Below are 56718 nucleotides of genomic sequence, written 5' to 3'. Positions count from 1 at the left end.
AAATCAACGTAGCGACGGGTCAGGGTCACGGTATCCACGATATCGTCGCCTTTAAAACGTTCTTCCACTTTCAGGCCGGTACGGACATCGGAGAAACGCATTTTATACAGCGTTGCTGCGCCACGGGCGCTGGGTGCCTGAATGTCGATATCTTTCACAATCAGCAGTTTGCCGTTGTAATTCAGTACCATACCTTTCTTGATTTCGTTCGCTCTTGGCATTGCAGTAATCCTGTTTACGGGAGGTAAAAAATATCGCGCCAAATTACTCGCGCGCGGCCTTTCAGGCAAGCGGAATTCGTGGGTTTTGCTATCAATACATAAAAGGTGTTACTGTGCGCGCAATGCCCGACTGCGCGGGCATCTGCCACCAACAGAGAGCATGTATGGATTGTCGTTCCGACTGTGGCGCGTGCTGTACCGCACCGTCCATCTCAAGCCCCATTCCAGGCATGCCACAAGGCAAGCCTGCCAATACCCGCTGCGTTCAGCTCTCTGATTCCAACCTGTGCATGATCTTTGGCTCGCCTTTACGCCCGAAGGTGTGCTCCGGGCTCCAGCCTGGCGCCGAAATGTGCGGCAGTACGCGCCAGCAAGCCATGACTTACCTGCTTGAGCTGGAAGCGCTCACCGCGCCTTAAACGTCTTTGATCCGCGTCAGGCAGCTCAGCGTCAGGACGCACATCACCAGCGCAATCCAGAACACCGTATGATAGTTCCAGATTTCAGCCACAACGCCCGCCAGTGAGCCTGCAATAATCCAGCCCACGCGGGTGGTATTAGTATAAAGGGTGGTGGCAGCGCCTGCCTGACCCGGCATCAGATCCTGGAAGTAGAGCATGCCGATACCGGCCAGAATGCCGATATAAATGGCGTTCAGCAGCTGTAAAGCAAGAAGCAGGGCTGGCGTATGAACCGTCAGCATACCGATATAAAACAGCAGCCCTGCAACGGCGGCGATGCGCATCAAAAAGCGCTTGCCGAAGCGCTTCGCGTAATAGCCCGCAATCAGCATGGTGGGGATCTCAAGCCCCGCGGCGGTTCCCATCATGATCCCGGCCAGCTTCTCCGGCAGATGCAGCTCATCAATAATAAACAACGGCATATTAATGATATAGAGGCTGTTCGTTCCCCACATCAGCGTACAGATAATGAATAACAGTAGTGCGTCGCGCCGGTTACGCCGCGGTGCTTCCAGCGTACCGGTCGCCACTTTCGGCTCTTTACGCATGGAAGGCAGGAAGAACCATACCATTGCGCCACACACCACGAAGGCTACCGCCGCGCTGAGGTACATTACCGTAAAGCCAAAACCCATTGCCAGCGCGTAGGCGAGCGGGGGGCCAATCACCCACGCAAGCGACACCTGCGCGCGCAGTATCGAGCTGAACATCACCGCTTCCCGCCCGGTGCGGTCGGCATGCTCGCGGGCAAGGGCGAACATCTGCGGGTTGGCGGTCGAGCCGAAGCTGCTCAGGAACACCCCAACAAACAGCAGAATGAAATAGTTGCGGTTCCAGGCAAACAACACGCAGGCGAAAACGCCCAGCAGACAGCAAAAAACAATCAGGCTTTTGCGATCGCCTTTTCTGTCGGAACGCCCGGCCAGAAACTGGCTGACCAGGATGCCAATGATGGCGCTCCCGGTGAAGAAGAAGCCAACCATCGCCGGACGCGCGTGGACTTCGTTGGTCAGAAACAGGCTCAGCGTAGGCGTTTGTAACGCACCGGCAATACCGGTGAGGAAAGCAACAATCAAAAACGCCGTTGACGTCAAATCAAAGGGCTTTGGTGAGGCGGCAGCGGGGGTGTTATGCATGTTCAGTCTTTGCGAGTAACAGAGAGAGGCGGAGTTTACGCCGCCTGTCATTAAATAAACAGAGGGCAAAATCAAGATTGCCACAATAAATCAAAATAGCATTTCAGTTTAACGCTGTTTCGCTGAAGCGTGCTGAACCTGTTTGCTGAACATCAGCAAAAACCTCCCTATTGAAGAAGAAATGTGCTGCACTTCTAAATTCTGCAACAAGAAATGTAACTTTTCTTGCAACCTTTTGTAGAAAAGACAAGACTTCTTGAAACGTTTCAGCGCTATCTTGCATGTCCTGTAGAAGCAGGTTAGCGCATATTTTCTCAGTTAAGCTGAAACGATTCAATTTCAGCAGGAGAGGGGAATCATGTTCCAGTTATCTGTTCAGGATATCCACCCGGGCGAACAGGCCGGGAACAAAGAAGAGGCTATTCGCCAGGTCGCCGCTGCGCTCGTGCAGGCTGGCAACGTGGCGGACGGCTACGTCAACGGCATGCTGGCGCGTGAACAGCAGACCTCCACCTTCCTCGGTAACGGTATTGCAATTCCGCACGGCACCACGGACACCCGCGATCAGGTGCTGAAAACCGGCGTGCAGGTTTACCAGTTCCCGCAGGGCGTGCTCTGGGGCGAGGGGCAGGTGGCTTACGTGGCGATCGGTATCGCGGCCAGCGGTGACGAACATCTGGGCCTGCTGCGTCAGCTGACGCACGTGCTGAGCGATGATGCCGTCGCGGAACAGCTTAAATCCGCCACCACTGCTGAAGAGCTGCGTGCCCTGCTGATGGGCGAAAAACAGAGCGAAGCACTGAAGCTGGATAATGAAACCCTGATGCTGGACGTCGTTGCGTCCGATCTGGTGACGCTCCAGGCGCTGAACGCGGCTCGCCTGAAAGAGGTGGGGGCGGCTGATACCGCCTTTGTGACCCGCACCATCAATGATAAGCCTTTAAACCTGGGTCAGGGCATCTGGCTGAACGACAGTGCTGAAGGCAACCTGCGCAGTGCTATCGCGGTCAGCCGTGCTGCGGTTGCCTTTGAGACAGACGGGGAACGCGCCGCGATGCTGGTAACCGTTGCCATGGCTGACGATCAGCCGGTATCCGTGCTGAAGCGCCTTGGCGATCTGCTGCTGAATAATAAAGCTGAAAAATTGCTGAACGCAGACGCGGCGACGGTGCTGGCCGTGTTGACCAGCGACGATGCGCTGACGGACGACCTGCTGAGCGCGGAGTACGTGGTGCGTAACGAACACGGCCTGCATGCCCGTCCGGGCACCATGCTGGTGAATACCATTAAACAATTTGAAAGTGAGATCACCGTGACCAATCTGGACGGTTCGGGTAAACCAGCCAACGGGCGCAGCCTGATGAAAGTTGTCGCGCTGGGTGTGAAGAAAGGCCATCGTCTGCGTTTTACCGCGCAGGGTGCTGATGCTGAACAGGCGCTGAAAGCGATTGGCGACGCCATCGCGGCCGGTCTGGGGGAGGGCGCATAATGAGCAGACGTGTTGCGACCATTACGCTGAACCCGGCTTACGATCTGGTGGGCTTCTGCCCGGAAATTGAGCGTGGCGAAGTTAACCTGGTGCGAACCACCGGCCTGCATGCTGCAGGGAAAGGGATTAACGTGGCGAAGGTGCTGAAAGATCTCGGCATCGACGTCACCGTTGGCGGCTTCCTTGGCAAAGACAACCAGGACGGTTTTCAGCAGTTGTTCAGTGAACTGGGCATCGCCAACCGTTTTCAGGTTGTGCAGGGCCGTACCCGTATTAACGTTAAGCTGACCGAGAAAGACGGTGAAGTGACCGATCTGAACTTCTCTGGCTTCGAAGTGACCCCGGCTGACTGGGAGCGCTTCGTTGCCGATTCCCTGAGCTGGCTGGGCCAGTTTGACATGGTGTGCGTCAGCGGCAGCTTGCCGTCCGGCGTCAGCCCGGAAGCGTTCACCGACTGGATGACGCGCCTGCGCAGCCAGTGCCCGTGCATTATTTTTGACAGCAGCCGCGACGCGCTGGTCGCCGGTCTGAAAGCCTCGCCATGGCTGGTTAAGCCTAACCGCCGTGAACTGGAAATCTGGGCGGGCCGTAAGCTGCCAGAATTAAAGGATGTGATTGACGCTGCCCATGCGCTGCGCGAGCAGGGTATCGCTCATGTGGTGATTTCGCTGGGTGCAGAAGGTGCTCTGTGGGTTAACGCCTCCGGGGAATGGATTGCCAAACCGCCTTCTATGGAAGTGGTCAGCACCGTGGGTGCCGGGGATTCGATGGTTGGCGGCCTAATCTACGGTCTGCTGATGCGCGAATCCAGTGAACATACCCTACGCCTTGCTACCGCCGTTGCGGCCCTGGCCGTGAGCCAGAGCAATGTCGGTATTACCGATCGTACCCAGTTAGCCGCGATGATGGCGCGCGTTGACTTAAAACCTTTTAACTAACAGCAGGAGAGGAATAATGAAAACGCTGCTGATCATTGACTCCGGTCTCGGACAGGCTCGTGCCTATATGGCGAAGACCCTGCTGGGCGCGGCGGCACAAAAAGCGCACCTGGATATCATTGATAACCCGGGTGATGCTGAAATGGCGATTGTTCTGGGCGACAAAATCCCCGCGGACAGCGCCCTGAACGGCAAAAAAGTATGGCTGGGCGATATTAACCGCGCGGTGGCACACCCTGAACTGTTTCTGAGCGAAGCAAAAGGTCATGCGACGGTTTACAGCGCACCCGTTGAGGCCGCGCCGGTCGCAACCGCTGGGCCGAAACGCATTGTTGCGGTAACGGCCTGCCCGACAGGTGTGGCTCACACCTTTATGGCGGCTGAAGCCATTGAAACCGAAGCGAAAAAACGCGGCTGGTGGGTGAAGGTTGAAACTCGCGGCTCTGTTGGCGCGGGTAATGCCATCACGCCGGAAGAGGTGGCCGAAGCCGATCTGGTGATCGTGGCGGCCGATATCGAAGTGGATCTGGCGAAGTTTGCCGGTAAGCCGATGTACCGCACCTCAACCGGCCTGGCGCTGAAGAAAACTGCGCAGGAGTTTGATAAAGCGCTGGCGGAAGCCAAACCTTATCAGGCGACCGGTGCGGCTAAAACGCCTGGCGAAGGTAAGAAAGAGTCTGCGGGTGCCTATCGTCACCTGTTAACCGGGGTTTCCTACATGCTGCCGATGGTGGTGGCGGGCGGCCTGTGTATTGCGCTCTCCTTTGCCTTTGGTATCGAAGCCTTTAAAGAGCAGGGCACGCTGGCGGCAGCCTTGATGCAGATTGGTGGCGGCTCCGCGTTTGCGCTGATGGTGCCGGTGCTGGCGGGCTTTATCGCCTTCTCCATCGCTGACCGTCCGGGTCTGACGCCGGGTCTTATCGGCGGTATGCTGGCCGTGAGCACTGGTTCTGGCTTTATCGGCGGTATTATTGCCGGTTTCCTTGCCGGCTACGTGGCGAAGCTCATCAGCTCTAAGCTGAAGCTGCCGCAGAGTATGGAGGCGCTGAAACCTATCCTGATCATCCCGCTGATTTCCAGCCTGGTGGTCGGTCTGGCGATGATTTACCTGATTGGTAAGCCGGTCGCGGGCATTCTGGAAGGTCTGACCCACTGGCTGCAAACCATGGGGACGGCGAACGCGGTGCTGTTGGGCGCAATCCTCGGCGGTATGATGTGTACTGACATGGGCGGTCCGGTAAACAAAGCGGCATACGCGTTCGGCGTTGGCCTGCTGAGTACCCAGACCTATGCGCCTATGGCGGCGATCATGGCGGCAGGTATGGTGCCTCCGCTGGCACTTGGCCTGGCGACAATCATTGCCCGTCGTAAGTTCGATAAAGCGCAGCAGGAAGGCGGCAAAGCGGCGCTGGTGCTGGGTCTGTGCTTCATTACCGAAGGCGCAATCCCGTTTGCGGCGCGCGATCCAATGCGTGTTCTGCCATGCTGTATCGTCGGCGGTGCGGTAACGGGAGCTATCTCCATGGCGGTAGGTGCGAAACTGATGGCACCGCACGGCGGTCTGTTCGTCCTGCTGATCCCTGGCGCCATCACGCCGGTGCTGGGCTACCTGCTGGCGATTGTTGCCGGTACGCTGGTGGCGGGTCTGTCTTACGCGGTGCTGAAGCGTCCGGAAGCGGAAGTGGTCGCAAAAGCAGCCTAAAAGAGGTGTCGGGTGGCGGCTTCGCCTTACCCGACCTACAAAAAAGCCGGGTCGCGTTTAGCGCCCGGCTTTTTTTATGCCGCCTGTTCAGCGGTCTGCTGTGCCTTCAGCCAGGCAATCTCTTCTGCCCAGATATCCGGATTGATGGTTTCCAGCACCATTGGAATGCCGTCGAAGCGGGCATCCTGCATGATAAAGCGGAACGCATCGTGGCCGATATTACCTTCGCCCAGGCTGTGGTGACGGTCTACGCGGCTGCCGAACGCGCTTTTCGCATCGTTTAAGTGCATACCGCGAAGATATTTAAAACCAACAATACGCTCGAACTCTTCGAAGGTATTTTTCGTGGCCTCGGTTGTGCGCAGGTCATACCCGGCGGCAAACGCGTGGCAGGTATCAATGCACACGCCCACGCGGGATTTGTCTTCCACGCCGTCGATGATCGCCGCCAGATGCTCAAACCTGAAGCCGAGGTTGCTGCCCTGACCGGCGGTATTCTCAATCACCGCCGTCACGCCCTGGGTTTTATCCAGCGTCATGTTGATGGACTCGGCGATGCGCGCCAGACAGGCGTCTTCGTCGATTTGCATCAGATGGCTACCGGGATGGAAGTTCAGCAGCGTCAGCCCCAGCTGTTCACAGCGCTGAACCTCATCCAGGAATGCTTCGCGGGATTTTTCCAGCGCCTCAGCAACCGGGTGGCCGAGGTTAATCAGGTAGCTGTCGTGCGGGAGGATCTGCCCAGGCCCATAGCGGTATTTCTCGCAGGCGGCTTTGAAGTCATCAATCACTTCCGCGGTGAGGGGAGCTGCGCGCCACTGCCGCTGGTTTTTGGTGAACAGGGCGAAAGCGGTCGCCTCGATTTCGGCGGCGCGAATGGCGGCATTCGCAAGGCCACCGGCAGCGCTGACGTGCGCTCCAACATATTTCATAAAAAGACTCCTGTTAACCCGAAATGCCTATGATAGCGGGTTAACAGGAGAAGGACGAGATGGTTTATGCCAACAGGCTGTGTACCGCAAGGTTAATCGCACCGCCGCCAACAATCAGCCAGATGAACAGCACCAGCGCCATCAGCAGCGGTTTCGCCCCGGCTTTTTTCAGCGCGCTGACGTGCGTGGTGACGCCCAGCGCCGCCATTGCCATCGCCAGCAGGACCGTATCCAGCGTGACCAGCATATCCACCATCGCTTTTGGCAGCAGGTGGAAAGAGTTGAAGATAGCGACCACGATGAACAGGATCGCAAACCACGGAATGGTGATTTTGCTTTTCTCGCTGCCGCCTGCCGGAGCCAGCTGTTTAACCCGCGCCGCAAGGAAAATCAGGAACGGGGCCAGCATCATCACGCGCAGCATTTTGGCGATGACCGCCGCGTTTTCCGCTTCCGGATTAATGGCGTGACCTGCCGTCACCACCTGCGCCACTTCGTGCATGGTTGAGCCGATATAAATGCCGTAGGTTTCCGGGCTAAACCAGTGCGCCACCAGCGGATACATGGCTGGATACAGGAAGATCGCCAGCGTACCGAAGATAACTACCGTCGCGACGGCAACCGTGACTTTACTGGCTTCGGCTTTGACTACCGGCTCTGTTGCCAGTACAGCCGCTGCGCCGCAGATGCTGCTACCCGCACCGATCAGCCAGCTGGTCTGTTTGTCCAGTCCAAAGATCTTCTGGCCGATAAAGCACGCCAGTAAAAAGGTGCTCGAAAGGGTCAGGACGTCGATGGCAATCCCGCTGACACCCACATCCGCAATCTGCGAAAAGGTGAGACGGAAGCCATAAAGGATGATCCCGAGACGTAATAAATGCTGCTTGGCGAAAATCACGCCGCCGTCGCAGGATTTCCAGATGTGCGGGTAAACGGTGTTCCCGACCACCATGCCGAGCAGAATGGCCAGCGTCAGGGCGCTGAACCCTGCACCGGCAACAGCCGGTATACTGCCACCCCATAAGGCCACGCCGGTAACCACGGCGCTGAGCGCGAGACCCGGCACGAAGTGCCACACTGTACGATGATGTTGTAAGGTGATTTCTGACATAACCTTCTCCTTTGTCTGGCTAAAGGTTACGGCGCTCTGGCTTAAAAATAAAATTGATTATATATTTATAATCAATCTTTATAAGTGGTAAGCAACCATGCACATTACATTGCGTCAGCTGGAAGTATTTGCCGAGGTGCTGAAAAGCGGCTCGACAACCCAGGCGTCACAAATGCTGGCGCTCTCGCAGTCCGCCGTTAGCGCGGCCTTGACCGATCTTGAAGGGCAACTGGGCGTCCAGCTTTTCGACAGGGTAGGAAAGCGACTGGTGGTGAACGAACATGGCCGCCTGCTGTATCCGCGTGCCCTGGCCTTGCTTGAGCAGGCAACGGAGATCGAACAGCTGTTCCGCGAGGACAACGGCGCTATTCGCGTCTACGCCAGCAGCACGATCGGTAATTACATCCTGCCGGAAGTGATCGCCCGCTACCGCCGGGATTTTCCGACCCTGCCGCTGGAGATGAGCGTCGGCAACAGCCAGGACGTGATTAACGCGGTGATTGATTTCCGCGTGGACATCGGTCTTATCGAAGGGCCGTGCCACAACGTGGATATCATTGCGGAGCCCTGGCTGGAGGATGAGCTGGTGGTGTTTGCCTCTCCGGCCTCTTCTTTACTCCAGGGCGAGGTTACGCTGGAGCGTCTGGCGCAAGCGCAGTGGATCCTGCGAGAGCAGGGCTCCGGCACGCGTGAGATTGTCGATTATCTACTGCTGTCCCATCTGCCGCAGTTCCAGCTAGGGATGGAGTTAGGTAACTCCGAGGCCATTAAGCATGCCGTACGTCATGGCCTGGGCATTAGCTGTCTTTCCCGACGGGTGATCGCCGAACAGCTGGAAACCGGCTCTCTGGTTGAGATCCCCGTTCCGCTGCCGAAGCTGGTGCGCACGCTGTGGTGCATCCACCATCGTCAGAAACACCTTTCCAGCTCGCTCCAGCGTTTTCTGCGCTATTGCGAGATGTAAAAGCGCCCCTCACCCTGGCCCTCTCCCCAAAGGGGAGAGGGAAAAATTATGCTTTACTTATAATCCTGGCCGAGTCATGAAGCTCTCTTATAACTGAGCATTTCTGCCGGAAGCAACGCAGATCGTCTGCTACAATCGCGCCTCATTTATTGAATGGACAGCATTTTCACATGGTTTCAGAAACTAAAACCACAGAAGCGCCCGCGCTACGTCGCGCACTTAAGGCGCGTCACCTGACGATGATCGCCATTGGCGGCTCCATCGGTACGGGTCTTTTCGTTGCCTCTGGCGCAACAATTTCGGCAGCCGGCCCGGGTGGGGCATTATTCTCTTATATCCTGATTGGCCTGATGGTCTACTTCCTGATGACCAGCCTGGGCGAACTGGCGGCATACATGCCGGTGTCTGGTTCGTTTTCGACCTACGGACAAAAATACGTTGAGGAAGGCTTCGGCTTCGCGCTGGGCTGGAACTACTGGTACAACTGGGCGGTGACCATCGCCGTTGACCTCGTCGCGGCACAGCTGGTGATGACCTGGTGGTTCCCGGACACGCCAGGCTGGATCTGGAGCGCCCTGTTCCTGGCGGTCATCTTCCTGCTGAACTACATCTCCGTGCGCGGTTTCGGCGAAGCGGAATACTGGTTCTCTTTAATTAAAGTGGCAACCGTCATCATCTTTATCGTCGTCGGTGTGGCGATGATCGTTGGTATTTTCAAAGGGGCTGAACCGGCGGGCTGGAGTAACTGGACAATAGGCGATGCGCCGTTTGCCGGGGGCTTCTCGGCGATGATTGGCGTGGCGATGATTGTCGGCTTCTCCTTCCAGGGCACCGAACTGATTGGCATTGCGGCCGGTGAATCCGAAAACCCGGAGAAGACCATCCCGCGCGCGGTGCGTCAGGTGTTCTGGCGTATCCTGCTGTTCTATGTGTTCGCGATCCTGATTATCAGCCTGATCATTCCGTATACCGACCCAAGCCTGCTGCGTAACGATGTGAAAGACATCAGCGTCAGCCCGTTCACCCTGGTCTTCCAGCACGCGGGTCTGCTCTCTGCGGCGGCGGTGATGAACGCGGTGATCCTGACGGCGGTACTGTCTGCGGGTAACTCCGGGATGTACGCCTCTACCCGCATGCTTTACACCCTGGCCTGCGACGGTAAAGCGCCACGTATTTTCTCAAAACTGTCTCGCGGTGGCGTGCCACGCAACGCGCTGTATGCGACCACGGTGATTGCGGGTCTCTGTTTCCTGACCTCCATGTTCGGCAACCAGACGGTCTACCTGTGGCTGCTTAACACCTCTGGTATGACGGGCTTCATTGCCTGGCTGGGCATTGCCATCAGCCACTACCGTTTCCGTCGCGGGTACGTCAAGCAGGGTCATGATCTGAATAATCTGCCGTACCGGTCAGGGTTCTTCCCGCTGGGGCCGATCTTCGCCTTCGTTCTGTGCCTGATCATTACCCTGGGCCAGAACTATGAGGCCTTCCTTGCGGACACCATTGACTGGGGCGCCGTCACGGCTACCTATATTGGCATTCCGCTGTTCCTGATCATCTGGTTTGGCTACAAACTGACGAAAGGAACGCGCTTCGTTCGCTACAGTGAAATGGATTTCCCGGAACGATTTAAACAATAACCGCACTTCCTCTCTTTTAGCCCGCTCAATCGAGCGGGCTTTTTTATGGGCAGATCAGAAGCTGTAAGTCATGCCAACGGTATAGCGACGGCCATCCAGCACGGTGTCATACGTATCGTAGTCAATCTGCTTATCGAGCACGTTATACACACCGGCAGTAACCAGCAGGTTTTTGTTGGCGTTGTAGCGCATACCGACATCAACCTGAGTGTAGGACGGTGTACCCTGGGACATTGACGTGCGGCTCAGGTACTCAGACGTTTTACCGCGTAGGTTCAGACGGCTCCAGAAGCCGACGTCGGGCGTAGCCTGCCAGTCCAGGGTGGTGTTGAACATGTGTTTTGGCATTTTGTTCAGTGGCTTGCCGGAGAACTGGCCGCTCTTCTGCTCGGATTCCGTATAGGTGTAGTTTGCAGTCCAGTTCACATCGCGCGTGATTTTCCAGCCGAACGAGGACTCCACACCGCGCATATTGGCTTTGTCCACGTTAACGCGATCGCTGACGAAATCATAGCTATGATCGCCAATCGTACAGGCGGGATCGGCGCTGCTGTTACAGCGGCGAACTTCCGTAATTTTATCCTTGAAGTCGGTATTAAACAGGGTCACACCGGCATTAAGGTTATCGTTGTTATCCCAGAGCAGGGCGAGCTCTTCGCTCAGGCTCTTCTCGGGTTTCAGATCCGGGTTGCCGACGATGATACCGTCAAGACGGCCGCCACCTGTCACCTGGCCCCAGCTGGCAGACGACTGACGCAGATCCGGCGCACGATAGCCAGCAGAAACCCCGCCTTTCAACGTCCACTGATCGGCCAGGTGCCATACGCCGTAACCGCGCGGCGTCCAGTTCGTCCCGTAGTTTTGGTCTTTGTCCATACGCAGGCCGCCGGTCAACGTAAAGCTTTCCGTCATTGACCATTCATCTTCGGCAAACAGGGCCCAGCTCCAGCGCGTCAGTTTGTTCAGGCCGTCAGCAGCTTCCAGCTGATTACCGTTGTCGCGCAGTTTCTCATAGCGGTACTGCCCGCCGAGGGTCAACGTATGATCGCCGAGGAAGATCTGGTTCTGGTTGTTAAAGGTGGTGTTGTAGGAACGCATTTTGCGACCTGGATTATTGGTCTCTTCCTGCTGGATATAGCTGGTGGTATTGAAGTCGTCGTAATAACCACTGTGGGTTAACGAGTAGGTCGTGTGCTCATAGCGCGAGTCGCTTTTGGTATTTGGCGTACAAGTTGTTCCCCGGCAGGTTTCAGCCGCTTTCGACATCCCCGGGGTGCTGTTTCTGTCCTGAAGCTCGCGAGCAAAGTCGAGGTCGAAATCATTCTTCTCGTCCGGCGTGAAGTTCAGCGTAATGCCACCGTTACGCATTTTCTGCTCGTTATAGCCGTTCACGATTTTATCTTCTGCGCGGCGTGACAACAGCCCCGTCACTTTTGCACCCAGCAGCCCGTCAATCAGGGGACCAGAGGCGTAGGCGTTGGTCTGGAAGATATCGCCGGAATCATGATTTTCCTGGAAGGTTGCATCGCCATGCAACGAACCGGTCCAGGCTTTGGTGTTCGAGACTTTCTTGGTAATGACGTTAATGACGCCACCCATCGCATCGGAGCCGTAAAGCGAGGACATCGGGCCGCGGATGACCTCGATGCGCTCAATGGACTCAAGCGGCGGCAGCCAGCCTTGTTCAATACCCGAGTTGTCGCTGTTTGGGCGGGTGCTTCGCGTACTGACGCGTTTGCCGTTCACCAGGAACAGGGTGTACTGAGAGGCCATGCCGCGAATACTGATATCACTGCTACTTCCACCGCCGGTGACGACGACGCCCGGGACATCTCTCAGGGCATCGGTAACATCACGGTAGGCTTTATCTTCAATCTGCTGTTTTGAAATCACAGAGATGGAGGCGGGGGCATTCTGGATCTTTTGTTCAAAACCCGTCGCGGTAACGACAACGGTGTCCTGATCGGCTGCGTGAACGAAGGGGGAACATGTGGCAGCGCCAATGGCGACGGCCAGGAGCTTAATGCGTGGTATTGTCATTTGTACATTCCGTATAAAAATGAAAAAAACTCCATCGGGATAACCCTGAGAACTGTATGTTTTTGTCTTGTAAGAACTCTTTGAGATGGAGAAGAGCCTGGAATTGTACAAAAGAATGTAGAATTGTAAACACAAATGATAATTGAAATCATTTGTGTTTGAGTGGGAGCGACGGAAAACAGGCTGGATTCAAGCGGATAGGATTATGTAAATGAGGGGAAAGGCCCGACAGGCGAGAGGCTATCGGGCAAACAGCTGTATTTACGCGAACAAATGTGTCGCATGGAAGCGAAGATGATCTTCAATAAAGGACGCCATAAAGTAATAGCTGTGATCGTATCCCGGCTGTATGCGCAGCGTCAGCGGCCAGTCCTTCTGGCGCGCGGCTTCCGCCAACACCGCAGGCTGTAACTGCCCGGCGAGGAACTGATCGGCATCACCCTGATCCACCAGCATCGGGATAGCGTCCTCTGGCTGGCTTGCCAGCAACAGCGCACAGCTGTCCCATTCCTGCCATTTCTCTGCATCCTCACCCAGATAGTGCGTGAAGGCTTTTTGCCCCCACGGCACCTGCGTTGGGTTCACAATCGGCGCAAATGCGGACACGCTGGTGTATTTCCCCGGATTTTTCAGCGCCATTATCAGCGCCCCGTAGCCACCCATCGAATGTCCGCTTATCGCGCAGCGCTCGCTGACCGCGAACTGAGAGTGCACCAGGGCAGGCAGTTCATCGCGAATGTAGTCATACATGCGGTAATGGCTCGCCCAGGGTTGTTCCGTGGCGTTGAGATAGAACCCGGCGCCTTTACCCAAATCGTATCCGGCATCGTCGGCCACGTCATCGCCACGCGGGCTGGTATCTGGCATCACCAGCGCAATGCCCAGTTCGGCAGCAATACGCTGGGCGCCCGCTTTGGTGGTGAAATTTTCGTCGTTGCAGGTCAGGCCTGAAAGCCAGTACAACACCGGTGGATTGTCCGCAGGGGGCAGGAAAATGCTGAACGTCATAGCACAGTTCAGCGTGGTGGAGTCGTGCCGCCAGCGCTGCTGCCGACCTTCAAAACAACGATGCTCTTCGAGCAGTTCCATGCAGGGCTCCTTATCCGAAAGACTATTCATAAAACGCATAATACAGAGTTTTCATTGACCTGTGAGCAACTTTCACTTTCGCAGGACGGCGAGATGTTGCATCATAAATTTACTTTTCTTTAACAATTGGAGCGATCATGGCGCTGCGTATCGCGCTCAGCGGATTTGTGGTTCTGGTCGTGGCGATGGGGATAGGGCGCTTCGCCTTCACGCCTCAGGTGCCGCTGATGATTGCCGCCGGGCAACTCACGCTTACCAGCGCGGGGCTGGTGGCGGCAATGAACTACCTGGGCTATCTGGTGGGGGCATGGGATGCTATGCGCGCTCATCGCTTCGTTGAAACGCGCCTCTGGCTTGGCATCACTGGCGCGGTGGCGCTGACGCTGCTCTCTGCGGCGGCAGATAATGCTGTCGTTCACGGTCTGCTGCGCTTTGTGATCGGCTGCATGAGCGGCTGGTCGATGGTGCTGATTGCCGCCTGGACCAACGAGCGGCTGGGGCAGCTGGGCAAGCCGGGGCTTAGTGCAGCCGTCTTTGCCGGACCCGGGGCCGGCATCGCCCTGAGTGGCCTGCTGGCGGTCTATATTCAGGCGAGATCCCTGTCTGCCGGCGCGGCATGGCAAATCTACGGCGTACTGGCGTTGGTGCTGATTGCGCTGGTGGCGCGCTACCTGCCGCGCGCGGGCCAGCTTCATCGCCCCGGTACCGCGCCTGAGCCGTTGCTGCTGACTGCAGATCTCAGGCGTCTGGTCTGGAGCTACAGCCTGGCAGGGTTCGGCTATATCCTCCCTGCGACCTTCCTGTCGCAAATGGCGGCGGTGCGTTTCCCCGGCAGCCTGTTTGCCCAGTTTGTCTGGCCAATATTTGGCGCCGCCTCGGTGGTGGGGATTGCGATCAGTATTGCCCTGCGGCATACATCAAGCGCTAACCGCAGGCTGGCGATTGTTCTCTGGTTACAGGGGATTGGCGTGCTGGCGGCCTGGCTGCTGCCGGGCATTGGCGGCTTGCTAACGGGTGGGCTGCTGGTGGGCGGCGGGTTCCTCTGCGCCGTGCAGCTCTCTCTTCTGTACGGTCGCGAGCTGGCGCCAGATCATACGCGTTATATGGCGGGACTGCTCACCACCGGGTATGCCATTGGTCAGCTGATTGGTCCGGTCACGTCGGCACTCTCGACCTGGCTCACGCACCGGCTGGAACCTGCGCTGGGGCTGGCGGGGATCGCGCTGTTCGCTGGCGGAGCGTTAGTCTGGAACCGTCAGGCTGAAAGGCAACAGCAATTGCAATAATTATCGACGTGAATACTGGATTATGTGCGTCGCCTCACGCACAATGAGCGCACACTTTTGCCACAACGAGGGCAAAAGACGCCACACCTGCAGGAGAAAAGAATGTCATCACTCAGTAAAGAAGCAGCCCTTGTCCATGAAGCGCTGGTTGCGCGCGGTCTTGAAACGCCACTGCGCCCGCCCGTGCAGGAGCTGGACAATGTTACCCGCAAGAGTCTGATCGCCGGCCATATGACGGAGATCATGCAACTGCTGAATCTCGATCTGAGCGACGACAGCCTGATGGAGACGCCGCACCGCATCGCGAAAATGTACGTCGACGAAATTTTCTCCGGCCTGGATTACGCGAACTTCCCGAAAATCACCGTCATTGAAAACAAGATGAAGGTCGATGAGATGGTGACGGTACGCGATATCACGCTGACCAGCACCTGCGAGCATCACTTTGTGACCATCGATGGTAAAGCGACGGTGGCCTATATTCCAAAAGATACGGTCATTGGCCTGTCCAAGATCAACCGCATCGTGCAGTTCTTTGCCCAGCGTCCTCAGGTGCAGGAGCGTCTGACGCAGCAGATCCTGACCGCACTGCAAACCCTGTTGGGGACTAACAACGTGGCGGTGTCTATCGACGCGGTTCACTACTGCGTGAAAGCGCGTGGTGTGCGTGATGCAACCAGCGCGACTACCACCACCTCGCTGGGCGGCCTGTTCAAATCGAGCCAGAACACCCGCCAGGAGTTTCTGCGCGCCGTGCGCCACCACAACTAATCAGACAGGGCAGGGACCATGGAGCGAAACGTCACGCTCGATTTTGTTCGCGGCGTCGCCATTCTCGGTATCCTGCTGCTGAATATCAGCGCCTTCGGTCTGCCGAAGGCCGCCTATCTGAACCCTGCATGGTATGGCGACATCACGCGCAGCGACGCCTGGACGTGGGCAATCCTTGATCTCTTCGCACAGGTTAAATTTCTGACCCTCTTTGCGCTTCTGTTTGGCGCGGGACTTCAGCTTCTCCTCAAACGCGGTACGCGCTGGATCCAGTCGCGTTTAACGCTGCTGGTTATCCTCGGTTTTATTCACGGGCTGCTTTTCTGGGACGGCGATATTCTGCTCGCGTATGGTCTGGTGGGCCTGATTTGCTGGCGGCTGATCCGCGACGCGCCCGGTGTAAAAAGCCTCTTTAACACTGGCGTGATGCTCTATGTCATGGGACTAACCGTGTTATTGCTGCTTGGCATGATCGCTGATGCTTCCACCAGTCGTTCGTGGATCCCGGATGCGGCCAATCTGCAATATGAGCAGTTCTGGAAGCTGAAAGGCGGCATGGAAGCGATCGGCAACCGGGCCGATATGCTCGGCGATAACCTGCTGGCGCTGGGGGCGCAATACGGCTGGCAGCTGGCGGGGATGATGCTGATGGGCGCAGCCCTGATGCGCACCGGCTGGCTGAAAGGAGAATTTAGCCTGCGACACTATCGTCTCACAGGCGCTGGCCTGGTACTGCTCGGCGTGATGATTAACCTTCCGGCGGTGATCTTACAATGGCATCTTCAGTGGGATTACCGCTGGTGCGCGTTCCTGTTGCAGGTGCCGCGCGAACTGAGCGCGCCGTTCCAGACCATTGGCTATACGGCGCTGATCTATGGCTTCTGGCCCCGGCTTTCTCGCCTGTGGATCGTCAGTGCGGTGGCCTGCGTTGGACGGATGGCGTTAAGCAATTACATCCTGCAAACGCTGATATGCACCACGCTTTTCTACCGATTCGGCCTGTTTATGAAATTCGACCGCCTGACGCTGCTGGCGTTTGTTATTCCGGTCTGGATTGTTAACGTGGTGTTTTCAGTTATCTGGCTGCGTTTTTTCCGCCAGGGCCCGCTGGAGTGGGTATGGCGACGGTTAACCGCCCTTGCGTCGGGCGTGTCATTGCGTAATACATCCAGATAACGATCTGGATCACAATCATTAACAAAACGGATGTAAGCGTTTTCATCTGTGTGAGCTTCTTCACGTAGTCTCCTCTCTCTCGCTGCCAGAATAGCCACCTTGCTAAACACAGGGGGTGTCTGTGAGTTGCTGCAATCCTTTTAAGGGTGGTGAATATGATCACCATTCGTGACGTCGCCCGCCAGGCGGGTGTTTCTGTTGCTACTGTCTCCCGCGTGCTGAACAACAGTGCGCTGGTCAGCCCTGAAACGCGTGAAACCGTAATGAAAGCCGTGACCCAGCTGGGGTACCGGCCAAACGCCAATGCTCAGGCGCTGGCGACGCAGGTCAGCGATACCATTGGCGTCGTGGTGATGGACGTGTCGGACGCCTTCTTCGGCGCGCTGGTCAAAGCGGTGGACGTCGTTGCCCAGCAGCACCAGAAATATGTGCTGATTGGCAACAGCTATCACGAGGCTGAAAAAGAGCGTTATGCCATTGAGGTACTGATCCGCCAGCGCTGTAACGCCCTGATCGTGCACTCTAAAGCCCTGAGCGATGAAGAGCTGGCCGGGTTTATGGAGCAGATCCCCGGCATGGTACTGATCAACCGTATCGTCCCCGGTTATGCGCACCGCTGTGTCGGTCTGGATAACATCAGCGGCGCGATGATGGCGACGCGGATGCTCATCAGCAACGGCCATCAGCGCATTGGTTATCTGGCTTCAAGCCACGGTATTGAAGACGACATGATGCGCCGCGAGGGCTGGCAAAACGCCCTGAAAGAGCAGGGCATTGCGCCGCTGGAGAGCTGGGTTGGTACCGGTTCGCCGGACATGCAGGGCGGTGAAGCGGCAATGGTTGAACTGCTGGGGCGTAACCTTCAGCTGACCGCCGTGTTTGCCTATAACGACAGCATGGCGGCAGGTGCGCTTACCGCGCTGAAAGATAATGGCATTGCGGTGCCGCAGCATTTATCGCTGATCGGTTTTGATGATATTCCGATTGCCCGTTACACCGATCCGCAACTGACAACGGTGCGTTACCCCATTGCGTCGATGGCGAAACTGGCGACAGAGCTGGCGTTACAGGGGGCGGCAGGGCTGTTAGATCCTGACGCAACGCATTGTTTTATGCCGACTTTAGTACGCCGCCATTCGGTCGCTATCCGACAAACTGTGGCTCCGATCACTAACTGATAACATCACGTGATGTAACCGTTTTCAATCTGTGAGTAAATTCACAGTATCTTAACAAGCCGCTGTCTATGATGTCAGCGTTTTAGGGGCTGAAACACAATGTAACGGTGATTATTCACTTTTGCCGTGACCAGAAAGCCTCAAACAACGAATAAAACGCATTTCTGGAGCGTTACCGAACACGGAAGCTGGACATTTTATAAGTGAACTTCGGCGATCAGTAACGTTTTATTAACATCTGCCCGCCGACCGTTTTTCACAAGAACTACCCTGCATAAAAAAAACCGGAGATACCATGAATAAGAAGGTGTTGACTCTGTCTGCTGTCATGGCAAGCATGCTTTTTGGCGCAGCAGCACACGCAGCGGATACCCGTATTGGCGTGACTATCTATAAATACGACGACAACTTCATGTCCGTTGTGCGTAAAGCAATTGAAAAAGATGCTAAATCAGCGCCAGACGTGCAGCTGCTGATGAATGACTCCCAGAATGACCAGTCCAAACAGAACGATCAGATTGACGTTCTTCTGGCAAAAGGCGTGAAAGCGCTGGCTATTAACCTGGTTGACCCGGCTGCGGCAGGTACGGTGATCGAGAAAGCACGCGGCCAGAACGTGCCGATTGTCTTCTTCAACAAAGAGCCTTCCCGTAAAGCGCTGGACAGCTACGATAAAGCCTATTACGTGGGTACTGACTCCAAAGAGTCCGGGATTATCCAGGGCGATCTGATTGCGAAACACTGGGCGGCGAACCCAAACTGGGATATGAACAAAGATGGTCAGATTCAGTTCGTTCTGCTGAAAGGCGAACCGGGCCATCCGGATGCTGAAGCACGTACCACCTACGTTATTAAAGAGCTGAACGACAAGGGCCTGAAAACCCAGCAGCTGGCGTTAGACACCGCAATGTGGGACACCGCTCAGGCGAAAGATAAGATGGATGCGTGGCTCTCTGGCCCGAACGCCAACAAAATTGAAGTGGTCATCGCCAACAACGATGCAATGGCAATGGGTGCAGTTGAAGCGCTGAAAGCACACAACAAATCCGCCATTCCTGTATTCGGTGTGGATGCCCTTCCAGAAGCGCTGGCGCTGGTGAAATCTGGCGCAATGGCCGGTACCGTGCTGAACGATGCTAACAACCAGGCGAAAGCCACCTTCGATCTGGCGAAAAACCTCGCTGATGGTAAAGGCGCTGCTGACGGCACCAGTTGGAAAATTGAAAACAAAATCGTTCGCGTTCCTTACGTGGGCGTAGACCAGTCCAACCTGGCTGAGTTTATCGGTAAATAAGTTATCTGAATTGTCTTCACTGGGCGCAATTCGTTGCGCCCTTTTATAACGCGATATGCGAGGCCAACAAGGTATAATTATGGTCAGCACAACTACTCAGTCGTCCGGTGAATACTTGTTGGAAATGACCGGTGTTAACAAGTCATTCCCCGGTGTTAAGGCGCTCGATAATGTTAATTTAAAAGTTCGTCCTCACTCTATTCATGCGTTAATGGGTGAAAACGGTGCGGGTAAATCAACATTATTAAAATGCCTTTTTGGGATCTATCAAAAAGATTCTGGCAGCATTCTTTTTCAGGGAAAAGAGATCGACTTCCATTCAGCGAAAGAAGCGCTGGAGAACGGTATCTCGATGGTACACCAGGAATTAAACCTGGTTCTGCAACGTTCAGTTATGGATAATATGTGGTTGGGCCGCTATCCAACCAAAGGTGTCTTTGTCGATCAGGATAAAATGTATCGCGACACCAAAGCCATTTTCGATGAGCTGGATATTGATATTGACCCGCGCGCACGCGTCGGGACATTATCCGTTTCCCAGATGCAGATGATCGAAATTGCCAAAGCGTTCTCCTATGATGCGAAAATCGTGATCATGGATGAACCGACATCGTCATTAACGGAAAAAGAGGTTAACCACCTTTTTACCATCATCCGTAAGCTGAAAGATCGCGGCTGCGGCATTGTCTATATCTCACATAAAATGGAAGAGATCTTCCAGCTGTGCGATGAAATTACCATCCTGCGCGATGGCCAGTGGATTGCCACCCAGCCGCTGGAAGGGCTGGACATGGACAAGATCATCGCCATGATGGTTGGCCGTTCATTGAACCAGCGCTTCCCGGATAAAGAAAACAAGCCGGGCGAAGTGATTCTGGAGGTGCGTAACCTGACCTCACTGCGTCAGCCGTCCATCCGCGATGTCTCTTTCGATTTGCACAAGGGCGAGATCCTTGGTATCGCAGGGCTGGTGGGCGCTAAGCGCACCGATATCGTGGAAACCCTGTTTGGTATCCGTGAGAAAGCAGAAGGCACCATTACCCTGCACGGTAAGAAAATCAACAACCATAATGCCAACGAAGCCATTAATAATGGTTTTGCGCTGGTGACGGAAGAGCGGCGTTCCACCGGTATTTACGCTTATCTTGATATTAACTTTAACTCGTTAATTTCTAATATTCGCAATTACAAAAACAAGGTCGGGTTGCTGGATAATTCCCGCATGAAGAGCGATACCCAGTGGGTGATTGACTCCATGCGCGTGAAAACGCCGGGCCACCGCACGCAAATTGGCTCACTCTCGGGAGGGAACCAGCAGAAAGTCATTATTGGTCGCTGGCTGTTAACCCAGCCTGAAATACTGATGCTGGATGAACCTACGCGTGGTATCGACGTGGGTGCAAAATTCGAGATTTACCAGCTGATCGCAGAGCTGGCGAAAAAAGATAAAGGGATCATTATTATTTCTTCCGAAATGCCGGAATTGTTAGGGATCACAGACCGTATTCTGGTTATGAGCAATGGTCTAGTTGCCGGTATTGTTGAAACCAAAACGACAACGCAAAACGAAATTTTGCGTCTTGCGTCTTTGCACCTTTAAGATCAGGGGCTCCTCATGAGTGCGTTAAATAAAAAAAGTTTTCTCACTTATCTGAAAGAAGGCGGTATTTACGTTGTTCTTTTAGTCTTGCTGGCGATAATTATTTTCCAGGACCCAACGTTCTTAAGTCTGCTGAACTTAAGTAATATTCTGACCCAGTCTTCCGTTCGTATTATCATCGCACTGGGCGTGGCAGGGCTCATCGTTACCCAGGGGACAGACCTTTCGGCAGGGCGCCAGGTGGGTCTGGCGGCGGTTATTGCGGCAACCCTGTTGCAGTCGATGGAAAACGCCAACAAGGTGTTCCCGGAGATGGCGACCATGCCGATTTTCGTGGTGATCCTGATCGTATGCGCCATCGGCGCGGTAATTGGCCTGATTAACGGCATCATCATTGCTTACCTGAACGTGACGCCATTCATCACCACGCTTGGCACGATGATCATCGTTTATGGTATCAACTCCCTGTACTACGATTTCGTCGGCGCGTCTCCAATCTCTGGCTTCGAAAGCGGCTTCTCGACCTTCACGCAGGGGTTTGTTGCGCTGGGCAGCTTCCGTCTCTCCTATATCACCTTCTATGCGCTGATTGCGGTGGCGTTCGTCTGGATCCTGTGGAACAAAACCCGCTTCGGTAAAAACATCTTTGCTATCGGCGGCAACCCGGAAGCGGCGAAAGTCTCCGGCGTCAACGTGGCTCTGAACCTGCTGATGATTTATGCCCTGTCCGGTGTGTTCTACGCCTTCGGCGGGATGCTGGAAGCAGGCCGTATCGGCTCTGCCACCAACAACCTCGGCTTTATGTACGAACTGGATGCGATTGCGGCCTGCGTGGTCGGCGGCGTCTCCTTCAGCGGCGGCGTGGGTACCGTGCTGGGCGTGGTGACCGGTGTGATCATCTTCACCGTGATCAACTACGGCCTGACCTACATCGGCGTGAACCCGTACTGGCAGTACATCATCAAGGGCGCGATCATTATCTTCGCGGTTGCCCTGGATTCACTGAAGTACGCGCGTAAGAAATAAGTTCTTCAGAATGGAAAGGCCCGCTCACGTAGCGGGCCTTTTTTTGCCCGGTGGCGCGACGCTTACCGGGCCTACAAAATCGCGATCGTAGGTCGGGTAAGGCGAAGCCGCCACCCGACATCAGTTATTACTTCTTCTGCATTTCCAGCAGCTGCTCCGGCGTCACCGCCGGATAACCTTGCGCATTTTCAGGCACTTCGTGCATCGTTGGGATCGGCACCAGCGGGCCTAAAAAGCGCGGTTCACGCTTGAACAGGTACAGGTCAGCCAGCGCGCCAAAACGAGCGCCAAACTCACGTACGCGTACGCTCAGCATATCTTTTGGCGACGGCACGGCGTAGCACTGGGCCTGGATCCCCATATGCAGGGCGATAAACAGCGCCCGCTCGCAGTGGAAACGCTGGGTGATGATGATGAAATCATTGGTGTCGAACACCTTGCGGGTACGCACGATGGAATCAAGCGTGCGGAATCCGGCGTAGTCGAGCACGATATCGGCCGGGTCGACGCCTGCGGCAATCAGGTCTTTGCGCATCGTCACCGGCTCGTTATAGCTTTGCAGCGCGTTATCGCCGCTCAGCAGCAGATAGTTCACCTTGCCGCTGTTATAGGCGTTCAGCGCGCCCTGAATACGATACCGGTAATACTGATTGATGACGCCGGTGCGGTAATACTTGGCGGTGCCAAGCACCACGCCAACCTGGCGGTAGGGGAGGTCCTGTAGGTCGTCAAAAATGTAGGGAGCTGTTTTCCAGCTCATCCAGCGGTCGAGACCCAGCACGATCAACAGCAGTATGCCGACCAGGACAGACAGGCTGTAAAACACGCGCTTTAACATGCAGATGGCTCGTACCGATGATGAAATTTCCCTCAGGCTACTGTACCCGCCTGGTTAGCGCAAGAAACAGCGATTCAACTGAGGGGTTTTTCGTCAGACTGGCGGGCAGATCTGCCCGCCGAACAGATTATGCCAGCAGCACGCGGTCGATGGTTGAACAGCCCAGCGCTTTCAGCGTGGCTGCGGTCGCGTCCCACTGGATCAGCGGTGCATCGGCCTTTTCAGCGAGGATCGCGCGCTGAATATCCGGGTAGTCATACCCGTTCAGGCTGAGCAGGTTCAGGGCGCCCTGGAGCGGAGGCAGCGTCGGGTTAAACGCGGCGTTCTCTGCATAGCTGCCGGTGAAGATGCGGCCGTCGCGGCACTGAAGGGCGACGCCGCTTGGTGATTTGCTGTATGGGGTGTGGCTTTTATTGGCGGCGGCAATGGCCGCTTCGCTGAGCGCATCCCCTGAGAGCGCGTAACCGTGGTCCTGCTCGTCCATCAGCAGGGTTTTGATCTCAAGATCTTTAGGGCCAAAAGCATCCGGCAGGTAATCACCCAGCGTATGCGGCGCGCGTCCCGGCAGGTTGATACGCAGTTCAAGACCGCTGTTCAGCTCATTCATAAACTGGCGGCAGTGGCCGCAAGGGGTATAGTTGACGGTGATGGCGCGCAGGGCCTTTTCGCCGCGCAGCCAGGCGTGACTGATGGCACTCTGCTCCGCATGAACGGTTTGCTGCATGGTCGCACCGAGAAACTCCATGTTCCCGCCGAAGTACCAGGTCCCGCTCACGCCGCGCGCAATTGCGCCTACGTTAAAATGGGAAAGGTCAGCGCGGGCGCAAGCAGCCGCCAGCGGCAGCAGGGCGAAAGCCAGCGCGTCTTCGTCCAGCCCCGTTGCCTGTTTAAGCGTCGTGACCTGATCTGCCGTCAGCAGGGCGGGGAAATGCGCATCCGCCAGAACCGGAGCCAGGGCTGATTGCAAATTCTCTGCAAGCTGAGAGAAAGCAGCTTGAAAACGTGGATGCATGACGTTGCCTCATCAAGGTTAATGGATCGGTAGTGTACGGAGCCGTACGGCCTTTATATGTGATCCAAATCTCATTATGTATGCAACTTATGAAATGAAAATGAAATTTGCGCGACGCATCGCAAATTTTAGCCCATTACTGCCAGAATAATCGGGAAGATAAACGGCGCGACCAGGGAGGTTATAATCCCGCAGATCACCAGCGCCAGGGAGCTGAATGCCCCTTCCTGATAATCCAGCTCCGCGCAGCGTGCGGTGCCCAGCGCGTGCGAGGCGGTACCCATCGCCAGACCGCGCGCCGCTTTGGTCCGAATTTTCATGATATTCAGCAGTGTATGACCAAACACCGCGCCCAGGATACCGACGAAAATCACGCACACGGCGCTGATGGCCGGAATGCCGCCGATGCTGCCGCCCACGGCCATGGCAATCGGCGTAGTAACGGATTTAGGCAGGATAGAGGCGGCGATCTGCGGCGATGCGCCCATCAATAAGGCCACCGAGGTACCAGTGATCATCGCAACAAGGCTACCCACAAAGCAGATGGTTATGATGGATTTCCAGCGCGCGCGGATCTGATGCAGTTGCTCATATAAAGGAAACGCCAGCGCCACCACGGCAGGCTGCAACAAATCGTTGAGGATCTTGCTCCCGGCGAAGTAACGTTCATAAGAAATGCCGGTGAGCAGCAGAAAAGGAATAATCACCACCATGGCGACCAGCAGCGGGTTGAGCAACGGCATTTTGAAACGAACCGCAAGCTTACGCGCAGCAAAGAACACCACCAGGGTTAACGGCAGGGACCACCAGATATTCGCCATCATTTTTTTGTTTTCTCCCCGATGACCTTACGTTCGCCATGCACAATGTGTGAGCTCCAGCTGACGACCAGGAAAACTACCAGCGTACTGATGGCGCAGGAGACCACTATCGGGCCGAACTGCGCCTTAAGCACATCGTAATACTGCATAACCCCAACGCCGATAGGCACAAAAAGCAGGGCCATATAGCGAATGAGAACGAAGCACCCCGGGTTGACCCATTTCGCGGGCAGCACCTGTAATGCCAGCAGCACAAACAGGATCAACATGCCGATAATGCTGCCGGGGATGGTAATAGGCAGCAGCGACGCGATAAAAATGCCGGCGTACAGGCAGGCATAAATCAGGACGAAGGCGCGAAGGTATTGCCAGATAGTATTCAGTGATTTGCTCATGGTGAAAGTCCTTGCTGAGACGTATTCATCATACAATTAAACCTGAAAATGTGCCACGGATCACATCATGAATTTTGGGCATACCAGACATTCCAGAATGGAACGCCGGGCTTTCAACATACATAGAGAGCAGCTACTATAGCGCGTCTTTTTTCAAAGGTACTCAGAATGCGTGTTTTACTGGCCCCGATGGAAGGCGTGCTCGACTCTCTCGTGCGCGAGCTGCTTACCGAGGTGAACGATTACGATCTCTGCGTGACGGAGTTTTTGCGCGTGGTCGATATGTTGCTGCCAGAAAAATCATTTTATCGTCTCTGTCCGGAACTGCATCGTCAGAGCCGCACCCCCTCCGGTACGCTGGTGCGCGTCCAGCTGCTCGGCCAGTATCCTGAGTGGCTGGCGGAAAACGCCGCCCGCGCGGTAGCGCTTGGCTCGTACGGTGTCGATCTTAACTGCGGCTGTCCGTCAAAGCTGGTCAACGGCAGCGGCGGCGGGGCGACGTTACTCAAAGATCCGGAATTGATTTATCGCGGCGCAAAGGCCATGCGTGAGGCGGTGCCATCGCATCTACCGGTGACGGTCAAAGTGCGTCTGGGATGGGACAGCGGCGACAAGCAGTTTGAAATTGCCGACGCGGTGCAGCAGGCGGGCGCCACCGAGCTGGTGGTGCACGGGCGAACCAAAGAGGATGGTTATAAAGCCGAGCGCATTAACTGGCAGGCGATTGGCGAGATCCGCAAACGGCTTACTATTCCGGTGATTGCTAACGGCGAAATCTGGGATTATGAGAGCGCGCAGGCCTGCCTCAAAGAGACCGGCTGTAATGCCGTGATGATTGGCCGCGGTGCGCTGAACGTGCCGAACCTCAGCCGGGTGGTGAAATACAATGAGCCGCGGATGCCGTGGGCGGACGTGGTGAAACTCCTGCAAAAATACACGCGGCTGGAAAAGCAGGGCGATACCGGGTTGTATCATGTCGCGCGCATTAAGCAGTGGCTGAGTTATTTACGGAAAGAGTACGACGACGCGCTGGGATTATTTCAGGAGATCCGTACGCTACAGACGTCGGCGGATATTGCCCGTGTGATCCAGTCGAAGCACTGAGTGAAGTGTGAATACGTTTGCCCGGCGCGGAGCCGGGCAAACGTATCAGAAAATCATTTTGAATACGCCGGTTACCACCAGCAGCCCTATCAGAAATATAATCAAAATAGCCCACAATAATATTTTCATTCGCCTCTCCTGCGTATGTCTGTCGTCAGTAAGTGTAGCAGTCAATTCATAATTGGTATGAATAGGTGAAATTAAATCATTCGCTTGGGGAATAAATTTCCGGATATGAAAATGTATAACAATATGCGGATTGCCACGCGTTACTAAAAAACGGAACGTCAGTAAGCGTAAGTTGCGCCTTTATTTTTTTTGAGTTTATGGCGTAATGAAACGTTCTCTTACTTTATCTCTGAGTGCTCCCCTTATTTTTATGCTGTCCGCCTGCGCGCCGGAACATGCCACGGTGTCTCCAGTGAAAACGCAAGCCGCCGCCGCTGCTGTAAATACCCAACTAAGTCATGCCGACTGGCCAAAAAACGAATGGTGGAAAGATTTTAATGACCCTCAGCTTAACGCGCTGATTGCTAAAGCGCTGGCGGATGCACCGGATATGCAAATTGCCCGGCAGCGCATCACCCTGGCAGAAGCACAGGCGAAAGCCGCTGTCGCTGCTGATGGTCCACAAATGGATTTTTCCGCAGATGTGGAACGGCAAAAGATGTCGGCAGAGGGGCTGATGGGGCCATTCGCCCTGACTGACCCGGCGGCGGGGACAACCGGACCCTGGTACACCAACGGCACCTTTGGTCTGATGGCCGGATGGGATCTGGATTTATGGGGTAAAAACCGCGCCCAAATTGAGGCCCGCATCGGTAAAGTGAATGCGCAAAAAGCGGAGCTGGAGCAGACCCGACAGCTGCTCGCCAGCAGCGTCGCGCGGCTGTACTGGGACTGGCAGACCGAGGCCGCGGTGGGTGACGTGCTCGCGCAGATCAAACGGGAGCAGGAAAATATCATCGGTGCCGATCGTGAGCTTTATCAGCACGGCATTACCTCCTCGGTGGAAGGCGTTGAAACAGATATCAATGCCAGCAAAACCGATGAACAGCTCGCTGACGTGCACGGCAAAATGAAGGCCATTGAGGCGCGTCTGAATGCATTGACCAATACCCCTTCAGTCACGCTCGCCCGGCAGGCCTTACCTGACGCAGAGGCGTCGCTGCCGTCAATGCTCGGTTATGAGCTGCTGGCTCGCCGCCCGGATTTGCAGGAGGCGCACTGGTATATCGAAGCGTCCATGAGCGAAGTGGATGCCGCCAGAGCCGCGTTCTACCCTGACATCAATTTGATGGCGTTCTTGCAGCAGGATGCATTGCACCTTAGCGACCTGTTCCGCTCATCTGCTCAGCAAATGGGCGTAACCGCGGGTCTGACGCTGCCAATTTTTGACAGCGGTCGGTTGAATGCGAACCTGGATATCGCCCAGGCGCAAAACAACCTCTCCGTGGCGAACTACAACAAGGCCGTAGTGGACGCCGTAAACCAGGTTGCCCGGACGGCCAGCGAAGTGGAAACCCTGACCGCCAAAAATCAGCACCAGCAGCAGATCGAAAAAGATGCGGCGCGCGTCGTTGCGCTGGCACAGGCGCGCTTCAGCGCGGGGATCATTGCCGGCTCGCGGGTGAGTGAAGCAAAAATTCCGGCGCTCAAAGAGCGTATTGCCGGGTTGATGCTGAAAGGTCAGTACGTGGATGCCACGCTCCAGCTCACCTCCGCGCTGGGTGGCGGATATCATCACAGCTAAAATCGCGCATTATCTATACTTACCTCTTTGCAGATTTTCAGGAGGTGAGTATGACGCGAGTCGCAATTGTTACCGCATCGGATTCAGGAATTGGCAAAACGACGGCCCTGATGCTGGCCGAACGCGGGTTTGATATCGGGGTGACCTGGCATTCAGATGAGGAAGGGGCGCTGGCAACCTGCCGTGAAATTGAAGCGCGCGGGCAGCGTGCCGAGGCCATCCAGCTCGACTTAAGCAATTTGCCGGAAGGCGCAAAGGCCATTGAAACCCTGATTACGCGTTTCGGGCGGCTGGATGTGCTGGTAAACAATGCCGGGGCGATGAACAAAGCGCCATTTCTGGACCTGTCGTTTGACGACTGGCGGCACATATTCACCGTTGACGTGGACGGCGCGTTTCTCTGCTCGCAAATCGCGGCGCGTCAGATGGTGAAGCAGGGAGAAGGGGGGCGGATCGTGAACATCACCTCGGTGCATGAACATACGCCATTGCCGGACGCCAGCGCCTATACGGCGGCCAAACATGCGCTGGGCGGGTTAACAAAATCGATGGCGCTGGAGCTGGTTAAACATAAGATTCTGGTGAACGCCGTTGCGCCTGGTGCGATCGCCACGCCGATGAATGATATGGACGACAGCGAAGTGAAAGAAGGTTCAATGCCGGAAATCCCGCTGGCACGGCCAGGGCATACCAAAGAAATAGCCAGCCTGGTGGCGTGGCTGTGTGACAGCGACGCCAGCTACACCACCGGGCAGTCGTTTATCGTCGACGGCGGTTTTATGCTGGCGAATCCGCAGTTTAAGCCAGCAGAATAAATATTCCCCTCACCCCAGCCCTCTCCCCAAAGGGGAGAGGGGGTATAGAGTTCCCTCTCCCCTTTGGGGAGAGGGGTAGGGTGAGGGGCAGCAGGCCGCACTCACTCTTCATCCCGCCGCTTTTCACGATGCTTGAGCCACAGCCGTACCCCAATCACCACCGCAACAACCAGGATCAGCCAGGCCCAGTGTTTAAGATGCTGATCGAGATTATGCAGCCACGGGCCTATCACTTCGCCACCCATGTAGCCAAGCGTGGTAAAAATCAGCGCCCAGGCAATCGCCCCGATAATGTTCAGCGGCAGGAAAATTTTCGGCGGTAAGCGGCTCGCGCCAATCAGTATTGGCCCAATGATGCGAAAGCCATACATAAAGCGGGTGCCAATCACAAACATATAGGGATGCCGCTGGATAAGCCGCTGAGCACGACGAATTTTCTTTTGATGCTTAGCAAAACGTTGTAAAAGCGTCGGACCAAAGCGCAGACCCAGAAAGTAGAGCAGCTGGTCGCCAATCATACCGCCCAGTGCGACGGCGGCGACCACCAGCGGGAATTTCAGCAATCCCTGATGTGCGGCCACTCCGCCCAGCAGCGTGATGGTTTCACCCTCTGCCACGCTGCCGATGACCAGCGCGGCGTATCCATATTGTTCAATAAGACCGTTGATATCCATTAAGTAAATGTCGTCTCCCTTACTGTGCCTGCGTTAATCATATACCCCATCCATCAACCACGCGGCAATCAACGGAAATTTCCCACTGTACATAAAATAATCTAAAGCCTGCATTATACTTTAGCTATCGCTGACGGGCCGACAACAAGGGGGCGTTATGAACCATGTCTGGGGACTTTTCTCCCATCCCGATCGTGAAATGCAGGTCATCCGTAACGAGAACGAAACGGTCGCGCATCACTACACCCACCACGTCCTGCTGATGGCAGCGGTGCCGGTGGTCTGCGCGTTTATAGGTACTACGCAAATAGGCTGGAACTTTGGTGACGGCACCGTGGTTCAGCTTTCCTGGTTTACCGGACTGTACCTGGCCATTCTGTTTTATGGCCTGATGCTGGCCGGGGTGGCGGTAATGGGGCGGGTCATCCACTGGATGGCGCGCAACTATCCGCAGCGCCCGTCGCTGGCACACTGTATGGTCTTCGCCGGATACGTCGCGACCCCGCTGTTCTTAAGCGGTATTGTTGCGCTCTATCCACTGGTCTGGCTGTGTGCGCTGATCGGTACGGTTGCCCTCTTTTACACTGGTTATCTGCTGTATGTAGGAGTGCCAACCTTCCTCAACATCAATAAAGAAGAGGGCCTGAGCTTCTCCAGCTCTACGCTTGCCATCGGCGTGCTGGTCCTTGAGGCGCTACTGGCCCTGACAGTTATTCTTTGGGGTTATGGATACCGTCTCTTTTAAGTCCCCTGCATTGCTGGCGTAAATGCCAGCAATGCAGCATCTGGTTATGATTCTCCGCTGGCGACAACGCACGGTGACCGCTATGATGCCGAAGCCAGCCTGTGTTTATCCGTCGACACAGGCGGTGTACGTCATAACGTGCGTGAATCATTATCAGAAGTCTCATCATGCTGAAATTTCGAGTGTCACTCCTTAGTCTTGCGCTACTGTTGGGCGTCTCCGCTACCGCGCCAGCCATCGCCAAAACGCCCGCAGTTGCCACCGCTGCTGCGCAACCCCAGATTGCGTCCGGCAGCGCGATGATCGTTGACCTGAATACCAACAAGGTGATCTACGCCAGTCACCCGGATCTGGTGCGCCCGATCGCTTCCATAACCAAAGTCATGACCGCGATGGTGGTGCTTGATGCACGACTGCCGCTGGACGAAAAGCTAAAAGTGGATATCAGCCACACGCCAGAGATGAAAGGGATCTACTCTCGCGTGCGTCTGAACAGTGAAATCAGCCGTAAAAATATGCTGCTGTTGGCGCTGATGTCCTCAGAGAACCGCGCGGCGGCGAGCCTTGCCCACCATTATCCTGGCGGTTACGACGCGTTTATCCGCGCGATGAATGCCAAAGCCAAAGCGCTGGGGATGAAAAATACCCATTTCGTGGAGCCAACCGGTCTGTCGATCCATAACGTCTCGACGGCGCGTGATTTAACCAAGCTGCTGATCGCCAGTAAGCAATACCCGCTGATTGGTCAGCTCAGCACCACGCGTGAGGAGATGGCGACATTCTCGAACCCGGCGTATACGCTGCCGTTCCGCAACACTAACCATCTGGTGTATCGCGATAACTGGAATATTCAGTTAACCAAGACCGGATTCACCAATGCGGCAGGGCACTGCCTGGTGATGCGCACCGTGTTTAACGGTAAACCAGTGGCGCTGGTGGTGATGGATGCCTTCGGCAAATATACCCACTTTGCGGATGCCAGCCGCCTGCGCACCTGGATTGAAACCGGGAAAGTGCAGCCGGTGCCGGCTTCAGCGCTGGCGTATAAAAAGCAGAAAGCGGAACAGATGGCGACGGCGCAGAACGACTGAGTCGCCTGTCTGTGCCGGGTGGCGGCTTCGCCTTACCCGGCCTACGGCCCTAAAGCGGCCCCGATACGTAGGCCCGGTAAGCGGAGCGCCACCGGGCGAAAGCGCCTACTCCGGCAGCGTCCAGTCACCATCGTTGAGTGGACGCTGCATGATCAACGTATCCCGCCAGTCGCCCTTCTTATACCCTACGCTGCGCAGTTGACCGACAACCTCGAAGCCATGTTTTTTATGCAGCCGTAACGATCCCGCATTATTGTTTCCGTCACCGACCACAGCAATCATCTGCCGCCAGGGACCTTGCTCACACCGTGCAATCAGGGCATCCATCAGCGCCGTACCAAACCCGCGCCCGGTGGTGCTGGCATCCACATAGATGGATTCCTCAAGGGTGTACCGGTAGGCCTGGCGTGGACGATAAAACGTGGCGTAGCAATAGCCGACGACAATGCCGCGATACAGCGCAACCAGCCACGGTAAACCGCTGTCGGTCACACTCTTCATCCGCTGACGCATCTCATCGACGGTGGGGGGAACTTCCTCGAACGACGCACGGCCATGAAGCACATGCCAGGCGTATATCGCCGAGATGGCATGTGCATCGTCAGGAAGGGCGTCGCGCACCTCGATTTCAGTTTCGGGTAAAATCTCTACAGCCGACATGTTCTGCCCGCTCCTTGTTTGGAAAGCCAGAGAAACGTTTCTCTGGCAACAGGCAGATACTCTAGTACGATTGAGGAGAGCTTAACAATCTCTTAAATTTGGCTATAGGCGTTCATCAGAGGCTTGCGTATTGTGCTCCTCTGTTTCGGCACTCTCTTTCCAGTATTTCTTCCGCGTTGTCTTACCAATGCCGGGGTTCATACTGTTTGTAGGGTCATTTTTGCGATAAAACTGTTTAAGCGTCTCCGGCGCTTTGTACAAATGCCCCACGTTGTGCTCGGCAGGATATTGCGCGCCACGCTCGTGCAGCAACGCCAGCATTTGCTCTTTCAACGCATGCGCATCCACCCCTTTTTTGACGATGTAATCCTGGTGGAAGACATAGCACATGAAGTGGCCGTAATAGAGCTTGTGCACCAGCTTGCTGTCAATCTCCGGCGGCAGATGTTCAAACCACTCGGTATCGTTGCGACGCAGGGCAATATCCAGCGCCAAAATATCCTCTACCTCTTCGGAATGCACAGCCTGATAACGGATAGCCGCACCCGCCGCGGCGAAGCGGTGCAGGAAGGCTTTGCTGCCTTCTTCCGGCGTGCAGGCGAAGAAATCCCCGTCGGCAGTTTTGAAGAACTCGGTGAGCCAGCTCTGCGCTTCGGCAATTCCGTCCCCGGCCATTTTCAGCAGCAGGTGGTGCTCATACTTATCGCGCCAGGTCTTCATCCGCTCCGGTAAATGCGCCGGGAAGGCGTTGCCCAGTTTCTGCATAAAGCGGTCGGTGAAGTGCGGTTTGAACAGCGACACTTTCTCCAGCATCGCGTCGGTGCGGCCCTTCATGGTGAAGAAGAACGGCATTTTGTCGGTGCCGAGCTTGTCGATCATCAGGAAGGTATCTTTGCCGTAGCGCTCGGCGATGTCATAAATGTCCCGGTGCATATACTCGCCCGCCACCGGCAGGTGAGTGAACTCGGCCAGAATATGACGGCGGATCTCCGTCAGCACCTCCGGCTGATTGGTGCCAATGTAAAACACCTGCTGCTTTTTCTCTGCCGGGAAGGTATCGAGGCGCACCGCAAAAACGGCCAGCTTGCCCGCGCAGCCGGAGGATTCAAACAGGCGATCCGGATCGGCGTTATAGCGCGCTGGCGTATCGGCATTGATATCGCGCACGCGGGTGATGTAATCGTGGTCATGCGCGTGACGGCCATCGTGCTGAACGTCTTCGTCCTTCACGCGGTCATCGTCAAGTTTGCTGAGGATCTGCTCTGGCGTTACACCCAGATCGATCCCCAGATGGTTAACCAGCGTCAGCTTGCCGTTTTCATCGATACGGGCAAACAGCGACATCTCCGTGTAGGCCGGGCCGCGCTGCACCAGCGAGCCGCCGGAGTTATTGCAGATCCCGCCGATCACCGAGGCACCTATGCACGAAGAGCCGATCACCGAGTGCGGTTCGCGACCCAGCGGCTTAAGCGCCTTTTCCAGCGAGTAGAGCGTGGTGCCGGGGAAGGCGAGTACCTGTTCACCCTTGTCCAGCAGGTGCAGTTTGTCGAGGCGCAGGGTGCTGATAATCACGATGTCACGATCGTAATCGTTGCCGTTCGGCGTGGAGCCTTCAGTCAGGCCGGTGTTAGCAGCCTGCATTAAAATAATCTTGTCTGCCGCAACGCAGGCGCTGAGCACGCGCCACAGTTCGAGCAACGTACCGGGGAAGACCACCGCCAGCGCGTCGCCCTGGCCGGAGCGAAAGCCCTTACGGTAGCGGGCGGTTTTGGCCGGGTCGGTAAGCAGGTGAGAGTGACCAACCAGGCGCGACAGTTCGTTAATAAAAGTAGTGTTATCGTTAGTTCGAACAGAAGACATCTTCCACTCCTTGTGGTGGGGCAAATTTCTCGCTGTAAAGCATAGCGCGATTAGCCGTTGAGCGGTCGGGTATTCATGAGAAAAATCAGAGAATAACCCTGCAAGGTTTTCAGGCTTTGTGGCACACTGCGCTTTTCGCACGGTCTGGCCGGGTGCTTCCCGCGGTTATTGATGAGAGAGAATAACAACATGAAATGGCTATGTTCTGTAGGTGTCGCCGTCAGCCTGGCGCTCCAACCTGCGCTGGCAGAGGATTTGTTTGGTAATCACCCGCTCACGCCTGAAGCCCGCGACGCCTTTGTCACGGATTTACTTAAAAAGATGACGGTCGATGAGAAAATCGGCCAGCTGCGCCTGATCAGCGTCGGCCCGGAGAACCCGAAAGAAGCCATTCGCGAGATGATCAAAGACGGGCAGGTAGGAGCCATTTTTAACACCATTACCCGCCAGGATATCCGCAAAATGCAGGATCAGGTGATGGAACTGAGCCGCCTGAAAATTCCGCTGTTCTTCGCCTACGACGTGGTGCACGGCCAGCGTACCGTCTTCCCGATTAGCCTCGGCTTAGCCTCCTCCTTTAACCTCGATGCGGTGAAAACCGTCGGGCGCGTATCGGCATATGAAGCCGCAGACGACGGCCTGAACATGACCTGGGCGCCGATGGTAGACGTCTCGCGCGATCCGCGCTGGGGCCGTGCTTCGGAGGGCTTTGGGGAAGATACTTATTTAACCGCCACGATGGGCAAAACCATGGTGGAAGCGATGCAGGGCAAAAGTCCGGCAGATCGTTACTCGGTGATGACCAGCGTCAAGCACTTCGCCGCCTATGGCGCGGTGGAAGGCGGCAAAGAGTACAACACCGTGGACATGAGCCCGCAGCGCCTGTTTAACGACTATATGCCGCCGTACAAAGCGGGGCTGGACGCGGGCAGCGGCGCGGTGATGGTGGCATTGAACTCTCTCAACGGCACGCCTGCCACCTCCGATTCGTGGCTGCTGAAAGATGTGCTGCGCGACCAGTGGGGCTTCAAGGGCATCACCGTTTCGGATCACGGGGCGATTAAAGAGCTGATCAAGCACGGCACAGCGTCTGACCCGGAAGATGCGGTACTCGTGGCACTCAAGTCCGGCATCAACATGAGCATGAGCGACGAATACTACAGCAAATACCTGCCGGGGCTGGTGAAGAGCGGCAAGGTGACGATGGCGGAGCTGGACGATGCCGCTCGCCACGTGCTGAACGTGAAATATGACATGGGGCTGTTTAACGATCCTTACAGCCATCTGGGGCCGAAGGAGTCTGACCCGGCAGACACCAATGCTGAAAGCCGCCTGCACCGCAAAGAAGCCCGCGAAGTGGCGCGCGAAAGCCTGGTGCTGCTGAAAAACCGTCTCGACACGCTGCCGTTGAAAAAATCCGGCACCATTGCCGTGGTCGGTCCGCTGGCCGACAGCAAGCGTGACGTCATGGGCAGCTGGTCCGCCGCAGGCGTGGCGGATCAGTCCGTTACCGTGCTGACAGGCATTAAGAGCGCTGTGGGTGATAATGCAAAAGTGGTTTACGCCAAAGGCGCAAACGTCACCGACGATAAAGACATCGTGACCTTCCTCAACCAGTATGAGGAAGCGGTGAAGGTGGATCCACGCACGCCGAAAGAGATGATCGACGAAGCGGTTAACGCCGCGAAGCAGTCCGACGTGGTGGTCGCCGTGGTGGGTGAAGCGCAGGGGATGGCGCACGAAGCCTCCAGCCGGACCGACATCACTATCCCGCAAAGCCAGCGTGACCTGATCGCGGCCCTGAAAGCCACCGGCAAGCCGCTGGTGCTGGTGCTGATGAACGGGCGTCCGCTGGCGCTGGTGAAAGAAGACCAGCAGGCTGACGCCATTCTGGAAACCTGGTTCGCCGGTACCGAAGGCGGTAACGCCATTGCCGACGTGCTGTTTGGCGATTACAACCCGTCCGGCAAGCTGCCGATGTCCTTCCCGCGCTCCGTCGGGCAGATCCCGGTTTACTACAGCCACCTGAACACCGGTCGTCCGTACAACGCCGACAAGCCGAACAAGTACACGTCCCGTTACTTCGACGAGGCTAACGGCCCGCTCTATCCGTTTGGCTATGGCCTGAGCTACACCACGTTTAAGGTCTCTGACGTGAAAATGTCGGCGCCGACCCTGAAGCGTGACGGCAAAGTGACCGTCAGCGTGGAAGTGACCAACAGCGGCAAACGCGAAGGCGCGACGGTGATCCAGATGTACGTTCAGGATGTCACGGCCTCCATGAGCCGTCCGGTGAAACAGCTGCGCGGCTTCGAAAAGGTCAACCTGAAACCGGGCGAAACCAAAACGGTCAGCTTCCCGATTGACGTAAATGCGCTGAAGTTCTGGAATCAGCAGATGAAATACGATGCCGAGCCTGGCAAATTCAACGTCTTCATCGGCGTGGATTCCGCCCGCGTGAACAAAGCCGAGTTTGAACTGCAATAGTCTTACCTTTCTCCCTATCCCCCGCCTGGCGGGGGATGCCTCTCATCTGGTACGAAAAACGGTTAAATTCACTGTTTTAAGCTACGCTTTTCTCTCAAGCCTATGAAAAAGGCCACAAAATAATGAGGAAAGCAGAATGACGATTATTAAGGGGATTACAGGGCCGGCGGTGCTTCTGGCGGCGCTGAGCCTGCCGTTACAGGCCGCAGAGCCGGTTAAGGTGGGTTCCAAAATTGATACCGAGGGCGCGTTGCTCGGCAATATCATTTTGCAGGTGCTCGAAAGCCACGGCGTGAAAACGGTCAATAAAGTGCAGCTTGGCACTACGCCTGTCGTGCGCGGTGCTATCACTTCCGGCGAGCTGGATATCTACCCGGAATACACCGGCAACGGGGCATTCTTCTTCAAGGATGAAAACGATCCGGCCTGGAAAAATGCCAAAGCCGGGTACGAAAAAGTCAAAAAGCTGGACGCGGAAAAAAATAAGCTGGTCTGGCTTACACCGGCACCGGCCAATAACACCTGGACCATCGCGGTGCGCAAAGATATCGCCGAGAAAGGCAAGCTCACCTCGCTTGACGATCTCAGCCGCTACCTGAAAGATAAGGGCGAGTTTAAGCTCGCGGCCTCGGCAGAGTTTATCGAGCGCGCTGATGCCCTGCCAGCGTTTGAAAAAGCTTATGATTTCAAGCTCGATCAGGCACAGCTGCTCTCTCTGGCGGGCGGCGACACGGCGGTGACCATTAAGGCGGCGGCGCAGCAAACCTCCGGCGTCAACGCGGCGATGGCTTACGGCACCGACGGCCCGGTCGCGGCACTTGGTCTGCAAACCCTGACCGACCCGAAAGGCGTTCAGCCAATTTACGCCCCAACCCCGGTCGTGCGCGAGGCGGTGCTGAAAGCCTACCCGGATATCGACGATTGGCTCAAACCGGTGTTTGAAAAACTGGATGCGAAAACGCTGCAACAGCTGAATGCCAGCATTGCCGTAGAGGGGCTGGATGCCAAAAAAGTGGCTGCCGACTTCCTGAAACAACAAGGGCTTGTGAAGTAACGGGATAAGGCTGTGCCAATAAAATGTCATAACCGCGTCCTGCTGCTGTTGGTCTGTGTGGCCATCGTGGCGGTCGCGTTACCTTTTGTGAATGTCGCGCCAAACCGTCTGGTGTCGGGCGAACCGCGCGCGCTGTGGCAGATCTGGGCATTTACGCCGCTGCTGCTGGGCGCGGCGCTGGCGAGTACCGTAGTCTTAGCCTTCTGGCCGGGGCGAACCGCGCTGTGGCTGACGCTTCTGCTCAGCGAAGCGCTGTTTATCGTACTGTTCTGGAGCGCGGGACAGGCGGCAACGCAGATGGCCTCGGTTGAAAGCCCTCTGGCGCGCACGTCGATTGGCAGCGGCCTGTGGCTGTGGCTGGCACTCTGCCTGCTGGCCTGTAGCGATGCCATTCGCCGCCTGACGCCGATACCTGTGTGGCGCTGGCTGCTGAACGCGCAATTCTGGGTTATTCCCCTGCTGATCCTCTTCAGCGGCGATCTGAATCAACTCTCGCTGTTAAAAGAGTACGTCAACCGCCAGGAGGTGTTTGACAACGCACTGGCGCAACATCTGACGATCCTGTTCGGGACGCTGGTCCCGGCGCTGCTGCTGGGCGTGCCGCTGGGCATGTGGTGCTACCGACATCCCAGCCGCCAGGGTGCCGTCTTTACCGTGCTCAACGTTATTCAGACCATCCCCTCCGTTGCCCTGTTTGGCCTGCTGATTGCCCCCCTCGCCGGTCTGGTTAAATCCTTCCCTGCGTTGGCCGCGGCAGGCATTGCCGGAACCGGGCTGACCCCGGCGCTGATTGCCCTTGTGTTGTATGCGCTGCTGCCACTGGTGCGCGGCGTGGTGGCGGGCTTAAGCCAGGTTCCGCCCGACGTGCTGGAAAGCGCCCATGCGATGGGGATGAGTGCGCGCCAGTGTTTCTGGAAAATACAGCTGCCGCTTGCGCTTCCGCTGCTGGTTCGCAGCCTGCGGGTGGTGACGGTGCAAACCGTTGGGATGGCGGTGATTGCCGCGCTGATCGGGGCGGGCGGCTTTGGGGCGCTGGTGTTCCAGGGGCTGCTCAGCAGCGCGCTGGATCTGGTGTTGCTGGGCGTTGTGCCCACGATTGCGCTGGCGGTCGTGCTGGATGCCTTATTTGCCCTGTGGCTCGCGCTGCTCAGGAGAAGAGCCAATGATTGAATTTCATGATGTGAGTAAAACCTTTGCGGGCCGTCCGGCGGCAAGCCATCTCAATCTGCATTTTGCCGAGGGGGCGTTCTCGGTATTGATCGGGACGTCGGGGTCGGGAAAATCGACGACGCTGAAGATGATCAATCGGCTGGTGGAGCACGACAGCGGGACGATTCGCTTTGCCGGAGAGGAGATCCGCAGCCTGCCGGTGCTGGAGCTGCGGCGGCGTATGGGCTACGCCATTCAGTCCATCGGCCTGTTTCCCCACTGGACGGTGGCGCAGAACATTGCCACCGTGCCACAGCTGGAAAAATGGTCCCGGGGGAAGATCAATGAGCGTGTCGACGAGTTGATGGCGCTGCTGGGCCTGGACGCGTCGCTTCGCGACCGCTACCCGCACCAGCTTTCCGGCGGACAACAGCAGCGGGTCGGGGTGGCGCGCGCGCTGGCCGCTAACCCGCAGGTACTGCTGATGGATGAGCCCTTCGGCGCGCTGGATCCGGTCACCCGCGGCGCACTTCAGGCCGAGATGAGCCGCATCCACCGTATTCTCGGGCGCACCATCGTGCTGGTGACGCATGATATCGACGAAGCACTGCGGCTGGCCGATCGTCTGGTACTGATGGATCACGGCGAAGTCGTCCAGCAGGGTACGCCGCTTGAGCTGTTAACGTCGCCGGCAAACGATTTTGTGCGTGAGTTCTTTGGCCGCAGCGAGCTGGGTGTCAGGCTGCTCTCGCTGCGCACCGTCAGGGACTATCTGCGTCCGCAGGATGCGCAAATCGGTGGTGAACCGCTGCATGACGGGATGAGCCTGCGCGATGCCCTTTCGGCGTTTGTCGCCCGGCAGTGTGAGGTGTTGCCCGTTGCGGACGGGCAGGGGACACCATGCGGGACGATCCATTTTCGCGATCTGCTGGCGGGGGAGGTGACGCGTGAAGTGGGTCCGTGATCCGTTACTCTGGCTGACAGGGCTGTTTATCGCCTTACTCTACCTGATGCCGCACAGCGCGGCGCTGTTTAATGCGCTTATTCCCGGGCTGCCGCGCCCGGTGTACCAGCAGGAGAGCTTTGTTAATCTCACCCTGGCGCACTTCTGGCTGGTAGCGGCGTCAAGCGTGATTGCCATCGTGCTGGGCACAGGTGCCGGTATTGCGGTGACGCGGCCTGCGGGCAGGGAGTTCCGTCCGCTGGTGGAGACCATCGCCGCAACGGGGCAGACCTTCCCGCCGGTGGCCGTGCTGGCGATTGCCGTGCCGGCGATCGGTTTTGGGCAGGAGCCTGCCATCATTGCGCTGATCTTGTACGGCGTGTTGCCCATTCTGCAAGGGACGCTGGCGGGCATTGCGGCGGTGCCTGCATCGGTGCTGAGCGTAGCGGAAGGGATGGGAATGAGCGCCTGGCAGCGGCTACTGAAGGTTGAACTGCCGCTGGCCGCACCGGTGATTATTGCCGGTGTGCGGACGTCCGTGATCATCAACATTGGTACGGCAACCATCGCGTCGACGGTCGGGGTCAATACGCTGGGGACGCCAATCATTATTGGGTTAAGCGGGTTTAACACGGCCTATATTATTCAGGGGGCGGTTCTGGTTGCGCTGGCGGCGATTGTGGTGGATCGCCTGTTTGAACGCCTGGCCGGATACCTCAGCCAACACCGCCGCGAACAATAAACGAGTAACCTGCAAGCATAACGCCACCGATACCGCTGACGGCCATCAGTGCAAATAGGGTAATTACGGCCAGTTTCGTTGCCTTCATCATGTGCTCCTGTTGTTAACGGAACAATTATACGGTGAAGCGCAGCTGTTAATGAACCATTAAATGCGTTACAACGCATTTGGCCCCAGCGAGTAAACGGGATAACCATGTTCGCGCCATTCCGTCAGGAGCTGCTGCTGGGAAGCGGAGGGGACTTCGCCACACCAGACCAGCAGCGTCTGCCCCTCAAACAGTTCCGGCCTGAGCTGTGCCAGGGAGTGTGCAAGCACGTCAACGCGCCAGCCCTGCTGGGTGGCAATCCAGGCTTCGAGCCACAGCCGGGTGGTATCGTGGACGTTCCAGCCGATCACCAGCGCATCTTTGCTGTTTTTATTCCGCGCTGAGGCAAGACAGACGGAAATATAGTTAATCAGCACGCCATCAAGCATACTGAGCAGTGCCTGTAAGGTGGTTTGCTGACACTGAAGCCGACGCCGTAGGGGAATAAAAAGATGGGTGATCAGGGTTTGCGCGGGGTAGTCTCGACCCTGTTCTTTGATCCAGCCGCGCAGACGCTGCAAATTGCCGGTCTGCAACAGCCTCAGCAGCGTTTCCTGCTGCTCGCGCCAGAGATGCTGCGTATCAGGATCGTCCTGGCTCAGAAGCGACTTCACCTTGCCTACCTGTACGCCATTGTCGATCCAGCTTTTGATCTCGCGGATCCGGTCAATATCCGCATCGTTAAACAGGCGGTGCCCGCCGTCCGTTCTTTGCGGCTTAAGCAATCCATACCGTCGCTGCCACGCCCGTAGCGTAACGGGATTGATATCACACAGGAGTGCCACTTCACCTATCGTGTAAAGCGCCATTTTCGCCCCCAGGCTTGCGCGTCCCCAGCTTAACTGTAGACCCACTTTGCGGAACCAGGAAGATTTGATTCTTTTTTGTACAAATTATACGAAAGACAGGTTATCTCCGGCAAAAGGTGTGATGACGGACACGATTTATCGCTTTTTTGGCACGTTTCAAAGAAAGTTAACCGCTATCAGTGTATGTTACGCGTTTTTAGAATGTGCGGTTTGTGAGTATGTACGAGTTTAATCTGGTGCTGCTGTTGCTTCAGCAGATGTGCGTGTTCCTTGTCATCGCCTGGTTGATGAGCAAAACGCGCCTGTTTATCCCGCTGATGCAGGTCACCGTCCGTCTGCCGCACAAATTCCTCTGCTACGTCGTATTTTCCATATTCTGCATTATGGGGACCTGGTTTGGTCTCCATATTGAAGATTCCATCGCCAATACGCGCGCCATTGGCGCGGTAATGGGCGGGCTGCTCGGAGGCCCGGTCGTGGGCGGTCTGGTGGGGTTAACCGGCGGCCTGCACCGCTATTCGATGGGCGGTATGACGGCACTAAGCTGCATGATCTCCACCATTGTCGAAGGGCTGCTCGGTGGTCTCGTCCACAGCTATATGATTAAGCGCGGACGGCCGGATAAAGTGTTCAGTCCCCTTACCGCCGGGGCGATCACCTTCGTGGCGGAAATGGCGCAGATGGCGATCATCCTGCTGATCGCGCGCCCGTTTGACGATGCGTTACATCTGGTCAGCAGCATTGCCGCACCGATGATGGTCACCAATACCGTTGGTGCGGCGCTGTTTATGCGCATTCTGCTCGACAAACGCGCCATGTTCGAAAAATACACCTCGGCATTTTCTGCCACCGCCTTAAAAGTTGCGGCGTCGACGGAAGGGATCCTGCGGCAGGGATTCAACGAGGAGAACAGCATGAAGGTGGCGCAGGTGCTGTATAAAGAGCTGGATATCGGAGCCGTGGCGATTACCGATCGCGAGAAGCTGCTGGCGTTTACCGGTACCGGCGACGACCACCATCTGCCGGGCAAACCGATCTCCTCGGCCTATACCCTGCGCGCTATTGAAACGGGTGAAGTGGTGTATGCCGACGGGAATGAAGTGCCGTACCGCTGTTCCCTGCATCCGCAGTGCAAACTTGGCTCTACGCTGGTTATTCCCCTGCGGGGCGAAAACCAGCGCGTCATGGGCACCATTAAGCTTTACGAAGCCAAAAATCGCCTGTTCAGCTCCATCAACCGCACGCTGGGGGAGGGTATCGCCCAGCTGCTTTCGGCGCAAATCCTGGCGGGGCAGTATGAACGGCAAAAAGCGCTGCTGACGCAGTCAGAAATTAAGCTCCTGCACGCTCAGGTGAATCCGCATTTCCTGTTTAACGCGCTCAACACGCTGAAGGCGGTGATCCGCCGCGACAGCGATCAGGCCGCGCAGCTGGTGCAATTTCTGTCGACATTTTTTCGCAAAAACCTGAAGCGTCCCTCGGAGATCGTCACCCTCGCGGACGAGATTGAGCATGTAAACGCCTATCTGCAAATTGAAAAAGCGCGCTTCCAGTCACGTTTACAGGTGTCGTTATCCGTCCCGGATGAGCTGGCGTATCAGCATCTTCCGGCCTTTACCCTGCAACCGATTGTGGAGAACGCCATTAAGCATGGGACGTCGCAGCTGCTGGGAACCGGAGAAATCATGATTTCCGCTTCCCGTTTTAACCACCATCTGGTGCTGGATATTGAAGATAACGCGGGGCTGTATGAAGCCTCCGCGTCAGGCGGTCTGGGCATGAGCCTGGTGGATAAGCGCCTGCGCGCACATTTTGGTGATGACTGCGGTATCACCGTCGCCTGTGAGCCAGACCGCTATACCCGAATTACCTTACGATTGCCGCTGGAGGAGAACGCATGTTAAGAGTGCTGATTGTTGATGATGAGCCGTTAGCACGGGAAAACCTGCGTGTCCTGTTGCAGGAGCAGAGTGATATTGAGGTCGTGGGGGAATGCGCCAATGCCATTGAAGGCATCGGTGCGGTGCATAAACTGCGCCCGGACGTGCTGTTCCTCGATATTCAGATGCCGCGCATCAGCGGTCTGGAGATGGTCGGCATGCTCGACCCGGAGCACCGTCCCTATATCGTCTTTCTGACGGCCTTTGATGAGTACGCGGTAAAGGCGTTTGAAGAGCACGCGTTTGATTATCTGCTGAAACCGATTGAAGAGAAACGCCTTGAAAAGACCCTGACCCGTCTGCGCCAGGAGCGTACCGCGCAGGACGTGACGCTGCTGCCGGAGCATCAGCAGCCCCTGAAGTTTATCCCCTGTACCGGGCACAGCCGGATTTACCTCCTGCAAATGGACGACGTTGCCTTTGTCAGCAGTCGTCTGAGCGGGGTATACGTCACCAGCGCTGAAGGCAACGAAGGCTTTACCGAGCTTACGTTACGCACGCTGGAGAGCCGCACGCCGCTGATCCGCTGCCATCGTCAGTACCTGGTGAACATGGCGCACCTGAAGGAGATCCGCCTGGAAGATAACGGCCAGGCCGAACTGGTGCTACGTGCAGGGCAAACCGTGCCCGTCAGTCGTCGCTATCTGAAAAGTTTGAAAGAGGCGATAGGGCTGTAAAACTGGTACACTGCGCGCCATTGCATCATCGACATTCGAAGGCTCTATGCTAAGTAACGATATTCTTCGTAGCCTGCGCTACACCCTGAAAGCGAACAATAATGACATGGTGCGCATTCTTGCGCTCTCCGACATGGAATCCACGTCCGCCGGGTTCGACACCTGGATGACTAAAGAAGATGAAGAGGGTTTTGTTCGCTGCCCGGACATCATTCTGTCGGGCTTCCTGAACGGCCTGATCTACGACAAGCGCGGCAAAGATGAATCTGCGCCTGAGCTGGCGCTGGAGCGTCGAGTGAATAACAACACGGTGCTGAAAAAGCTGCGTATTGCGTTCTCCCTGAAAACTGACGACATTCTGGCGATCATGACCGAGCAGAAATTTCGCGTGTCGATGCCGGAAATCACCGCCATGATGCGCGCGCCGGATCATAAAAATTACCGCGAGTGTGGGGATCAGTTTCTGCGTTATTTCCTGCGTGGGTTGACGCAGCGGGTGCATAACCAGAAGGGGTGATTTTTAGCCGGGTGGCGGCCTCGCCTTACCCGGCCTAAAAACTCGTTGGCCCGTGCAAGCGTAGCGCCGCCGGGCAAAAAAAAGCCGGATTCTCATCCGGCTTTTTTATTACTTCACCTGCTGACCCGGCTTCGCGCCTTCGTCAGGGCTTAACAGGAAGATGTCTTTTCCGCCCGGGCCTGCGGCCATCACCATCCCTTCAGAGATGCCGAAGCGCATTTTACGCGGCGCCAGGTTTGCCACCATCACGGTCTGACGACCGATCAGCACCTGCGGATCAGGGTACGCGGAACGAATGCCGGAGAAGACGTTACGTTTCTCGCCGCCCAGATCCAGCGTCAGACGCAGCAGTTTGTCAGAACCTTCCACGAACTCCGCGTTTTCGATCAGCGCCACGCGCAGGTCGACTTTGGCGAAATCATCAAAGGTGATGGTCTCCTGAATCGGATCGTCCGCCAGCGGGCCGGTCACCGGCGCGGCAGCCGCTTTCACCTCTTCTTTTGATGCTTCCACCAGCGCGTCAACCTGTTTCATCTCGATGCGGTTATACAGTGCCTTGAAGGTGTTCACCTTGTGGCCGAGCAGCGGCTGCTGGATGGCATCCCAGGTCAGTTCGGTGTTCAGGAATGCTTCCGCGCGGGCTGCCAGCTGCGGCAGAACCGGCTTCAGCCAGGTCATCAGCACGCGGAACATGTTCAGACCCATGGTGCAGATCGCCTGCAAGTCGGCGTCGCGGCCTTCCTGTTTCGCCACCACCCATGGTGCCTGCTCGTCGACATATCGGTTGGCCACGTCTGCCAGCGCCATGATTTCGCGAATGGCTTTACCAAATTCACGACTTTCCCAGGCTTCGCCAACCGCAGCGGCGGCGTCGGTGAAGGTTTTATACAGCTCAGGATCGGCCAGTTCGGCAGAGAGCACGCCGTCAAAGCGTTTAGCGATAAAACCTGCGTTACGGGACGCCAGGTTCACCACCTTGTTGACGATGTCCGCGTTCACGCGCTGCACGAAATCTTCCAGATTCAGGTCGATATCGTCGATGCGGGAAGAGAGCTTCGCGGTGTAGTAGTAGCGCAGGCTATCCGCATCGAAGTGGTTCAGCCAGGTGCTGGCCTTAATAAACGTCCCGCGAGATTTGGACATCTTCGCACCGTTGACCGTTACGTAGCCGTGTACGAACAGGTTAGTCGGCTTGCGGAAATTGCTGCCTTCCAGCATCGCTGGCCAGAACAGGCTGTGGAAGTAAACGATGTCTTTGCCGATGAAGTGGTACAGCTCGGCGGTGGAATCTTTCTTCCAGTACTCGTCGAAGCTTAGGGTATCGCCGCGCTTGTCACACAGGTTCTTGAAGGAGCCCATGTAGCCGATTGGTGCATCCAGCCAGACGTAGAAATATTTGCCCGGCGCGTTCGGGATTTCGAAGCCGAAGTATGGCGCATCGCGGGAGATATCCCACTGCTGCAGACCGGATTCAAACCACTCCTGCATCTTGTTCGCCACCTGCTCCTGCAGCGCGCCGCTGCGGGTCCACGCCTGCAGCATTTCGCTGAACGACGGCAGGTCGAAGAAGAAGTGCTCGGAGTCACGCATCACCGGCGTTGCGCCGGAAACCACGGATTTCGGCTCGATAAGCTCGGTCGGGCTGTAGGTCGCGCCACACACTTCGCAGTTATCGCCGTACTGGTCCGGGGATTTACATTTCGGACAGGTGCCTTTGACGAAACGGTCCGGCAGGAACATGCCTTTTTCCGGATCGTACAGCTGAGAGATGGTGCGGTTTTTAATGAAACCGTTCTCTTTCAGACGGGTGTAGATCAGCTCTGACAGCTCGCGGTTCTCGTCGCTGTGCGTGGAGTGATAGTTGTCATAGCTGATGTCAAAGCCAGCAAAATCGGTCTGATGCTCCTGACTCATTTCGGCGATCATCTGTTCCGGGGAAATTCCCAGCTGCTGCGCTTTCAGCATGATTGGGGTGCCGTGGGCATCGTCCGCACAGATGAAGTTCACCTCGTGGCCGCGCATTCGCTGGTAACGGACCCAGACATCAGCCTGGATATGCTCCAGCATGTGGCCGAGGTGGATTGAGCCGTTGGCGTACGGCAGGGCGCACGTTACCAGAATTTTTTTCGCGACTTGAGTCATAGTAGGCATTACTTCTTTTAACTGTGAAAAGGGTTTTCGATATTACCAAAAGGGGCATTATTAAGTAAGCACAAACCACGGCCTTTCAGGTAAACTTGTTCATCTAAGGTCTTATTCACAAGAACAAAGGAGTCGGGATGAGTTCTCAATCCCAGGCCAAATCACCGGAAGCCTTACGAGCAATGGTCGCCGGGACGCTGGCTAATTTTCAGCATCCAACCCTGAAGCACAATCTCACGACGCTGAAAGCGCTTCATCATGTCGCATGGCTGGACGATACGCTGCACATTGAGCTGCAGATGCCGTTCGTCTGGACCAGCGCCTTTGATGCCCTGAAAGAGCAAACCAGTTCTGAGCTGCTGCGCATTACTGGCGCAAAAGCAATTGACTGGAAGCTAAGCCACAGCATCGCCACGCTCAAGCGCGTGAAAAATCAGCCGGGCGTTAACGGCGTGAAGAACATCATCGCCGTCAGTTCTGGCAAGGGTGGGGTGGGTAAATCGTCGACCGCCGTGAACCTGGCGCTTGCGCTGGCGGCAGAAGGGGCGAAAGTCGGCATTCTGGATGCTGATATTTATGGCCCGTCCATTCCGAACATGCTGGGTGCTGAAAACCAGCGTCCAACTTCGCCGGACGGTACCCACATGGCGCCGATCGTGGCGCACGGTCTGGCGACCAACTCCATTGGTTACCTGGTCACGGACGATAACGCAATGGTCTGGCGCGGCCCGATGGCCAGCAAAGCTTTGCTGCAAATGTTGCAGGAGACAATGTGGCCTGACCTCGATTATCTGGTGCTGGACATGCCGCCGGGCACCGGTGATATCCAGCTGACGCTGGCGCAGAACATTCCGGTCACCGGCGCCGTCGTGGTCACCACGCCGCAGGATATCGCGCTGATCGACGCCAAAAAAGGCATCGTGATGTTCGAGAAGGTGGAGGTGCCGGTACTCGGCATCGTCGAAAACATGAGCATGCACATTTGCAGCAACTGTGGACACCATGAGCCGATCTTCGGTACCGGCGGTGCGGAGAAGCTGGCGGCGCAATATCACACCCAACTGCTGGGGCAACTGCCGCTGCATATCACACTGCGTGAAGATCTGGATAGCGGTAAGCCGACGGTGGTCAGCCGTCCTGATAGCGAATTCACGGAAATCTATCGTCAGCTGGCGGGGCGCGTTGCGGCGCAACTGTACTGGCAGGGGGACGTGATCCCGAGCGAGATCGCCTTCCGCGCGGTGTAACGCCTCTGCGCGTCAGTGCCGGGTGGCGGCCTCGCCTTACCCGGCCTACCTCGATTTTGTAGGTCAGGTAAGCTTAGCGCCACCTGACTTTACCCAAGCCGATAGTGCATCAAATAATACTCTCCTTCCGGAGAATCCCCCGTCGCCTCAATGTGCCAGCCGTGGCGCTGGTAAAACGCAACCGCCCGCTCATTCTTCACCAGACACTTCAGCGCGCCTGTACTGGTAAACGTCCTCTGTACTTGTTCCAGTAACAAACGGCCAACTCCCAGACGCTGATACTGCGGGTCGACAAACAGATTGTGCAAAAAGTTATCATTTTCCCAGACGGAGGCAAACCCTACCCGGTGACCGTCGTGAATCGCAACCCAGATCTGCTCGTCACGCGTTGCGGCGTCAAAATCCTCAAGCTGCCATTCAGAATTGTCCAGCCATGGCCAGGCCACGCGTCGTGCATGCAGGTACAGCGTGCGCAGAAATGGCCGGTCGTCCTCCTGCCAGGGCCGGATCATCGTATCAGCGGTGATAGAAAATATCTCCGTTATAGGCTTTGTAGATTTTGCCATCAGCATCGCCAATCAGAACATAATTTTCACCCATGTAGGTCCAGTGCGTACCGGCATCGGGCGCGGGAAGGTTACGTAGCTGGTACTGTTTGATGGTGTACTCTGGCGTCTGATACTGCGCGGGCGCGGTATCGCCAATCTTAAATTTGGTGAAGTCGGCGATGAACTCCTGCTCTTCATAAGCCTTAATGCCGGAAGGCGCGGCGGCCGTTTGCGGGGCTGCGAATGCGGAGCCCGCCAGAGACAGTAATACACCCAGAAGCACCAATTTACGCTTAGCCATTTTTTCTCCAGTGATATCGTTATGGATACGCTTGTCTGCGGGGGACAGTGCGGCAGACAGCCCATTTTAAGTATCAAAACAGGGTGTGTTTGAAAAAAAATGTAACAAAAGTGAACGGTTTTGTGTAGTGCCAGCGGTTGTGAGTATTTTTGATATGAATGCGTGCTGACGGGAATAATTCATTGTAACTATCGTTTTGCTGAATTAATTCTGAAAATACATTGTTGCCGTAATTTTATAAACTGTAGATCGTGCTTTTTTTTGCCACAGGCTTTAAGATTTTCAGGAAGATTATATTTTAATTAATTGCCCGTCACAGATCGGGCAATTCGTGTCTTCACTTTTAGATTACGTTTTAGTATTCCGTTGAAAAGAAACTTATTTCAAGCGTGGGTTAGCGCAGGGCTGCGCCCCGTCGGGCGTTCGCTACGAGCAGGGATGATAAGTATATATAAATGAAAAACACAACAGCATTATCTGTAATATTCTTAGCAATAAGTCAGTTGGCGGGGTGCGTAATTTCTCCTGGCCAAACGTTAAGTTCCGCAGGCAAAAAAATAATTGCGCCGGCTGATCTCAATAATAGTTTAGATAAACAAATCGAAATTTATCCACTTACGCCCGGATTAATTGAGAAACTACGTCCCGCAGCAGCTAAATCTCAGGCAAATCCTAATCTTGATGAGCAGGTCAAAAACTGGGAATACCGTATTGGAATCGGTGACATCCTGACGGTCACCGTCTGGGATCACCCGGAGCTGACTACGCCCGCGGGACAGTATCGCAGCGCAAGCGATACGGGAAACTGGGTCAATGCCGATGGCACGCTCTTTTATCCTTACGTGGGTAAACTGCACGTGGCGGGAAAAACGGTTTCCAGAGTGCGCGAGGAGATCACCGCGCGGCTGGATAACGTCATTGAAAGCCCCCAGGTCGACGTCAGCGTTGCCGCTTTCCGTTCGCAAAAAGCCTACGTTACGGGAGAAGTGGCGAAATCTGGCCAGCAGGCCATCACCAACATTCCACTGACGGTTATGGATGCCGTTAATGCCGCAGGTGGGCTTACTGCTGATGCGGACTGGCGGAACGTGGTGCTGACTCACAACGGTCAGGATTCCCGAATTTCCCTGTATGCCCTGATGCAGCATGGCGATTTAACCCAGAATAAGCTGCTCAACCCTGGCGACATCTTGTTTATTCCCCGCAACGATGCGCTGAAAGTATTCGTGATGGGCGAAGTTGTTAAACAGAGCACGCTGAAGATGGATCGCAGCGGCATGACGTTGGCTGAAGCGCTCGGCAATGCCGGTGGCCTGGACCAGAATATGGCTGATGCGACGGGTATTTTTGTTATCCGCTCGGTACGCGAGTCCGGGAAAATTGCGAATATCTATCAACTGAATGCAAAAGACGCTTCGGCCATGGTGCTGGGCACCGAGTTTCAGCTTGAGCCTTACGACATTGTCTATGTCACCACTGCTCCACTCTCCCGCTGGAATCGCGTAATAACACAGCTTGTTCCGACAATCAGCGGGGTGCATGACCTCACCGAAACGGTTCGTTATATCAGATCGTGGCCGCAATAATGTTCGAATCAATACTCGTGGTATGTACCGGAAATGTCTGCCGTTCTCCGATTGGAGAACGGCTTTTGCGCCAGCACTTGCCCGACAGACACATCACCTCGGCGGGAATACTTGGCCTTGAGGGGTATCCGGCGGATGAGTGCGCCCAGGACGTGGCCTGGCGGCATGGGATCTCCCTCGACGGTCATGTGGCGCGCAGGCTGACACGCAGCCTGATGCAGGGATCCGATCTCATCCTGGTTATGGAGCCGGAACATCTTCGCTTCATTGCAGCCATGGCGCCGGAAAACAGGGGGAAGTCGCTGCTTTTTGGGCAGTGGCTGGAGCCGCAGGATATCCCAGATCCCTATCGTAAAAGCCGTGAAGCGTTTGAATATGTGTTCGGGCTATTGGGTAAAGCCAGCCAGGAATGGGCACGTCGTTTAGGACAGAAAGGAATGAAGCATTAATGTCGTCTTACACAACAGACAGTTATGGTGCAGGGGCACCCGAACAAAATGAAATCGATCTCGTTCGTTTGCTCGGCGAAATGATCGACCACCGCACGATGATATTGTGCGTGACTTTCCTTTTCACTTTATGCGCGGGCCTCTATGCCTGGGTTACGCCACCTGTTTATCAGGCGGATGCTATGGTGCAAATAGAAAGCAAACAGGATAACGGCCTGCTCAAAGGCTTGAGCCAGCTGGGCACTGATATTTCGCCGGATGTTGCCCCTGAAATTTTACTGTTGAAATCTCGCATGATCCTCGGCGAGACCGTCGACAAATTAGATCTGACGTATCAGGCAAAGCAGCGCGTTTTGCCTGTGGTGGGGCGTCTCTGGCAGCGTCTGCAAGGGCGTGGCCAGGGCAACATAACGTTAGGCGAACTCCAGATCCCGCAGGTGGAGGGCAAAGCGCAAGAACTCACGCTGACCGTACAGGAAGCGGGAAGGTATCACCTGACGGGCGAAAACATTGAGGCAGACGGCCAGGTTGGTAAAACGCTGGTTACGCAAGGGATCGTGCTGCGGGTGACTTCGATTGAGGCGACGCCAGGCACACAGTTTTCGCTTAAGTCGTTGACGCGCCTGGAGACGATCAATGCACTGAAGAAGCGTCTGACGGTCGTGGAATCGGAGAAACAGAGCGGTATTGTGACCTTAACCCTGACGGGTGAAGATCCTGACAAAATCGCCCGGGTGCTGAATGCGATAGCTGAAAATTATCTTCAGCAAAATATCGCGCGCCAGGAGGCTCAGGATTCGCGTAGTCTGGATTTTTTACAGGAGCAGTTACCGAAAATCAGAGCGGACCTGGATCAGGCTGAAGCGCGGCTGAATGCCTACCGGGCGCAGCGCGACTCTGTGGATCTGTCTTTAGAGGCAAAATCCGTCCTGGATCAGGTTGTGAACGTTGAGAATCAGCTAAATGAGCTGACGTTCCGGGAGGCAGAAATTTCCCAGCTCTTTAAAAAGAGTCACCCTACCTACCGTGCATTGCATGAAAAAAGACAAACCCTTGTGCGGGAACGGGATCGTCTTAATAACCGTGTGTCCTCGATGCCCTCCACGCAGCAGGAGATTTTACGCCTGAGCCGCGATGTTGAGTCGGGCCGCACGATTTATTTACAGCTTTTGACGCGTCAGCAGGAGCTGAATATTTCCCGCTCCAGCGCTGTCGGGAACGTGAGGATCATTGATGAGGCGGTTACACTCTCGGATCCGATAAAACCGCGAAAAGCGCTAATCATTGCGCTTGGCGTGCTGTTCGGGCTCATCCTTTCAATGGGGACCGTACTGGTACGTCAGGCGTTCAAACGTGGGATCACGCTTTCCGAACAGCTGGAAGCGCAGGGGATGCCGGTTCTGGCGACGTTACCACGTTCACAGTGGCTGTGGAGTAAAACGCATTTGCGCAGAAAAAATCCGTTTTCTCGTCGCTGGACACACAAAACCTCGGATGTACCTTTCCTGCCAGTCGATCGACCTGCTGATATGTTTGTTGAAGCGGTACGCGGGCTGCGAACCAGTCTGCATTTCACCATGATGGAGGCTGAAAATCGCATTGTGATGATTTCTGGCCCCACGCAGGACTGCGGAAAAACACTGGTGGCGACGAACCTGGCGGCCATTGCCGGGCAGAGCGGTCAGCGGGCGCTGTTTATTGATGCGGATATGCGCCAGGGTTATGTGCATAATATTTTTGGCCTGGAGAACCGCCACGGATTATCCTGCCTGCTGGAAGGGAAGCGCGACTTTGGGGAGGTCATTCAGCATGCTGAAAAAGGGGGAATTGACGTCATCACCTGCGGCCCGGAACCCCTGCGTCCGTTAGAAATGCTGTTAAGCGAACGGTTCATTGACATCATGTCCTGGGTTAACGAGCAATATGACATTGTCATCATCGATACACCCCCAGTTCTTGCCGTCAATGATGCCGCGCTGGTTGCCAGAGCAGCCGGAACAACGCTAATGGTTGCCCGTTACGATAAAACCAGCGTGAAAGAGATGGAGAATACCGTTAAACGTCTACAGCACGTTGGCGTGAAGGTCAGCGGCACAATCCTCAACGATATTGTTAAATCCGCAGCGCTGTTTTACAGCTCGGGGTACAGCCAGTATGACTACGGTTATGCTTCGAGGAAAAAAGGATAGGGGCGTCAGGACGGGATAATAAACCCTCTCCCGGATGGGAGAGGGAAAAGCATTACTTCGCCATCACTTCCTGCGCGGTACGCTCAACCAGAGACAGCAGGACTTTAACGTCCTCCAGCGTCACGGTTGGGTTCAGCAGGGTCAGCTTCAGGCAGGTGACGCCGTTATGCTCGGTCACTCCGACGTTTGCGCGGCCGGATTCCAGCAGTGCATCGCCAATTTTCTGGTTCAGCAGGGCGATACCGGCGTCAGCCATCTGGGTCTGCGGACGGAAGCGGAACAGCACGCTTGCCAGCTGGGGTTGCATAACCAGTTCCAGAGCAGACTGCTCTTTTACGTAAGCCGCAACCTGCTGTGCCAGCGTCACGCCGTGATCGATAATTGCCGCGTATTGCTCCTGACCCAGCGCTTCCAGGCTCATCCACAGTTTCAGCGCGTCGAAACGACGGGTGGTTTGCAGAGATTTGGAAACCAGGTTAGGCACGCCCGCTTCTTCATCGAACTCAGAGTTCAGGTAAGCCGCCTGATAGCGCATCAGCTCATAATGACGTGCTTCTTTTAGCAAGAAGGCACCGCAGCTGATGGTCTGGAAGAACTGCTTGTGGAAGTCCAGCGTTACGGAGTCCACAAGTTCAATACCGTCCAGATAGTGACGATACTGCTCAGACATCAGCAGCGCGCCGCCCCAGGCCGCATCAACGTGTACCCAGATATTCTGTTTCGCAGCCAGCTCGGCAATGGCACGCAGCGGATCGATAGCACCCGCATCCGTCGTGCCGGCCGTGGCCACAATCGCCAGAATCTGTTCGCCGTTCGCGTTGCACTGTTCGATTTTCGCCGCCAGATCGGTGAGATCCATGCGGGAGAATTCATCAGTTTTCACCTGCACCACGGACTGGTAGCCCAGGCCCATCAGCGCCATGTTTTTCTGCACGGAGAAGTGGGCGTTTTCAGAGCACAGCACGCGAATTTTGCGCAGATCGCCCACCAGACCGTCCTGCTGTACCGAGTGGCCCTGACGCGCGAAGAACGCATCACGCGCCAGCATCAGGCCCATCAGGTTACTCTGGGTGCCGCCGCTGGTGAAGACGCCTGCGTCGCCAGCCTGATAACCCACGCGGGTACGCAGCCATTCGATCAGCTTGATCTCAATAATGGTTGCGGACGGGCTTTGATCCCAGGAGTCCATACTCTGGTTGGTGGCGTTAATCAGCACTTCCGCCGCCTGGCTTACGACCAGGCTTGGGCAGTGCAGGTGCGCCACGCACTGCGGGTGATGAACGGACAAACTGTCTTTCAGGAAGAACTCCACGGCGCGTTCAATCGCCGCTTCGTTGCCCAGCCCTTTCGGGTTGAAATCCAGCTTAATACGGTCGCGCAGCTCCGCGACCGTTTTGCCCTGGTACATCTCAGGTTGTTTCAGCCACTGCATCACAGCCTGAGTGCTTTGTTCAATCGCCTGCTGGTAAGCTTCAATGCTCTGGGCAGAGGAGAACAAAATTGGGTTTGAATCAGACATCGTAATCAACAACTCCGGTTACGCCGGGCGAACGCCCGCAGCAAGCAGTGCCTGCTCGAATTTATCCAGGAAGACTTTCAGCTCGTCATCGCTGATCAGCAGTGACGGCAGCAGACGCAGAACGATACCGTTACGGCCGCCACGCTCCAGAATCAGGCCTGCTTCGAAGCACTTCTTCTGGATCAGTGCAGACAGCTCGCCATCGCCCGGGAAGCAACCCATGTGGTCGGCGGCTTCATGTGGCTTAACGATTTCAATACCGATCATCATGCCCAGACCGCGAACGTGGCCGATAACCGGATAGCGTTTCGCCATCTCTTTCAGCTGGCCTTTCAGCCATTCGCCCTGTGCGGCAACTTTGCCCGCGATATTCTGGTCTTTCAGGATCTTCAGCGTCGTCAGACCGGTTGCCATCGCCAGCTGGTTGCCGCGGAAGGTACCGGTGTGGTGACCAGGCGCCCACGCATCGAACTGCTTCTTGATACCGAGCACAGCCAGTGGCAGACCGCCGCCAACTGCTTTGGACATCACGATGATGTCAGGCTCAATGCCTGCGTGTTCGAAGGCAAAGAATTTACCGGTACGGGCAAAGCCAGCCTGAACTTCGTCGAGGATCAGCAGAATGCCGTGTTCCTGAGTCACTTTACGGATGCGCTGCAACCACTCAGCCGGAGCCGGGTTCACGCCGCCTTCGCCCTGAACAGCTTCCAGGATCACCGCGGCAGGTTTACGCACGCCGCTTTCAACGTCGTTGATCAGGTTATCGAAGTAGTAGGTCAGCGCCTTCACGCCCGCTTCACCACCGATACCCAGTGGGCAGCGGTACTCGTGTGGGTAAGGCATGAACTGGACTTCTGGCATCATACCGTCAACCGCTTCTTTCGGAGACAGGTTACCGGTGACGGACAGTGCACCATGGGTCATACCGTGGTAACCACCAGAGAAACTGATGATACCGCTGCGACCGGTTACTTTTTTCGCCAGCTTCAGCGCCGCTTCAACGGCGTCAGCCCCGGACGGGCCAGTGAATTGCAGACAGTACTCTTTGCCCTGACCAGGCAACAGAGAGAGGAGGTATTCTGAAAACGCGTCTTTCAACGGCGTAGTCAGATCCAGGGTATGTAACGGCAAGCCGCTGGTAATGACATTTTGGATGCTTTTCAGCACATCAGGATGATTGTGGCCAAGCGCGAGGGTGCCTGCGCCTGCTAAACAGTCAAGGTATTCTTTATTATCTGCATCGGTGATCCACACGCCTTCTGCTTTCGTGATCGCTAAAGGCAGTTTGCGCGGATAACTCCTGACGTTAGATTCAAACTCGGCCTGACGGGCCAGATAGGTTTCGTTGCTTTTGTGGGCATCTACGGTGTCAATACGGACTTTATCCGTCATCATATCACTCCTACAACCGCCGCTTCGTTATGAGCAACGATTGAATAAAAAGTTAAAAAACAGATGGGGCCTGAAAAAAACGCCGCCAATATAGAGCCTTTTGTCACCGGGCTCAATGGTTAATTTGTTTACTGTTTTGTGACACAGGGCACAGGGGAGGGGATAACCTCATTTTCCGGCAAAAACATGCAGTTTATTCTCAATAAAAACAGTGGGTTATATATGGATTGTCAGCATTGTAAAATCAGATGAAAGAGTGTGGCAAATTGTGCGCCTGGCAGGCTAAAAGGAGGCGGAGAGCCTCCTTAGACTGTTTATTTTTGGGTAACGCGTAAAACGCCGTGTTCACGTCCCTTTGTTTTATTCCATGACGCGTCCGTAATACCGTTTTCATCCAGGCTTATCGATATCACAAAACCGTTACCATGGATCTCATAGAAATTCGCATTCAGACGTTTAACGCTGGCTTTTTTGCCGTTCACGGTAGCGCTAAAAAAGCCGTTAGAAAGGGTAGCGTTAACCGTATCCGACGAGAACGAGGCTTCGCGAAGGGGATCGTGTACGGATGCCGTTGGTTCGTGTTGTGCCGCGTTTTCCGCTTTGGTTTTGCTGATATCGCAAGATCCATCGCCAGCGCTAATTTGCGTGCATCCCGAGCGCTCTAACTGAGCACGATAGTGTGCGCTAATGGCGTGTGCAGGCGAAATACACCCAGCAAGTACGGCAGCGCTTAACACTAGCATCATTGATTTTTTCATTTTATCACCTTAAAAACGACACAAATAATAAGAAACGTACATAATGCCGATCCAGACCCCGACCGAAATAAGCAATAGATACAGGGCAGCTGAAATAAAAATGTGTTTGAGCATGTTATTGGCCATCATCATACTTTCCATCAGCGAAGTACTGTCGCCCTGAAAAGCTTCCTCTATTATGAATGTAGTCGAGTTACGTGTTTTTCTTAAAAGCCAATCCCGATGCCTGCGCCCATAGCAAGATCATTATTTGTAGAATCGCTTACGCCAGCTTTAACGATGGTGTTGCTACCAACGTGGAAGGATGCACCCACACTAACAGCTTGCTCGTCTTTAAAGTGAAGTGGTCAACAAAAACT

The 56718-nt window shown here is 55.7% G+C and carries 53 protein-coding genes and 1 pseudogene (1 of these 54 only partly in view); 30 read left to right on the top strand and 24 right to left on the bottom strand.

Annotated elements, in window-relative coordinates; genetic code table 11:
• A protein-coding gene (gene yeiP / locus CKK19_RS03420) for an elongation factor P-like protein YeiP (protein WP_003859355.1) crosses the window boundary here: on the bottom strand, positions 1-221 show its 5' portion. It extends 352 nt beyond the left edge of the window; 221 of the gene's 573 nt are visible here — the first part of the coding sequence; its start codon is at positions 219-221; its stop codon lies off the left edge, out of view.
• Between the two features lie 164 nt (positions 222-385).
• Between yeiP and CKK19_RS03415 the strand changes: the two genes are divergently transcribed.
• The gene (locus CKK19_RS03415; RefSeq protein ID WP_063853859.1) at positions 386-640 is read left to right on the top strand and encodes a YkgJ family cysteine cluster protein; all 255 of its coding nucleotides are present in this window, start codon (positions 386-388) and stop codon (positions 638-640) included.
• Here the strand turns inward: CKK19_RS03415 and setB are convergent.
• Positions 637-1818, bottom strand: coding sequence for a sugar efflux transporter SetB (setB, locus tag CKK19_RS03410; RefSeq protein ID WP_038416423.1), 1182 nt, complete (start codon positions 1816-1818; stop codon positions 637-639). The genes CKK19_RS03415 and setB overlap by 4 nt on opposite strands.
• A 103-nt stretch (positions 1819-1921) precedes the next feature.
• A complete protein-coding gene (locus CKK19_RS03405) occupies positions 1922-2101 on the bottom strand; it encodes a hypothetical protein (protein ID WP_139152663.1) in 180 nt (59 codons plus the stop codon).
• A 75-nt stretch (positions 2102-2176) separates the two neighbouring features.
• Between CKK19_RS03405 and fruB the strand changes: the two genes are divergently transcribed.
• Genes fruB through fruA form a run of 3 tightly spaced genes read left to right on the top strand, consistent with a single transcriptional unit; the run spans position 2177 to position 5947 of the window.
• A complete protein-coding gene (gene fruB, locus CKK19_RS03400) occupies positions 2177-3307 on the top strand; it encodes a fused PTS fructose transporter subunit IIA/HPr protein (protein ID WP_045620892.1) in 1131 nt (376 codons plus the stop codon).
• Positions 3307-4245 carry a 1-phosphofructokinase gene (gene fruK / locus CKK19_RS03395; RefSeq protein ID WP_006811313.1) on the top strand — a complete coding sequence of 313 codons (939 nt, stop codon included), beginning with the start codon at positions 3307-3309 and terminating at the stop codon, positions 4243-4245. Before fruB ends, fruK begins: the two co-directional genes overlap by 1 nt.
• A 16-nt stretch (positions 4246-4261) precedes the next feature.
• Positions 4262-5947, top strand: coding sequence for a PTS fructose transporter subunit IIBC (gene fruA / locus CKK19_RS03390; protein ID WP_022648704.1), 1686 nt, complete (start codon positions 4262-4264; stop codon positions 5945-5947).
• 74 nt (positions 5948-6021) lie between these two features.
• On the opposite strand, the gene nfo is transcribed toward fruA, so the two are convergent.
• Both nfo and CKK19_RS03380 read right to left on the bottom strand, forming a co-directional pair.
• Positions 6022-6879 carry a deoxyribonuclease IV gene (nfo, locus tag CKK19_RS03385; protein ID WP_063853858.1) on the bottom strand — a complete coding sequence of 286 codons (858 nt, stop codon included), beginning with the start codon at positions 6877-6879 and terminating at the stop codon, positions 6022-6024.
• Between the two features lie 64 nt (positions 6880-6943).
• Positions 6944-7990, bottom strand: a complete 1047-nt coding sequence (locus CKK19_RS03380) for a YeiH family protein (RefSeq protein ID WP_063853857.1) — start codon at positions 7988-7990, stop codon at positions 6944-6946.
• Positions 7991-8087: 97 nt separating this feature from the next.
• Here CKK19_RS03380 and yieE point away from each other — a divergent pair, with 97 nt between their 5' ends.
• A complete protein-coding gene (yieE, locus tag CKK19_RS03375) occupies positions 8088-8954 on the top strand; it encodes a DNA-binding transcriptional regulator YeiE (protein ID WP_003859337.1) in 867 nt (288 codons plus the stop codon).
• Between the two features lie 170 nt (positions 8955-9124).
• Entirely contained in the window at positions 9125-10594 is a 1470-nt protein-coding gene (locus tag CKK19_RS03370) for an amino acid permease (RefSeq protein ID WP_022648700.1), read from the top strand.
• A gap of 54 nt (positions 10595-10648) precedes the next feature.
• Here CKK19_RS03370 and CKK19_RS03365 read toward each other — a convergent pair whose 3' ends face one another.
• Together CKK19_RS03365 and fghA are read right to left on the bottom strand one after the other, a co-directional pair.
• On the bottom strand, positions 10649-12634 hold the full coding sequence (locus CKK19_RS03365) for a ligand-gated channel protein (protein WP_023306610.1): 1986 nt from the start codon (positions 12632-12634) through the stop codon (positions 10649-10651).
• A gap of 261 nt (positions 12635-12895) precedes the next feature.
• Positions 12896-13723 carry an S-formylglutathione hydrolase gene (fghA, locus tag CKK19_RS03360; RefSeq protein WP_063853856.1) on the bottom strand — a complete coding sequence of 276 codons (828 nt, stop codon included), beginning with the start codon at positions 13721-13723 and terminating at the stop codon, positions 12896-12898.
• 137 nt (positions 13724-13860) lie between these two features.
• Here fghA and CKK19_RS03355 point away from each other — a divergent pair, with 137 nt between their 5' ends.
• From CKK19_RS03355 to mglC, 7 genes are all read left to right on the top strand, one after another.
• A complete protein-coding gene (locus tag CKK19_RS03355; RefSeq protein WP_038416421.1) occupies positions 13861-15009 on the top strand; it encodes a YbfB/YjiJ family MFS transporter in 1149 nt (382 codons plus the stop codon).
• A gap of 102 nt (positions 15010-15111) precedes the next feature.
• Positions 15112-15780, top strand: a complete 669-nt coding sequence (gene folE / locus CKK19_RS03350; protein WP_017383384.1) for a GTP cyclohydrolase I FolE — start codon at positions 15112-15114, stop codon at positions 15778-15780.
• An 18-nt stretch (positions 15781-15798) separates the two neighbouring features.
• Entirely contained in the window at positions 15799-16956 is a 1158-nt protein-coding gene (gene yeiB, locus CKK19_RS03345) for a DUF418 domain-containing protein YeiB (RefSeq protein WP_063853855.1), read from the top strand.
• 155 nt (positions 16957-17111) lie between these two features.
• Positions 17112-18134, top strand: coding sequence for an HTH-type transcriptional regulator GalS (gene galS / locus CKK19_RS03340; protein ID WP_003859324.1), 1023 nt, complete (start codon positions 17112-17114; stop codon positions 18132-18134).
• 295 nt (positions 18135-18429) lie between these two features.
• Entirely contained in the window at positions 18430-19428 is a 999-nt protein-coding gene (mglB, locus tag CKK19_RS03335) for a galactose/glucose ABC transporter substrate-binding protein MglB (RefSeq protein ID WP_022648695.1), read from the top strand.
• Between the two features lie 79 nt (positions 19429-19507).
• The gene (gene mglA, locus CKK19_RS03330; RefSeq protein WP_003859320.1) at positions 19508-21028 is read left to right on the top strand and encodes a galactose/methyl galactoside ABC transporter ATP-binding protein MglA; all 1521 of its coding nucleotides are present in this window, start codon (positions 19508-19510) and stop codon (positions 21026-21028) included.
• A 15-nt stretch (positions 21029-21043) separates the two neighbouring features.
• Positions 21044-22054 (top strand): galactose/methyl galactoside ABC transporter permease MglC, encoded by a 1011-nt coding sequence (gene mglC / locus CKK19_RS03325; protein ID WP_022648694.1) that lies wholly within the window; start codon positions 21044-21046, stop codon positions 22052-22054.
• 127 nt (positions 22055-22181) lie between these two features.
• Here mglC and sanA read toward each other — a convergent pair whose 3' ends face one another.
• The 4 genes from sanA to CKK19_RS03305 form a co-directional block, all read right to left on the bottom strand.
• Entirely contained in the window at positions 22182-22892 is a 711-nt protein-coding gene (sanA, locus tag CKK19_RS03320; RefSeq protein WP_022648693.1) for an outer membrane permeability protein SanA, read from the bottom strand.
• A 127-nt stretch (positions 22893-23019) separates the two neighbouring features.
• Positions 23020-23904, bottom strand: coding sequence for a cytidine deaminase (cdd, locus tag CKK19_RS03315; protein ID WP_022648692.1), 885 nt, complete (start codon positions 23902-23904; stop codon positions 23020-23022).
• A 128-nt stretch (positions 23905-24032) separates the two neighbouring features.
• On the bottom strand, positions 24033-24728 hold the full coding sequence (locus CKK19_RS03310; RefSeq protein ID WP_038416419.1) for a CidB/LrgB family autolysis modulator: 696 nt from the start codon (positions 24726-24728) through the stop codon (positions 24033-24035).
• Positions 24725-25120 (bottom strand): CidA/LrgA family protein, encoded by a 396-nt coding sequence (locus CKK19_RS03305; protein ID WP_022648690.1) that lies wholly within the window; start codon positions 25118-25120, stop codon positions 24725-24727. Before CKK19_RS03305 ends, CKK19_RS03310 begins: the two co-directional genes overlap by 4 nt.
• Positions 25121-25288: 168 nt before the next feature.
• Between CKK19_RS03305 and dusC the strand changes: the two genes are divergently transcribed.
• Positions 25289-26224 (top strand): tRNA dihydrouridine(16) synthase DusC, encoded by a 936-nt coding sequence (gene dusC / locus CKK19_RS03300; protein WP_022648689.1) that lies wholly within the window; start codon positions 25289-25291, stop codon positions 26222-26224.
• A gap of 45 nt (positions 26225-26269) precedes the next feature.
• Here dusC and yohP read toward each other — a convergent pair whose 3' ends face one another.
• Positions 26270-26353, bottom strand: a complete 84-nt coding sequence (gene yohP / locus CKK19_RS03295) for a small membrane protein YohP (RefSeq protein ID WP_000698460.1) — start codon at positions 26351-26353, stop codon at positions 26270-26272.
• A gap of 205 nt (positions 26354-26558) precedes the next feature.
• On the opposite strand from yohP, the gene mdtQ reads away from it, so the two are divergent.
• Together mdtQ and CKK19_RS03285 are read left to right on the top strand one after the other, a co-directional pair.
• Positions 26559-27977, top strand: coding sequence for a multidrug resistance outer membrane protein MdtQ (gene mdtQ / locus CKK19_RS03290; protein WP_063853853.1), 1419 nt, complete (start codon positions 26559-26561; stop codon positions 27975-27977).
• A gap of 50 nt (positions 27978-28027) precedes the next feature.
• Positions 28028-28792, top strand: coding sequence for an SDR family oxidoreductase (locus CKK19_RS03285; RefSeq protein ID WP_022648687.1), 765 nt, complete (start codon positions 28028-28030; stop codon positions 28790-28792).
• Between the two features lie 101 nt (positions 28793-28893).
• Here the strand turns inward: CKK19_RS03285 and CKK19_RS03280 are convergent, their stop codons facing one another.
• On the bottom strand, positions 28894-29466 hold the full coding sequence (locus tag CKK19_RS03280) for a DedA family protein (RefSeq protein ID WP_063853852.1): 573 nt from the start codon (positions 29464-29466) through the stop codon (positions 28894-28896).
• A 157-nt stretch (positions 29467-29623) separates the two neighbouring features.
• On the opposite strand from CKK19_RS03280, the gene CKK19_RS03275 reads away from it, so the two are divergent.
• A complete protein-coding gene (locus CKK19_RS03275) occupies positions 29624-30211 on the top strand; it encodes a Yip1 family protein (RefSeq protein ID WP_003859296.1) in 588 nt (195 codons plus the stop codon).
• A 167-nt stretch (positions 30212-30378) separates the two neighbouring features.
• Complete coding sequence (gene pbpG, locus CKK19_RS03270) at positions 30379-31302, top strand: D-alanyl-D-alanine endopeptidase (RefSeq protein ID WP_006811291.1); 924 nt, start codon at positions 30379-30381, stop codon at positions 31300-31302.
• A 105-nt stretch (positions 31303-31407) separates the two neighbouring features.
• On the opposite strand, the gene CKK19_RS03265 is transcribed toward pbpG, so the two are convergent.
• Positions 31408-31962 carry a GNAT family N-acetyltransferase gene (locus tag CKK19_RS03265; protein WP_058646977.1) on the bottom strand — a complete coding sequence of 185 codons (555 nt, stop codon included), beginning with the start codon at positions 31960-31962 and terminating at the stop codon, positions 31408-31410.
• 102 nt (positions 31963-32064) lie between these two features.
• Positions 32065-33822, bottom strand: coding sequence for a D-lactate dehydrogenase (gene dld / locus CKK19_RS03260; protein ID WP_023330164.1), 1758 nt, complete (start codon positions 33820-33822; stop codon positions 32065-32067).
• Between the two features lie 189 nt (positions 33823-34011).
• Between dld and bglX the strand changes: the two genes are divergently transcribed.
• From bglX to CKK19_RS03235, 5 genes are all read left to right on the top strand, one after another.
• Positions 34012-36309, top strand: a complete 2298-nt coding sequence (bglX, locus tag CKK19_RS03255; RefSeq protein ID WP_063853851.1) for a beta-glucosidase BglX — start codon at positions 34012-34014, stop codon at positions 36307-36309.
• 136 nt (positions 36310-36445) lie between these two features.
• Positions 36446-37363, top strand: a complete 918-nt coding sequence (locus CKK19_RS03250; protein ID WP_063853850.1) for an ABC transporter substrate-binding protein — start codon at positions 36446-36448, stop codon at positions 37361-37363.
• Positions 37364-37375: 12 nt separating this feature from the next.
• Positions 37376-38533: an ABC transporter permease gene (locus tag CKK19_RS03245; RefSeq protein WP_023300579.1), complete on the top strand. Its 1158-nt coding sequence runs from the start codon at positions 37376-37378 to the stop codon at positions 38531-38533.
• Positions 38526-39476 (top strand): ABC transporter ATP-binding protein, encoded by a 951-nt coding sequence (locus tag CKK19_RS03240; RefSeq protein ID WP_022648680.1) that lies wholly within the window; start codon positions 38526-38528, stop codon positions 39474-39476. The genes CKK19_RS03245 and CKK19_RS03240 overlap by 8 nt, the downstream gene beginning before the upstream one ends.
• Positions 39460-40197: an ABC transporter permease gene (locus tag CKK19_RS03235; RefSeq protein WP_022648679.1), complete on the top strand. Its 738-nt coding sequence runs from the start codon at positions 39460-39462 to the stop codon at positions 40195-40197. The genes CKK19_RS03240 and CKK19_RS03235 overlap by 17 nt, the downstream gene beginning before the upstream one ends.
• On the opposite strand, the gene CKK19_RS03230 is transcribed toward CKK19_RS03235, so the two are convergent.
• Positions 40172-40285, bottom strand: coding sequence for a protein YohO (locus CKK19_RS03230; protein ID WP_022648678.1), 114 nt, complete (start codon positions 40283-40285; stop codon positions 40172-40174). The genes CKK19_RS03235 and CKK19_RS03230 overlap by 26 nt on opposite strands.
• Before the next feature lie 68 nt (positions 40286-40353).
• Positions 40354-41094 (bottom strand): HTH-type transcriptional regulator MlrA, encoded by a 741-nt coding sequence (gene mlrA / locus CKK19_RS03225; protein ID WP_022648677.1) that lies wholly within the window; start codon positions 41092-41094, stop codon positions 40354-40356.
• Between the two features lie 218 nt (positions 41095-41312).
• Between mlrA and CKK19_RS03220 the strand changes: the two genes are divergently transcribed.
• Genes CKK19_RS03220 through CKK19_RS03210 form a run of 3 tightly spaced genes read left to right on the top strand, consistent with a single transcriptional unit; the run spans position 41313 to position 44228 of the window.
• Positions 41313-42998: a sensor histidine kinase gene (locus CKK19_RS03220; protein WP_003859271.1), complete on the top strand. Its 1686-nt coding sequence runs from the start codon at positions 41313-41315 to the stop codon at positions 42996-42998.
• On the top strand, positions 42992-43711 hold the full coding sequence (btsR, locus tag CKK19_RS03215) for a two-component system response regulator BtsR (protein WP_022648676.1): 720 nt from the start codon (positions 42992-42994) through the stop codon (positions 43709-43711). Before CKK19_RS03220 ends, btsR begins: the two co-directional genes overlap by 7 nt.
• A 46-nt stretch (positions 43712-43757) precedes the next feature.
• Positions 43758-44228 carry a DUF1456 family protein gene (locus CKK19_RS03210; RefSeq protein ID WP_015572337.1) on the top strand — a complete coding sequence of 157 codons (471 nt, stop codon included), beginning with the start codon at positions 43758-43760 and terminating at the stop codon, positions 44226-44228.
• Between the two features lie 108 nt (positions 44229-44336).
• Here the strand turns inward: CKK19_RS03210 and metG are convergent, their stop codons facing one another.
• On the bottom strand, positions 44337-46370 hold the full coding sequence (gene metG / locus CKK19_RS03205) for a methionine--tRNA ligase (protein WP_023300575.1): 2034 nt from the start codon (positions 46368-46370) through the stop codon (positions 44337-44339).
• A 137-nt stretch (positions 46371-46507) separates the two neighbouring features.
• On the opposite strand from metG, the gene apbC reads away from it, so the two are divergent.
• Positions 46508-47617 carry an iron-sulfur cluster carrier protein ApbC gene (apbC, locus tag CKK19_RS03200; RefSeq protein WP_023300574.1) on the top strand — a complete coding sequence of 370 codons (1110 nt, stop codon included), beginning with the start codon at positions 46508-46510 and terminating at the stop codon, positions 47615-47617.
• 89 nt (positions 47618-47706) lie between these two features.
• On the opposite strand, the gene CKK19_RS03195 is transcribed toward apbC, so the two are convergent.
• Both CKK19_RS03195 and CKK19_RS03190 read right to left on the bottom strand, forming a co-directional pair.
• Entirely contained in the window at positions 47707-48183 is a 477-nt protein-coding gene (locus tag CKK19_RS03195) for a GNAT family N-acetyltransferase (protein WP_032622520.1), read from the bottom strand.
• Positions 48134-48466 (bottom strand): RcnB family protein, encoded by a 333-nt coding sequence (locus CKK19_RS03190; RefSeq protein ID WP_022648672.1) that lies wholly within the window; start codon positions 48464-48466, stop codon positions 48134-48136. Before CKK19_RS03190 ends, CKK19_RS03195 begins: the two co-directional genes overlap by 50 nt.
• 455 nt (positions 48467-48921) lie before the next feature.
• On the opposite strand from CKK19_RS03190, the gene CKK19_RS03185 reads away from it, so the two are divergent.
• From CKK19_RS03185 to CKK19_RS03175, 3 genes are read left to right on the top strand one after another with little or no spacing between them, the layout of a single operon-like run.
• A complete protein-coding gene (locus CKK19_RS03185) occupies positions 48922-50052 on the top strand; it encodes a polysaccharide export protein (protein ID WP_022648671.1) in 1131 nt (376 codons plus the stop codon).
• A complete protein-coding gene (locus CKK19_RS03180) occupies positions 50052-50501 on the top strand; it encodes a protein tyrosine phosphatase (protein ID WP_063853849.1) in 450 nt (149 codons plus the stop codon). Before CKK19_RS03185 ends, CKK19_RS03180 begins: the two co-directional genes overlap by 1 nt.
• The gene (locus CKK19_RS03175) at positions 50501-52690 is read left to right on the top strand and encodes a polysaccharide biosynthesis tyrosine autokinase (protein WP_063853848.1); all 2190 of its coding nucleotides are present in this window, start codon (positions 50501-50503) and stop codon (positions 52688-52690) included. The genes CKK19_RS03180 and CKK19_RS03175 overlap by 1 nt, the downstream gene beginning before the upstream one ends.
• Positions 52691-52742: 52 nt before the next feature.
• Here CKK19_RS03175 and CKK19_RS03170 read toward each other — a convergent pair whose 3' ends face one another.
• From CKK19_RS03170 to CKK19_RS03155, 4 genes and pseudogenes are all read right to left on the bottom strand, one after another.
• Positions 52743-54209 carry a pyridoxal phosphate-dependent decarboxylase family protein gene (locus tag CKK19_RS03170; protein WP_022648668.1) on the bottom strand — a complete coding sequence of 489 codons (1467 nt, stop codon included), beginning with the start codon at positions 54207-54209 and terminating at the stop codon, positions 52743-52745.
• An 18-nt stretch (positions 54210-54227) separates the two neighbouring features.
• Positions 54228-55604 carry a diaminobutyrate--2-oxoglutarate transaminase gene (locus tag CKK19_RS03165; protein WP_032623920.1) on the bottom strand — a complete coding sequence of 459 codons (1377 nt, stop codon included), beginning with the start codon at positions 55602-55604 and terminating at the stop codon, positions 54228-54230.
• A 311-nt stretch (positions 55605-55915) separates the two neighbouring features.
• The gene (locus tag CKK19_RS03160) at positions 55916-56359 is read right to left on the bottom strand and encodes a hypothetical protein (RefSeq protein WP_022648666.1); all 444 of its coding nucleotides are present in this window, start codon (positions 56357-56359) and stop codon (positions 55916-55918) included.
• A 206-nt stretch (positions 56360-56565) separates the two neighbouring features.
• Positions 56566-56688, bottom strand: a pseudogene (locus tag CKK19_RS03155) (YadA-like family protein); the annotation flags it as partial.
• Positions 56689-56718 lie beyond the last annotated feature (30 nt).

This window comes from Enterobacter sp. CCUG 70166 (assembly GCF_020224095.1).
GTDB classification, from domain to species: Bacteria; Pseudomonadota; Gammaproteobacteria; order Enterobacterales; family Enterobacteriaceae; genus Enterobacter; species Enterobacter intestinihominis.
This window is presented reverse-complemented; position numbering and strand designations above follow the sequence as displayed.

Bases quoted from the DNA above. Each gene is read 5' to 3' on its own strand.
- CKK19_RS03415 (WP_063853859.1), top strand. From the start codon at position 386: ATGGATTGTCGTTCCGACTGTGGCGCGTGCTGTACCGCACCGTCCATC.
- setB (WP_038416423.1), bottom strand. From the start codon at position 1,818: ATGCATAACACCCCCGCTGCCGCCTCACCAAAGCCCTTTGATTTGACG.
- CKK19_RS03405 (WP_139152663.1), bottom strand. From the start codon at position 2,101: ATGCAAGATAGCGCTGAAACGTTTCAAGAAGTCTTGTCTTTTCTACAA.
- fruB (WP_045620892.1), top strand. From the start codon at position 2,177: ATGTTCCAGTTATCTGTTCAGGATATCCACCCGGGCGAACAGGCCGGG.
- fruK (WP_006811313.1), top strand. From the start codon at position 3,307: ATGAGCAGACGTGTTGCGACCATTACGCTGAACCCGGCTTACGATCTG.
- fruA (WP_022648704.1), top strand. From the start codon at position 4,262: ATGAAAACGCTGCTGATCATTGACTCCGGTCTCGGACAGGCTCGTGCC.
- nfo (WP_063853858.1), bottom strand. From the start codon at position 6,879: ATGAAATATGTTGGAGCGCACGTCAGCGCTGCCGGTGGCCTTGCGAAT.
- CKK19_RS03380 (WP_063853857.1), bottom strand. From the start codon at position 7,990: ATGTCAGAAATCACCTTACAACATCATCGTACAGTGTGGCACTTCGTG.
- yieE (WP_003859337.1), top strand. From the start codon at position 8,088: ATGCACATTACATTGCGTCAGCTGGAAGTATTTGCCGAGGTGCTGAAA.
- CKK19_RS03370 (WP_022648700.1), top strand. From the start codon at position 9,125: ATGGTTTCAGAAACTAAAACCACAGAAGCGCCCGCGCTACGTCGCGCA.
- CKK19_RS03365 (WP_023306610.1), bottom strand. From the start codon at position 12,634: ATGACAATACCACGCATTAAGCTCCTGGCCGTCGCCATTGGCGCTGCC.
- fghA (WP_063853856.1), bottom strand. From the start codon at position 13,723: ATGGAACTGCTCGAAGAGCATCGTTGTTTTGAAGGTCGGCAGCAGCGC.
- CKK19_RS03355 (WP_038416421.1), top strand. From the start codon at position 13,861: ATGGCGCTGCGTATCGCGCTCAGCGGATTTGTGGTTCTGGTCGTGGCG.
- folE (WP_017383384.1), top strand. From the start codon at position 15,112: ATGTCATCACTCAGTAAAGAAGCAGCCCTTGTCCATGAAGCGCTGGTT.
- yeiB (WP_063853855.1), top strand. From the start codon at position 15,799: ATGGAGCGAAACGTCACGCTCGATTTTGTTCGCGGCGTCGCCATTCTC.
- galS (WP_003859324.1), top strand. From the start codon at position 17,112: ATGATCACCATTCGTGACGTCGCCCGCCAGGCGGGTGTTTCTGTTGCT.
- mglB (WP_022648695.1), top strand. From the start codon at position 18,430: ATGAATAAGAAGGTGTTGACTCTGTCTGCTGTCATGGCAAGCATGCTT.
- mglA (WP_003859320.1), top strand. From the start codon at position 19,508: ATGGTCAGCACAACTACTCAGTCGTCCGGTGAATACTTGTTGGAAATG.
- mglC (WP_022648694.1), top strand. From the start codon at position 21,044: ATGAGTGCGTTAAATAAAAAAAGTTTTCTCACTTATCTGAAAGAAGGC.
- sanA (WP_022648693.1), bottom strand. From the start codon at position 22,892: ATGTTAAAGCGCGTGTTTTACAGCCTGTCTGTCCTGGTCGGCATACTG.
- cdd (WP_022648692.1), bottom strand. From the start codon at position 23,904: ATGCATCCACGTTTTCAAGCTGCTTTCTCTCAGCTTGCAGAGAATTTG.
- CKK19_RS03310 (WP_038416419.1), bottom strand. From the start codon at position 24,728: ATGATGGCGAATATCTGGTGGTCCCTGCCGTTAACCCTGGTGGTGTTC.
- CKK19_RS03305 (WP_022648690.1), bottom strand. From the start codon at position 25,120: ATGAGCAAATCACTGAATACTATCTGGCAATACCTTCGCGCCTTCGTC.
- dusC (WP_022648689.1), top strand. From the start codon at position 25,289: ATGCGTGTTTTACTGGCCCCGATGGAAGGCGTGCTCGACTCTCTCGTG.
- yohP (WP_000698460.1), bottom strand. From the start codon at position 26,353: ATGAAAATATTATTGTGGGCTATTTTGATTATATTTCTGATAGGGCTG.
- mdtQ (WP_063853853.1), top strand. From the start codon at position 26,559: ATGAAACGTTCTCTTACTTTATCTCTGAGTGCTCCCCTTATTTTTATG.
- CKK19_RS03285 (WP_022648687.1), top strand. From the start codon at position 28,028: ATGACGCGAGTCGCAATTGTTACCGCATCGGATTCAGGAATTGGCAAA.
- CKK19_RS03280 (WP_063853852.1), bottom strand. From the start codon at position 29,466: ATGGATATCAACGGTCTTATTGAACAATATGGATACGCCGCGCTGGTC.
- CKK19_RS03275 (WP_003859296.1), top strand. From the start codon at position 29,624: ATGAACCATGTCTGGGGACTTTTCTCCCATCCCGATCGTGAAATGCAG.
- pbpG (WP_006811291.1), top strand. From the start codon at position 30,379: ATGCTGAAATTTCGAGTGTCACTCCTTAGTCTTGCGCTACTGTTGGGC.
- CKK19_RS03265 (WP_058646977.1), bottom strand. From the start codon at position 31,962: ATGTCGGCTGTAGAGATTTTACCCGAAACTGAAATCGAGGTGCGCGAC.
- dld (WP_023330164.1), bottom strand. From the start codon at position 33,822: ATGTCTTCTGTTCGAACTAACGATAACACTACTTTTATTAACGAACTG.
- bglX (WP_063853851.1), top strand. From the start codon at position 34,012: ATGAAATGGCTATGTTCTGTAGGTGTCGCCGTCAGCCTGGCGCTCCAA.
- CKK19_RS03250 (WP_063853850.1), top strand. From the start codon at position 36,446: ATGACGATTATTAAGGGGATTACAGGGCCGGCGGTGCTTCTGGCGGCG.
- CKK19_RS03240 (WP_022648680.1), top strand. From the start codon at position 38,526: ATGATTGAATTTCATGATGTGAGTAAAACCTTTGCGGGCCGTCCGGCG.
- CKK19_RS03230 (WP_022648678.1), bottom strand. From the start codon at position 40,285: ATGAAGGCAACGAAACTGGCCGTAATTACCCTATTTGCACTGATGGCC.
- mlrA (WP_022648677.1), bottom strand. From the start codon at position 41,094: ATGGCGCTTTACACGATAGGTGAAGTGGCACTCCTGTGTGATATCAAT.
- CKK19_RS03220 (WP_003859271.1), top strand. From the start codon at position 41,313: ATGTACGAGTTTAATCTGGTGCTGCTGTTGCTTCAGCAGATGTGCGTG.
- btsR (WP_022648676.1), top strand. From the start codon at position 42,992: ATGTTAAGAGTGCTGATTGTTGATGATGAGCCGTTAGCACGGGAAAAC.
- CKK19_RS03210 (WP_015572337.1), top strand. From the start codon at position 43,758: ATGCTAAGTAACGATATTCTTCGTAGCCTGCGCTACACCCTGAAAGCG.
- metG (WP_023300575.1), bottom strand. From the start codon at position 46,370: ATGACTCAAGTCGCGAAAAAAATTCTGGTAACGTGCGCCCTGCCGTAC.
- apbC (WP_023300574.1), top strand. From the start codon at position 46,508: ATGAGTTCTCAATCCCAGGCCAAATCACCGGAAGCCTTACGAGCAATG.
- CKK19_RS03195 (WP_032622520.1), bottom strand. From the start codon at position 48,183: ATGGCAAAATCTACAAAGCCTATAACGGAGATATTTTCTATCACCGCT.
- CKK19_RS03190 (WP_022648672.1), bottom strand. From the start codon at position 48,466: ATGGCTAAGCGTAAATTGGTGCTTCTGGGTGTATTACTGTCTCTGGCG.
- CKK19_RS03185 (WP_022648671.1), top strand. From the start codon at position 48,922: ATGAAAAACACAACAGCATTATCTGTAATATTCTTAGCAATAAGTCAG.
- CKK19_RS03180 (WP_063853849.1), top strand. From the start codon at position 50,052: ATGTTCGAATCAATACTCGTGGTATGTACCGGAAATGTCTGCCGTTCT.
- CKK19_RS03175 (WP_063853848.1), top strand. From the start codon at position 50,501: ATGTCGTCTTACACAACAGACAGTTATGGTGCAGGGGCACCCGAACAA.
- CKK19_RS03170 (WP_022648668.1), bottom strand. From the start codon at position 54,209: ATGTCTGATTCAAACCCAATTTTGTTCTCCTCTGCCCAGAGCATTGAA.
- CKK19_RS03165 (WP_032623920.1), bottom strand. From the start codon at position 55,604: ATGATGACGGATAAAGTCCGTATTGACACCGTAGATGCCCACAAAAGC.
- CKK19_RS03160 (WP_022648666.1), bottom strand. From the start codon at position 56,359: ATGAAAAAATCAATGATGCTAGTGTTAAGCGCTGCCGTACTTGCTGGG.